The sequence below is a fragment of the Nocardioides cynanchi genome (assembly GCF_008761635.1).
GTDB classification, from domain to species: domain Bacteria; phylum Actinomycetota; class Actinomycetes; order Propionibacteriales; family Nocardioidaceae; genus Nocardioides; species Nocardioides cynanchi.
The window spans coordinates 274,894-331,328 of record NZ_CP044344.1; the positions used below are offsets into that span (position 1 = coordinate 274,894).

The 56,435-nt window shown below is 72.3% G+C and carries 59 protein-coding genes and 3 pseudogenes (1 of these 62 running past the window's edge); 53 read left to right on the forward strand and 9 right to left on the reverse strand.

Annotated features, from left to right (window positions below):
- Positions 1–26 precede the first annotated feature (26 nt).
- A complete protein-coding gene (locus tag E3N83_RS01485; RefSeq protein WP_151081652.1) occupies positions 27–263 on the reverse strand; it encodes an Lrp/AsnC family transcriptional regulator in 237 nt (78 codons plus the stop codon).
- A gap of 120 nt (positions 264–383) precedes the next feature.
- On the opposite strand from E3N83_RS01485, the gene E3N83_RS01490 reads away from it, so the two are divergent.
- Positions 384–1,328 carry a thiamine-phosphate kinase gene (locus tag E3N83_RS01490; protein ID WP_151081653.1) on the forward strand — a complete coding sequence of 315 codons (945 nt, stop codon included), beginning with the start codon at positions 384–386 and terminating at the stop codon, positions 1,326–1,328.
- A gap of 75 nt (positions 1,329–1,403) precedes the next feature.
- On the opposite strand, the gene rpmB is transcribed toward E3N83_RS01490, so the two are convergent.
- Positions 1,404–1,589, reverse strand: a complete 186-nt coding sequence (rpmB, locus tag E3N83_RS01495; protein ID WP_028645381.1) for a 50S ribosomal protein L28 — start codon at positions 1,587–1,589, stop codon at positions 1,404–1,406.
- A gap of 180 nt (positions 1,590–1,769) precedes the next feature.
- On the opposite strand from rpmB, the gene E3N83_RS01500 reads away from it, so the two are divergent.
- From E3N83_RS01500 to E3N83_RS01540, 9 genes are all read left to right on the forward strand, one after another.
- Entirely contained in the window at positions 1,770–3,410 is a 1,641-nt protein-coding gene (locus tag E3N83_RS01500; RefSeq protein ID WP_151081654.1) for a DAK2 domain-containing protein, read from the forward strand.
- Between the two features lie 14 nt (positions 3,411–3,424).
- Entirely contained in the window at positions 3,425–5,650 is a 2,226-nt protein-coding gene (locus tag E3N83_RS01505) for an ATP-dependent DNA helicase RecG (RefSeq protein WP_151081655.1), read from the forward strand.
- Positions 5,651–5,687: 37 nt separating this feature from the next.
- A complete protein-coding gene (rsmD, locus tag E3N83_RS01510) occupies positions 5,688–6,257 on the forward strand; it encodes a 16S rRNA (guanine(966)-N(2))-methyltransferase RsmD (protein ID WP_151081656.1) in 570 nt (189 codons plus the stop codon).
- A gap of 21 nt (positions 6,258–6,278) precedes the next feature.
- Complete coding sequence (gene coaD / locus E3N83_RS01515) at positions 6,279–6,776, forward strand: pantetheine-phosphate adenylyltransferase (protein ID WP_151081657.1); 498 nt, start codon at positions 6,279–6,281, stop codon at positions 6,774–6,776.
- Between the two features lie 117 nt (positions 6,777–6,893).
- The gene (locus tag E3N83_RS01520; RefSeq protein ID WP_238343012.1) at positions 6,894–7,415 is read left to right on the forward strand and encodes a YceD family protein; all 522 of its coding nucleotides are present in this window, start codon (positions 6,894–6,896) and stop codon (positions 7,413–7,415) included.
- A 37-nt stretch (positions 7,416–7,452) separates the two neighbouring features.
- A complete protein-coding gene (gene rpmF / locus E3N83_RS01525; RefSeq protein ID WP_151081659.1) occupies positions 7,453–7,638 on the forward strand; it encodes a 50S ribosomal protein L32 in 186 nt (61 codons plus the stop codon).
- The gene (gene rnc, locus E3N83_RS01530) at positions 7,559–8,374 is read left to right on the forward strand and encodes a ribonuclease III (protein ID WP_151081660.1); all 816 of its coding nucleotides are present in this window, start codon (positions 7,559–7,561) and stop codon (positions 8,372–8,374) included. Before rpmF ends, rnc begins: the two co-directional genes overlap by 80 nt.
- A gap of 11 nt (positions 8,375–8,385) precedes the next feature.
- Positions 8,386–9,234, forward strand: a complete 849-nt coding sequence (gene mutM / locus E3N83_RS01535; protein WP_151081661.1) for a bifunctional DNA-formamidopyrimidine glycosylase/DNA-(apurinic or apyrimidinic site) lyase — start codon at positions 8,386–8,388, stop codon at positions 9,232–9,234.
- A gap of 77 nt (positions 9,235–9,311) precedes the next feature.
- Complete coding sequence (locus E3N83_RS01540; protein WP_151081662.1) at positions 9,312–9,518, forward strand: hypothetical protein; 207 nt, start codon at positions 9,312–9,314, stop codon at positions 9,516–9,518.
- A gap of 19 nt (positions 9,519–9,537) precedes the next feature.
- On the opposite strand, the gene E3N83_RS01545 is transcribed toward E3N83_RS01540, so the two are convergent.
- Positions 9,538–10,191, reverse strand: a complete 654-nt coding sequence (locus E3N83_RS01545; protein ID WP_151081663.1) for a phosphotransferase — start codon at positions 10,189–10,191, stop codon at positions 9,538–9,540.
- On the opposite strand from E3N83_RS01545, the gene E3N83_RS01550 reads away from it, so the two are divergent.
- The 14 genes from E3N83_RS01550 to E3N83_RS01615 all read left to right on the forward strand — a co-directional run bounded on the left by E3N83_RS01550 (position 10,190) and on the right by E3N83_RS01615 (position 27,639).
- Positions 10,190–11,488 carry an MFS transporter gene (locus tag E3N83_RS01550; RefSeq protein WP_151081664.1) on the forward strand — a complete coding sequence of 433 codons (1,299 nt, stop codon included), beginning with the start codon at positions 10,190–10,192 and terminating at the stop codon, positions 11,486–11,488. The genes E3N83_RS01545 and E3N83_RS01550 overlap by 2 nt on opposite strands.
- 177 nt (positions 11,489–11,665) lie before the next feature.
- Positions 11,666–12,874: a S53 family peptidase gene (locus E3N83_RS01555; protein WP_151081665.1), complete on the forward strand. Its 1,209-nt coding sequence runs from the start codon at positions 11,666–11,668 to the stop codon at positions 12,872–12,874.
- Positions 12,875–12,998: 124 nt separating this feature from the next.
- Positions 12,999–13,892 carry a rhomboid family intramembrane serine protease gene (locus tag E3N83_RS01560; RefSeq protein WP_151081666.1) on the forward strand — a complete coding sequence of 298 codons (894 nt, stop codon included), beginning with the start codon at positions 12,999–13,001 and terminating at the stop codon, positions 13,890–13,892.
- A gap of 16 nt (positions 13,893–13,908) precedes the next feature.
- A complete protein-coding gene (locus tag E3N83_RS01565; protein ID WP_151081667.1) occupies positions 13,909–14,493 on the forward strand; it encodes a DASH complex subunit SPC34 in 585 nt (194 codons plus the stop codon).
- A gap of 170 nt (positions 14,494–14,663) precedes the next feature.
- On the forward strand, positions 14,664–18,209 hold the full coding sequence (gene smc, locus E3N83_RS01570) for a chromosome segregation protein SMC (RefSeq protein ID WP_151081668.1): 3,546 nt from the start codon (positions 14,664–14,666) through the stop codon (positions 18,207–18,209).
- Between the two features lie 164 nt (positions 18,210–18,373).
- Complete coding sequence (locus E3N83_RS01575; RefSeq protein WP_238343014.1) at positions 18,374–18,826, forward strand: acyl-CoA thioesterase; 453 nt, start codon at positions 18,374–18,376, stop codon at positions 18,824–18,826.
- A gap of 10 nt (positions 18,827–18,836) precedes the next feature.
- A complete protein-coding gene (locus tag E3N83_RS01580) occupies positions 18,837–19,235 on the forward strand; it encodes a DUF1801 domain-containing protein (protein ID WP_151081669.1) in 399 nt (132 codons plus the stop codon).
- Between the two features lie 72 nt (positions 19,236–19,307).
- On the forward strand, positions 19,308–19,559 hold the full coding sequence (locus E3N83_RS01585) for a hypothetical protein (protein ID WP_151081670.1): 252 nt from the start codon (positions 19,308–19,310) through the stop codon (positions 19,557–19,559).
- A 49-nt stretch (positions 19,560–19,608) separates the two neighbouring features.
- A complete protein-coding gene (locus E3N83_RS01590) occupies positions 19,609–20,922 on the forward strand; it encodes a M16 family metallopeptidase (protein WP_151081671.1) in 1,314 nt (437 codons plus the stop codon).
- Positions 20,919–22,262: a M16 family metallopeptidase gene (locus E3N83_RS01595; protein WP_151081672.1), complete on the forward strand. Its 1,344-nt coding sequence runs from the start codon at positions 20,919–20,921 to the stop codon at positions 22,260–22,262. Before E3N83_RS01590 ends, E3N83_RS01595 begins: the two co-directional genes overlap by 4 nt.
- Positions 22,263–22,325: 63 nt before the next feature.
- Complete coding sequence (ftsY, locus tag E3N83_RS01600) at positions 22,326–23,456, forward strand: signal recognition particle-docking protein FtsY (protein ID WP_151081673.1); 1,131 nt, start codon at positions 22,326–22,328, stop codon at positions 23,454–23,456.
- A gap of 197 nt (positions 23,457–23,653) precedes the next feature.
- Positions 23,654–25,021, forward strand: coding sequence for an ammonium transporter (locus E3N83_RS01605; protein ID WP_151081674.1), 1,368 nt, complete (start codon positions 23,654–23,656; stop codon positions 25,019–25,021).
- A complete protein-coding gene (locus tag E3N83_RS01610; RefSeq protein WP_151081675.1) occupies positions 25,018–25,356 on the forward strand; it encodes a P-II family nitrogen regulator in 339 nt (112 codons plus the stop codon). The genes E3N83_RS01605 and E3N83_RS01610 overlap by 4 nt, the downstream gene beginning before the upstream one ends.
- A 93-nt stretch (positions 25,357–25,449) precedes the next feature.
- Positions 25,450–27,639 carry a [protein-PII] uridylyltransferase gene (locus E3N83_RS01615; protein ID WP_191907902.1) on the forward strand — a complete coding sequence of 730 codons (2,190 nt, stop codon included), beginning with the start codon at positions 25,450–25,452 and terminating at the stop codon, positions 27,637–27,639.
- Positions 27,640–27,655: 16 nt separating this feature from the next.
- On the opposite strand, the gene E3N83_RS01620 is transcribed toward E3N83_RS01615, so the two are convergent.
- Positions 27,656–27,886, reverse strand: coding sequence for a hypothetical protein (locus E3N83_RS01620; protein ID WP_151081677.1), 231 nt, complete (start codon positions 27,884–27,886; stop codon positions 27,656–27,658).
- Between the two features lie 95 nt (positions 27,887–27,981).
- Between E3N83_RS01620 and ffh the strand changes: the two genes are divergently transcribed.
- From ffh to E3N83_RS01635, 3 genes are read left to right on the forward strand one after another with little or no spacing between them, the layout of a single operon-like run.
- Positions 27,982–29,556 (forward strand): signal recognition particle protein, encoded by a 1,575-nt coding sequence (ffh, locus tag E3N83_RS01625; protein WP_151081678.1) that lies wholly within the window; start codon positions 27,982–27,984, stop codon positions 29,554–29,556.
- Positions 29,553–29,918, forward strand: coding sequence for a PIN domain-containing protein (locus E3N83_RS01630; RefSeq protein WP_151081679.1), 366 nt, complete (start codon positions 29,553–29,555; stop codon positions 29,916–29,918). The genes ffh and E3N83_RS01630 overlap by 4 nt, the downstream gene beginning before the upstream one ends.
- Before the next feature lie 52 nt (positions 29,919–29,970).
- On the forward strand, positions 29,971–30,852 hold the full coding sequence (locus E3N83_RS01635; protein WP_151081680.1) for a DNA-3-methyladenine glycosylase family protein: 882 nt from the start codon (positions 29,971–29,973) through the stop codon (positions 30,850–30,852).
- A gap of 171 nt (positions 30,853–31,023) precedes the next feature.
- Here the strand turns inward: E3N83_RS01635 and E3N83_RS01640 are convergent, their stop codons facing one another.
- Positions 31,024–32,193, reverse strand: a complete 1,170-nt coding sequence (locus tag E3N83_RS01640) for an ROK family transcriptional regulator (protein ID WP_151081681.1) — start codon at positions 32,191–32,193, stop codon at positions 31,024–31,026.
- Positions 32,194–32,296: 103 nt separating this feature from the next.
- Positions 32,297–32,905 carry a GtrA family protein gene (locus tag E3N83_RS01645; RefSeq protein WP_238343015.1) on the reverse strand — a complete coding sequence of 203 codons (609 nt, stop codon included), beginning with the start codon at positions 32,903–32,905 and terminating at the stop codon, positions 32,297–32,299.
- A gap of 97 nt (positions 32,906–33,002) precedes the next feature.
- On the opposite strand from E3N83_RS01645, the gene E3N83_RS01650 reads away from it, so the two are divergent.
- The 7 genes and pseudogenes from E3N83_RS01650 to E3N83_RS20150 all read left to right on the forward strand — a co-directional run bounded on the left by E3N83_RS01650 (position 33,003) and on the right by E3N83_RS20150 (position 37,867).
- Positions 33,003–34,070, forward strand: coding sequence for an amidohydrolase family protein (locus tag E3N83_RS01650; protein WP_151081683.1), 1,068 nt, complete (start codon positions 33,003–33,005; stop codon positions 34,068–34,070).
- Positions 34,067–34,831, forward strand: coding sequence for a putative protein N(5)-glutamine methyltransferase (locus E3N83_RS01655; protein WP_151081684.1), 765 nt, complete (start codon positions 34,067–34,069; stop codon positions 34,829–34,831). Before E3N83_RS01650 ends, E3N83_RS01655 begins: the two co-directional genes overlap by 4 nt.
- Before the next feature lie 201 nt (positions 34,832–35,032).
- Positions 35,033–35,494, forward strand: a pseudogene (rpsP, locus tag E3N83_RS01660) (30S ribosomal protein S16); the annotation flags it as partial.
- A 161-nt stretch (positions 35,495–35,655) separates the two neighbouring features.
- Positions 35,656–35,898, forward strand: coding sequence for an RNA-binding protein (locus tag E3N83_RS01665; RefSeq protein WP_151081686.1), 243 nt, complete (start codon positions 35,656–35,658; stop codon positions 35,896–35,898).
- Positions 35,899–36,113: 215 nt separating this feature from the next.
- Positions 36,114–36,671, forward strand: a complete 558-nt coding sequence (gene rimM / locus E3N83_RS01670) for a ribosome maturation factor RimM (protein ID WP_202879294.1) — start codon at positions 36,114–36,116, stop codon at positions 36,669–36,671.
- Positions 36,668–37,369 (forward strand): annotated as a pseudogene (trmD, locus tag E3N83_RS20145) (tRNA (guanosine(37)-N1)-methyltransferase TrmD); the annotation flags it as partial. The gene rimM and the pseudogene trmD, both read left to right, overlap by 4 nt.
- 174 nt (positions 37,370–37,543) lie before the next feature.
- A complete protein-coding gene (locus E3N83_RS20150; protein WP_272950298.1) occupies positions 37,544–37,867 on the forward strand; it encodes a GNAT family N-acetyltransferase in 324 nt (107 codons plus the stop codon).
- Positions 37,868–37,888: 21 nt separating this feature from the next.
- On the opposite strand, the gene E3N83_RS01680 is transcribed toward E3N83_RS20150, so the two are convergent.
- Positions 37,889–38,260, reverse strand: coding sequence for a bleomycin resistance protein (locus E3N83_RS01680; protein ID WP_151081688.1), 372 nt, complete (start codon positions 38,258–38,260; stop codon positions 37,889–37,891).
- A 331-nt stretch (positions 38,261–38,591) separates the two neighbouring features.
- Between E3N83_RS01680 and rplS the strand changes: the two genes are divergently transcribed.
- The 12 genes and pseudogenes from rplS to E3N83_RS01740 all read left to right on the forward strand — a co-directional run bounded on the left by rplS (position 38,592) and on the right by E3N83_RS01740 (position 49,693).
- Entirely contained in the window at positions 38,592–38,942 is a 351-nt protein-coding gene (gene rplS / locus E3N83_RS01685; protein WP_151081689.1) for a 50S ribosomal protein L19, read from the forward strand.
- 31 nt (positions 38,943–38,973) lie between these two features.
- Positions 38,974–39,732, forward strand: coding sequence for a signal peptidase I (gene lepB / locus E3N83_RS01690; protein WP_238343016.1), 759 nt, complete (start codon positions 38,974–38,976; stop codon positions 39,730–39,732).
- 10 nt (positions 39,733–39,742) lie between these two features.
- On the forward strand, positions 39,743–40,516 hold the full coding sequence (gene lepB, locus E3N83_RS01695; RefSeq protein WP_151081690.1) for a signal peptidase I: 774 nt from the start codon (positions 39,743–39,745) through the stop codon (positions 40,514–40,516).
- Positions 40,517–40,532: 16 nt separating this feature from the next.
- Positions 40,533–41,177, forward strand: a pseudogene (locus E3N83_RS01700) (ribonuclease HII); the annotation flags it as partial.
- 155 nt (positions 41,178–41,332) lie between these two features.
- Positions 41,333–41,641, forward strand: coding sequence for a DUF2469 domain-containing protein (locus tag E3N83_RS01705; protein ID WP_151081692.1), 309 nt, complete (start codon positions 41,333–41,335; stop codon positions 41,639–41,641).
- A 205-nt stretch (positions 41,642–41,846) separates the two neighbouring features.
- On the forward strand, positions 41,847–42,335 hold the full coding sequence (locus E3N83_RS01710; RefSeq protein ID WP_151081693.1) for a TadE/TadG family type IV pilus assembly protein: 489 nt from the start codon (positions 41,847–41,849) through the stop codon (positions 42,333–42,335).
- Complete coding sequence (locus E3N83_RS01715) at positions 42,332–44,188, forward strand: pilus assembly protein TadG-related protein (RefSeq protein ID WP_191907903.1); 1,857 nt, start codon at positions 42,332–42,334, stop codon at positions 44,186–44,188. The genes E3N83_RS01710 and E3N83_RS01715 overlap by 4 nt, the downstream gene beginning before the upstream one ends.
- Positions 44,189–44,290: 102 nt before the next feature.
- Complete coding sequence (locus tag E3N83_RS01720; RefSeq protein WP_151081695.1) at positions 44,291–44,689, forward strand: YraN family protein; 399 nt, start codon at positions 44,291–44,293, stop codon at positions 44,687–44,689.
- Complete coding sequence (locus tag E3N83_RS01725) at positions 44,689–46,278, forward strand: YifB family Mg chelatase-like AAA ATPase (RefSeq protein ID WP_151081696.1); 1,590 nt, start codon at positions 44,689–44,691, stop codon at positions 46,276–46,278. The genes E3N83_RS01720 and E3N83_RS01725 overlap by 1 nt, the downstream gene beginning before the upstream one ends.
- Positions 46,275–47,405 carry a DNA-processing protein DprA gene (dprA, locus tag E3N83_RS01730; RefSeq protein ID WP_191907904.1) on the forward strand — a complete coding sequence of 377 codons (1,131 nt, stop codon included), beginning with the start codon at positions 46,275–46,277 and terminating at the stop codon, positions 47,403–47,405. The genes E3N83_RS01725 and dprA overlap by 4 nt, the downstream gene beginning before the upstream one ends.
- Positions 47,406–47,550: 145 nt before the next feature.
- Positions 47,551–48,720 carry a phospholipase D-like domain-containing protein gene (locus E3N83_RS01735; protein WP_151081698.1) on the forward strand — a complete coding sequence of 390 codons (1,170 nt, stop codon included), beginning with the start codon at positions 47,551–47,553 and terminating at the stop codon, positions 48,718–48,720.
- Positions 48,721–48,793: 73 nt separating this feature from the next.
- Positions 48,794–49,693: a tyrosine recombinase XerC gene (locus E3N83_RS01740; protein ID WP_151084777.1), complete on the forward strand. Its 900-nt coding sequence runs from the start codon at positions 48,794–48,796 to the stop codon at positions 49,691–49,693.
- Between the two features lie 5 nt (positions 49,694–49,698).
- Here E3N83_RS01740 and E3N83_RS01745 read toward each other — a convergent pair whose 3' ends face one another.
- Positions 49,699–50,427: a murein hydrolase activator EnvC family protein gene (locus E3N83_RS01745; RefSeq protein ID WP_202879295.1), complete on the reverse strand. Its 729-nt coding sequence runs from the start codon at positions 50,425–50,427 to the stop codon at positions 49,699–49,701.
- Positions 50,428–51,078: 651 nt separating this feature from the next.
- Here E3N83_RS01745 and rpsB point away from each other — a divergent pair.
- The 3 genes from rpsB (at position 51,079) to pyrH (ending at position 54,144) form a co-directional block, all read left to right on the forward strand.
- Entirely contained in the window at positions 51,079–52,362 is a 1,284-nt protein-coding gene (rpsB, locus tag E3N83_RS01750) for a 30S ribosomal protein S2, sunset domain variant (protein ID WP_337692368.1), read from the forward strand.
- Between the two features lie 76 nt (positions 52,363–52,438).
- Positions 52,439–53,251 (forward strand): translation elongation factor Ts, encoded by an 813-nt coding sequence (gene tsf / locus E3N83_RS01755; protein WP_151081699.1) that lies wholly within the window; start codon positions 52,439–52,441, stop codon positions 53,249–53,251.
- 179 nt (positions 53,252–53,430) lie between these two features.
- Positions 53,431–54,144, forward strand: a complete 714-nt coding sequence (gene pyrH / locus E3N83_RS01760) for a UMP kinase (protein ID WP_191907905.1) — start codon at positions 53,431–53,433, stop codon at positions 54,142–54,144.
- Here the strand turns inward: pyrH and E3N83_RS20155 are convergent.
- Entirely contained in the window at positions 54,141–54,272 is a 132-nt protein-coding gene (locus E3N83_RS20155; RefSeq protein WP_272950280.1) for a hypothetical protein, read from the reverse strand. The two genes, pyrH and E3N83_RS20155, sit on opposite strands and share 4 nt — an antisense overlap.
- Positions 54,273–54,301: 29 nt before the next feature.
- On the opposite strand from E3N83_RS20155, the gene frr reads away from it, so the two are divergent.
- The 4 genes in view from frr to E3N83_RS01780 are tightly spaced (at most 21 nt apart) and all read left to right on the forward strand, a layout consistent with a single transcriptional unit that may run on beyond the window.
- A complete protein-coding gene (gene frr, locus E3N83_RS01765) occupies positions 54,302–54,856 on the forward strand; it encodes a ribosome recycling factor (RefSeq protein WP_202879379.1) in 555 nt (184 codons plus the stop codon).
- A gap of 21 nt (positions 54,857–54,877) precedes the next feature.
- Complete coding sequence (locus E3N83_RS01770) at positions 54,878–55,747, forward strand: phosphatidate cytidylyltransferase (RefSeq protein ID WP_151081702.1); 870 nt, start codon at positions 54,878–54,880, stop codon at positions 55,745–55,747.
- A 13-nt stretch (positions 55,748–55,760) separates the two neighbouring features.
- A complete protein-coding gene (locus E3N83_RS01775; RefSeq protein WP_151081703.1) occupies positions 55,761–56,300 on the forward strand; it encodes a histidine phosphatase family protein in 540 nt (179 codons plus the stop codon).
- On the forward strand, positions 56,297–56,435 hold the 5' end (the start) of the coding sequence (locus E3N83_RS01780) for a hypothetical protein (RefSeq protein WP_238343017.1). 293 nt of this gene lie beyond the right edge of the window; only the first 139 of its 432 coding nucleotides appear in the window; the start codon lies at positions 56,297–56,299; the stop codon falls past the right edge of the window. The genes E3N83_RS01775 and E3N83_RS01780 overlap by 4 nt, the downstream gene beginning before the upstream one ends.

Below are 56,435 nucleotides of genomic sequence, written 5' to 3' on the forward strand. Positions count from 1 at the left end.
GGCGCAGCGGCGACGAAGCGCGCAAGTCAGATGTGGACGACAGGGCAGGTCAGCGTGCGGGTGATGCCGTCGAGGTTCTGCACCTTCGACACGACGAGCTTGCCCAGCTCGTCGACGTTGCGGGCCTCCGCGCGGACGATCACGTCGTAGGGGCCGGTGACGTCCTCGGCGAGGGTCACGCCCTTGACCTGGGCGATCGCGCGAGCCACGTCGGCTGCCTTGCCGACGTCGGTCTGGATGAGGATGTACGCCTGGACGACCATCGTGATCTCCTCCGGGTCGGGTGACGGGGTGCGCGGACAACCTACCGTGCACCCCGAGGCAGCCGACAGGTCGCCCACCGCCCGGCGCCACGATGCCGGCCGATCTGGTGGGATGGCCCCATGTCGTTCCCCGCTGACGCGACCGTGGCCCAGGCCGGTGAGTTCCCGCTGATCGCCCGGCTCCAGGAGATCTTCAGCCAGGGGGAGCAGGTCCTGGTCGGTCCCGGCGACGACGCGGCGGTGCTGCGGATCCGCAACGGTCACGTCGTGGTCTCGACCGACCTGCTGGTCGAGGGTCGGCACTTCCGCCGCGACTGGGCCTCGGCGACCGACATCGGCCACCGCGCGGCGGCCGCCAACCTCTCCGACGTCAACGCCATGGGCGGCCGGGCCCACTCGCTGACGATCGGCCTGGCCACGCCTCCGGACCTGCCGGTGCAGTGGACGCTCGACTTCGCTGCCGGCTTCGCCGAGGAGTGCGCACTGGTCGGCGCCAGCGTGGTCGGCGGCGACCTGACCTCGGCGGACTCGGTGGTCGTCGCGGTCACCGTGATCGGCGGCTGCGCCCAGGCACCGGTGCTGCGTTCGGGCGCGGAGCCGGGCGACGTGCTCGCCCTGTGCGGCCGGCAGGGCTGGGCCGCGGGCGGGCTCGCGGTGCTCGGCCGCGGCTTCCGTTCGCCGCGGGTCCTGGTCGAGGCCTACCGACGCCCCGAGCCGCCGTACGACGCCGGAGCGGCGGCCGCCGTCGCGGGCGCCACCGCCCTGATCGACATCTCCGACGGCCTGCTCGCCGAGGCGCGGCACCTGGCCGAGGCCTCGGGCGTGGCCGTCGACGTACGCCGTGACGCCTTCGAGGTCGCCGAGCCGCTCCGGGCCGTCGGCGCGGCCCTGGGGGCCGACCCGCTGCAGTTCATCCTCGGCGGTGGGGACGACCACGCCCTGCTGGCGACGTTCCCGGGCCCGGTCCCCGACGGCTGGCTCCCGATCGGGACCGTGGCCGAGGGGTCCGGCGTCACCGTCGACGGCGTGGAGTACGACGGCCCGACCGGCTGGACCCACTTCTGACAGCCGCCGAGTCGGCACGAAAAGACACCCCAGGCCGAGGGCCTGGGGTGTCTTTTGTGCCGACTCGGCGGAAGGTCAGCGGGAGACCTTGCCGGCCTTGAGGCAGCCGGTGCAGACGTTGAGGCGCTTCGGGGTGCCGTTGACCGTGGCCCGGACCCGCTGGATGTTGGGGTCGAAGCGGCGCTTGGTGATCTTGCGCGACCACGGCCGGTTGTTGCCGAAGCCGGGCTTCTTGGCGCAGATGTCGCAGACGGCAGCCACGGGGAACTCCTGAAGTCGAGGGTGGAACGGGCCCGCGCACAGCGGGCAACCTGAAGAGAATATCCGACGCACCCGTGCGCGGACGAATCAGCGTCCGCCGGACTAGATTGTCAGCCCGGCTCCCCGTCACGACCTCGTCACGATCCTCGGGCGCCGCCACGACCGAGCGCAAGGCAGGCCATGGAAGCACCCACCGGCGGCGGCATCGAGCTCGCGGTCGTGCAGCGCTTCGTCGACGTCGCGGTCGACGCGCTGGCGGGTGCCCGCGAGGAGATCGACGCGCTCAACGTCTACCCGGTCCCGGACGGCGACACCGGCACCAACATGTACCTGACCGTCAGCGCGGCTCGGGACGCGATCCAGGAGGCGCTGTCCGGCGCGCCGGACGCGGGTCTGGCCGTCGCCCTGACGGCGCTGCGCCGCGGCGCCCTGCTCGGCGCCCGCGGTAATAGTGGGGTGATCCTCAGCCAGATGCTCGGGGCGATCGCCGCCCGGATCGCCCGCGCCGCCCCCGAGGAGCGCAACGCCACGGTGATGGCGGAGGCGATGCGGGAGGCCACCGACGCCAGCTACGCAGCGGTCGGCATCCCGGTCGAGGGCACGATGCTGACCGTGGCCCGCGCGGCCTCCGACGCCGCCGTACGACGTGCGGAGCAGCCCGGCGCCCGGGCGCGCGACGTCTTCGGGGCGGCCGCCGCCGCGGCCCGTGAGGCGCTCGAGCACACCCCCGAGCAGCTCGAGCAGCTCCGGGCGGCGGGCGTCGTCGACGCCGGCGGCCGCGGGCTGTGCGTCGTCCTCGACGCCGCCGAGACGGTCCTGACCGGACGCCGCCCGGTGGGGCAGCGGAACCCGCTCGGTGCCCGCGCCATCCCGGTGACCCCGGTGGCCGACGCCCTGCGCCCCGACGGGCCGTCGTACGAGGTGATGTACCTGCTCGACGGCGACGACGAGCACGTCGCCGACCTCCGGGCGGCGCTGGCGCCGCTCGGCGACTCCCTGGTCGTGGTCGGCGGCGAAGGCCTGTGGAACGTCCACGTCCACGTCGACGACGTCGGGGCGGCGATCGAGGCCGGGATCGCCGCCGGCCGCCCGCACCGGATCCGGGTCACGCACTTCGCCGAGCAGGTGGCCGCGGCGGGACACCGGCTCCACGAGCGCACCGGCCGCCGCATCGTCGCGGTCGCCGCCGGCCCGGGACTGGCCGCGCTGTTCGGCGACGCGGGAGCCGTCGTGATCGAGGCCGGCCCCGGCCGGCGCCCGTCCACCGGGATGCTGCTGGCGGCGATCGAGGAGTGCCACGCGGCCGAGGTGGTGATCCTGCCCAACGACCCCGACTCGGTCCGGGCCGCGCAGATCGCCGCGCGGACGGCCGAGGAGGACCACGGCGTCCGGGTCGCGGTGATCCCCACCGAGGCACAGGTGCAGGGGCTGGCCGCGATGGCCGTCCACGAGCCGGCCCGCGGCTTCGACGCCGACGTGCTCGAGATGACCGCCACGGCCTCCCACACCCGGCACGGAGCCGTCACGGTCGCGGTCAAGCAGGCGATGACCATGGCCGGCCCCTGCGAGCCGGGAGACGTGCTCGGCGTGGTCGCGGGCGACTTCGCGGTCGTCGGCAGCGACCTGCGCGGCGTGGCGATCGAGATCCTGGAGCGGCTCCTCGGCGGTGGTGGTGAGCTGGTGACCCTGGTGGCCGGTGCCGCCTCCGACGGCCTGGCCGATCACTGCGAGGCGTACCTCCAGCAGCACCATGCCGTTGTCGATGTCGTGGTGTACGACGGTGGGCAGGACCGCTACCCGTTGCTGATGTCGGTGGAGTAGGAGGTGGACGCCCGTTGATCACCCTCGAGTCGCCGGTGGCCACCGTGCTGGGCGCCCAGGCCAAGCCGGCCGTGGTCAAGAAGATCACCGACGGCCTCGGGCTGCGCACCGTCGGTGACCTGGTCCTGCACTTCCCGCGCCGCTACGTCCGCACCGGTGAGCTCACCAAGGTCACCGAGCTGACCACGGGTCAGATGCTGACGGTGGTCGGCGAGATCACCGCGAGCGAGGTCCACACCTACCTCGACCGCCGCAGCCGCCGCACGGCGTACCGTCTCGACACGACCCTGCAGACCGACGGACCCGCGCTGCGGATGTCGTTCTTCGCCAAGAGCCAGCACGTCAGCGAGTGGCAGGCCAAGCGGCTCCCGGTCGGTCGCACCGGCGTCTTCGTCGGTCAGGTCGGCAGCTTCAAGGGGCAGTGGCAGCTGACCAACCCCCAGATGGTGCTGTTCGGCCTCACCGACGACGAGACCACCGAGCTGTCCCTGGAGTCGGTCAAGGCGCTCTACCCGATCTACCCGCTCACCAAGGGCGTCGACTCGTGGGACCTCCAGCGGGCGATCAGCTTCGCCCGCACCGTCCTCGACGAGGTCCCCGACCCGCTGCCGCCGGACCTGCGCGAGCGGCACGGCCTCCCGGACGTCCACACCGCCCTCGACTGGATCCACGCTCCGGACTCGTGGGAGCAGGTGAAGGCCGCCCAGCGCCGGTTCCGCTTCGAGGAGGCGCTGGTGCTCCAGCTCGTGCTGGCCCGGCGGCGCGCGGAGCTCGCGGCCCTCGGTGGCCAGGCCTGCACCGGCGGTGGCGGCCTGCTGGCGGCCTTCGACGCGCGGATGCCGTTCACCCTGACCCGCGGCCAGCAGGAGGTCGCGGCCGAGATCGAGGCCGACCTGGCCCGGGCCCGGCCGATGAACCGGCTGCTCCAGGGAGAGGTCGGCTCCGGCAAGACCCTCGTTGCGCTCCGGGCGATGCTGCGGGTGGTCGACTCCGGCGGCCAGGCCGCGCTGCTGGCGCCCACCGAGGTGCTCGCCCAGCAGCACCACCGCTCGATCACCGCCCTGCTCGGCGACCTCGCCGCCGGCGGGATGCTCGGTGGCGCGGCCGAGGCGACCACGGTCGCGCTGCTGACCGGGTCGATGCCGAAGGCGGCGCGGGCCGAGGCGATGCTCCACGCCGCCAGCGGGGAGGCCGGCATCGTGATCGGCACCCACGCCCTGCTCCAGGAGCGCGTGCAGTTCGCCGACCTGGGCCTGGTGGTCGTCGACGAGCAGCACCGCTTCGGTGTGGAGCAGCGGGCCGCGCTGACCGACAAGGCCGGTGCGCCGCCGCACGTGCTGGTGATGACGGCGACGCCGATCCCGCGCACCGTGGCGATGACCGTCTTCGGTGACCTCGAGGTCTCGACGCTGACCGAGCTCCCGGCCGGACGCGCGCCGATCCAGACCAGCGTCGTACCCCTCGCCGAGCAGCCGCACTGGGTCGACCGGGTGTGGGAGCGGGTGCGCGAGGAGGTCGGCAACGGCCATCGGGCCTACGTCGTGTGCCCGCGGATCAGCGGCGACGAGCTCGAGCAGGGCGAGACCGACGCCGGGGTCGACGACGAGGAGCTCCCGGTCACGCCGATCCGGCTCAGTGCCGCCGAGGAGGTCGCCGAGCACCTGCGGGCCGGACCGCTCGCGGGGCTGCGCGTCGGGTTGCTGCACGGCCGGCTGCCTCCCGACGAGAAGGACCGCACCATGCGGGCCTTCGCCGGCGGCGAGCTCGACGTGCTCGTCTCCACGACGGTGATCGAGGTCGGCGTCGACGTCGCCGAGGCCACCGCGATGGTGCTGCTCGACGCCGACCGCTTCGGCATCTCCCAGCTCCACCAGCTGCGCGGCCGGGTCGGCCGTGGCGGTCATCGCGGGCTGTGCCTGCTGGTCACCCGGGTGCCGGCGGACTCCCCGGCCCGCGAGCGTCTCGACGCCGTCGCGGCGACCACCGACGGCTTCGAGCTGAGCCGCGTCGACCTCGAGCAACGACGCGAGGGTGACGTGCTCGGACGCTCGCAGTCGGGGTTCCGCAGCTCCCTGCTCAACCTCCGGGTCCTGCGCGACGAGGACACGATCGTCGAGGCCCGGGCGGCGGCGCTCCTGCTCCTGGCCGACGATCCGGGTCTCACCAGCGCCCCGGAGCTGGGCCGACGGGTGACAGAACTGCAGGACTCGCGGCAGTCTGAGTTCATGGAGAAGTCATGACGGCATGCTCCACGGGGCTCGGGGAACGACCACGACCATGACGCGGATCATCGGGGGATCGGTCGGAGGACGACGCATCAACGTGCCACGCGGGGTGAACACGCGGCCGACCAGTGACCGCGTGCGCGAGGCGCTCTTCTCGGCCGTGGAGTCGTGGTGCGGCTCGCTCTCGGGCCTGCGGTTCCTCGACCTGTACGCCGGCTCCGGCGCGGTCGGCCTGGAGGCGTGGTCCCGCGGGGCGGGGGTGGTCACGCTCGTCGAGCAGGACCGTCGTACCGCCGGGATGATCGCCACCAACGCCCGCAACCTCGGCTTCGCCCGGGCCGACATCGTCACCGGCTCGGTCTCCGGCACGCTGGCGCGTCCGCCGTCCGCGCCGTACGACGTGGCGTTCCTCGACCCGCCGTACGCGCAGACCGAAGGCGAGGTGGCCGCCGACCTGGCCGCCCTGGACGTGCAGGGCTGGCTGGTGCCGGGGGCGATGGTGGTCGTGGAGCGGGCCACCCGCAGCGCCGAGCCGGACTGGCCACCGGGTTTCGGCGACTCCCGGCAGAAGAAGTACGGCGAGACCGTGCTCTGGTACGTTCACGCCGCTCCCACGTCGTAGCGTCAACCGCGAGGAGGCCTGATGGGTCCGCAGGCGCGCCGGGCCGTGTGTCCCGGCTCGTTCGACCCGGTCACCCACGGGCACCTCGACATCATCGAGCGCGCGACCTCCCTCTTCGACGAGGTCGTCGTCGCGGTCGGGGTGAACCAGTCCAAGCACCGGCTCTTCAGTGACGACGAGCGGATCGCCATGCTGCGCCGCGCCGTCGAGCACCTGCCGCAGGTGAGCGTCGAGGGCTTCTCCGGGCTGCTCACGACGTTCTGCACCGAGCACGACATCTCCGCGATCGTCAAGGGCTTGCGCGCGGTCAGCGACTTCGACTACGAGCTCCAGATGGCCCAGATGAACTCCTCGCTGAGCCCGGTGGAGACGGTGTTCGTCCCCACCAGCCCGGAGTGGTCCTTCCTGGCCTCGTCGCTCGTCAAGGAGGTCGCGTCGTACGGCGGTGACGTCTCCGGGCTGGTCCCCGACTTCGTCAACGAGGCCCTCGTGGCCCGGTTGCGGGACGCCTCCGGCTGACACCCGCCGCTGCGCGTTTTGCCGCCCTGTCACACGGGCGGATACGATACGGGCTGATCTGTTGTGTCCGATTCCGGAAGTGGACCCCTGAGCAAACTGGACCCGAGAGCGCCGCTCGTGCTCGATACACGCGAGCTCGGCCGCCGCCCGGGGTCCCAGCGCGAAGTGGCACGTACGGCACCGGCCCCGGCAGATCTGGGCATCGAGGTCCTCGGCGTCCCCGAAGGTTCACCGGTCGAGCTCGACCTGCGGACCGAGGCGGTCATGGAGGGCGTCCTGGTCACGGGTACGGCGAAGGCTGTGCTCGAGGGCGAGTGCGCACGGTGCCTGGAGCCGATCTCCGACGAGATCGAGGTGAGGTTCCAGGAGCTGTTCGTGTACGACGACCAGGGCGTCGATCCGGATGAGGAGCTCGAGGTCAGCATGCTCCAGGACGACCTGGTCGACCTGGAGCCCCTGCTGCGGGACGCGGTGGTGCTCGCACTGCCGTTCCAGCCGTTGTGCCAGGACGACTGTCCCGGGTTGTGCACCGAGTGTGGTGCCCGGCTGACGGACGACCCGGACCATGGTCACGACGCGCCGGTCGACCCGCGCTGGGGCGCCCTGGCGCAGCTGTCCGAGCTCGAGCCCGACGCCTGACCAACGGTCCACCGGACCACCTGACGAGGAGAGAACAGTGGCAGTCCCGAAGCGGAAGATGTCGCGGAGCAACACCCGGCACCGCCGGTCGCAGTGGAAGGCCGTCGCGCCGACCCTGGTGACCTGCGCCAACCCCGCCTGCGGTGCCAAGCACCTGCCGCACCGCGCCTGCGGCACCTGCGGCCAGTACGGCCCTCGCGCCGACCGTCGCCAGGTCCTCTGAGACCGGGCAGGGTCCGCTGAACTACGAGGAGCTCCGGCACGCACTCGGCGATCCCGAGCTGGACGCCGAGCTGCTCGAGCGCGCCCTGACGCATCGCTCCTACGCCTACGAGAACGGTGGCCTGCCCACCAACGAGCGCCTGGAGTTCCTAGGTGACTCGGTGCTCGGAGTCGTCGTCACCGAGACCCTCTACACGACCCACCCCGAGCTGTCCGAGGGCCACCTGGCCAAGCTCCGGGCGGCGGTCGTCAACGCCCGCGCGCTGGCCGAGGTTGGTCGCGCCATCGGCCTCGGCGCCTACATCAAGCTCGGCCGCGGCGAGGACACCACCGGTGGCCGGGAGAAGGCCTCGATCCTCTCCGACACCGTCGAGGCGGTGATCGGTGCGGTGCACATGTCGGCCGGACTGACCGGCTCGGCGGCCGTCGTCCACCTCCTGTTCGACCCGCTGATCGAGGCCGCCTCCGCCCTGGGTGCCGGCCTGGACTGGAAGACCTCCCTGCAGGAGCTCTCCGCCGAGCACGGCCTGGGTGTCCCGGAGTACCTCCTCGCCGACGAGGGACCCGACCACATGAAGACCTTCACCGCCCAGGTGCGGGTCGGCGACCGCCGCTACGGCAACGGCGTCGGTCGTTCGAAGAAGGAAGCCGAGCAGGCCGCCGCGGAGACGGCGTACGGCGAGCTGGCGCAGAGCCTGGGCCTCGCCGACGTGCTCGTCCAGCCCCTCGCCGACTGACCCGGCGACCCGTGCCCGAGCTGCCCGAGGTCGAGACCGTCCGAGCCGGCCTCGACCGCCACGTCGTCGGCCGCACCGTCGCGTCGGTCACCGTGCTGCACCCCCGACCGGTACGTCGCGACCCGCGTGGCCCGGCCGGATTCGCAACCGAGCTGACCGGTCGCCGGTTCGTGGCGGCCCGCCGTCGAGGCAAGTACCTCTGGCTGCCGCTCGACAACGGCGACGCACTGCTCGCCCATCTGGGCATGAGCGGCCAGCTGCTGGTGCAGCTCCCGGGACACCCGGACGAGCGGCACCTGCGGGTCCGCATCGCGCTGGGTGACCGCGAGCTGCGCTTCGTCGACCAGCGGATGTTCGGCGGCCTCTCGATCTCGCCGGGGGGCGCCGACCTGCCGCCCGAGATGGCGCACATCGCCCGCGACCCCTTCGACCCCGAGTTCGACGACGACCGGTTCGTGGGCCGGGTCCGCCTCCGGCAGGCCGGGATCAAGCGGCTGCTGCTCGACCAGACCCTGGTCAGCGGGATCGGCAACATCTATGCCGACGAGGCCCTGTGGCGGGCCGGGCTGCACGGCGACCGGCCCGGTGACCGGCTCCGCCCGATCCAGGTACGCCGGGTCCTGGCCGAGGCGCGGGCCGTGATGGCGGCCGCGTTGCAGGAGGGCGGCACCAGCTTCGACGCGCTGTACGTCAACGTGAACGGCGAGTCCGGCTACTTCGACCGCTCGCTGCACGTCTACGGGCGCGAGGGGCTGCCGTGCGACCGATGCGGGGGGCTGATCCGGCGTCAGGAGTTCATGAACCGCTCGTCCTTCTTCTGCCCCGTCTGTCAGCCGGTTCCGCGCAAGCGCCGAGATTGACCCGGCGGGGCCGAAGTGTCACTCTTGAAGACGGCCCCCATGTTCGTGGGGGGTCCCCCACGTCGGAAGGCTCATCCATGGCCAAGGCGCTTGTCGGCCACCTCAACCGCGATCACGGGATCCCCAACCGGATCGCCGCGGAGAACGCCCAGCTGAGGGCCAGGATCTCCGATCTCGAAGAGCTCGTCACCCGCCTGATGGAGGAGAACGACCGCCTCGCGGTCGACCAGGCGGCTCGGGTCCTCGACCTCGAGGCCGAGCACCGCGAGATGCAGCCGGCCTGAGCCGGCTCCTCCGGGTCGCTCAGCCGCCCGAGCGGCACAGCGACACCAGCAGATCCCGCGACTGTTCCATCTCGTCGAGCTCCGCCGCCGTCATGAAGGGGTCGGAGCGACGCAGGGCGACCGCCTCGTCGACGTACGCCGTGGGGTCGGTCGCCGAGCTGGACAGGTAGGTCCGCACGAACGCGGCCAGCATGGCCCCCAGCTCCGGACGCGCCACCGCGACCTGGGTCAGGATCAGCCCACTCATCGCCACGTCCAGCCCCGGTGGCCCGTGCCGGGCGTTGCTCCAGTCGATCACCACGGGGCCGTCCTGCCCGATCAGCACGTTCTCGGGGTGCAGGTCGAGATGCAGCAGCGCACCGGAGCCGGCCGGTTCGTCGGGGAGCGCGTGCAGGCGGTCGTGCAGTGACGCGAGCATCCGGGCGCCGTCGGCGAGCGCCAGCGCGCCGGTGGTCATCGCCTCGCTCATCCGCGGGCCGTGGACGCGCTCCTGCACGAGGTCGGGACCGTCGTACGACAGCACCCGCGGCACCGGGTAGCCCAGCCCGGCCAGGCGATCCAGCAGGCCGGCCGCCGGCCCGGCGTCGCGGTCGGGGCTGCGGAACCGGCGCAGCACCCGGTGCTCGTCCAGGGCGAAGACCTCGGCCTCACGCCCCTCCGCCAGGAGCTCCATGGCGGTGAGGGTAGTAGTTGGCTACGCTCGACCCCTTGTGGCGGGGGTCAGCAATCGGGTGCTGGAAGTCGTGGCGCCCACACGTCTCGGGAGCAGCTTTCGCTGGCTCCTCGCTTCGTCGTGGGTGAGCAACGCCGGCGACGGCCTCTCGATCGCCGCCGGACCCCTGCTGGTCGCCTCGCAGACCCACTCGCCGTTCATGGTGGCGCTGGCCGGCCTGCTCCAGCGGCTGCCGTGGCTCGTCTTCGGCCTGCACGCCGGCGCGCTGGCCGACCGTCTCGACCGGCGGCGGTTGGTGATCGTGTGCGACCTGCTCCGCGCGATCGTGCTGGTCATCCTCTCGCTCACCATCGCGTCGGGACACATCGACATCACGCTGGTCCTGGTGGCGATGTTCCTGATCGGCGTGGCCGAGGTCTTCGGCAACACCACGACCCGCACCCTGCTCCCGATGGTCGTCCCCAAGGCCGAGCTGGGCTTGGCCAACGCCCGGCTGATGGCCGGGTTCATCACCGTCAACCAGCTGGTCGGCCCACCGCTGGGCGCCTTCCTGTTCGCGGTCGGCCTGGCCGTCCCGTTCGTCACCCAGGCCGTCCTGGTCGGGCTGGGGGTGGTGCTGATCGCCCGGATCGCGACGCCCAAGGGTGGCGTCCGCGAGGACGTCGACACCCACGTCCGTCGTGACATCGCCGACGGGATCCGGTGGCTCGTCGCCAACCCCGCGGTCCGCACCCTGGCGCTGGTGATCATCGTCTTCAACGTGACCTGGGGCGCTGCATGGTCCGTGCTGGTCCTCTACGCCACCGAGCGCCTCGGCATGAGCGAGGTGGGCTTCGGGCTGCTGGCCACGCTCGCGGCGGCCGGCGGCCTGATCTCGACCGCGCGCTACGGCTGGCTGGAGAAGCACGTCCCGCTGGCCACCCTGATGCGCGCCTGCCTGACCCTCGAGGTGCTGATGCACCTCGGGCTCGCCGTCAACCGGTCGCCCTGGGTGGCGATGGTGATCATGTTCGGCTTCGGCGCCTACTCGTTCGTGTGGGGCACCGTCTCGCAGACGGTGCGGCAGCGGGCCGTCCCCACCGAGTTCCAGGGCCGGGTCGGCAGCGTCTACCTCGTGGGCGTCTTCGGCGGCCTGGTCATCGGTCAGGCCCTCGGCGGCCTGATCGCCGACCGGTGGGGGTTGGCCGCGCCGTTCTGGTTCGCGTTCGTCGGCTCCGCGCTCACCCTGGCCCTGGTCTGGCGCTCGGTCGGTCACATCGCGCACGCCGACCAGCTGCTGGACGAAACCGCCGGATAACGGGGGTCGCACCGGAAGACGTCCACCTGTTCGGGTGGGATTGCAGGAAGTCGCGTTGCAAAGACTTGTCCCACCAGGTCATCGACTTCGGCCCGCGCGTGAGGCAGAGTCCGTGACGGGCCGGGGGCGGCAGACCGCTGCCACGGGGATCGGCCAACACTCCAGGAGTCATCACTCGTGAGCAAGAGATTCTTCGCCGCCGTTCTCGGTGCGGGAGCACTGGCCGTCAGCGCGCTGACCGCCGGCCTTCCGGGCGCCGACGCTGCCACGCCTCAGCTGAGCCACTTCAGCAACCTGCACGCCCAGCGCGTGTGTGCCGCCACGCCGGCCGCCGGCCACGCCACCTGCTTCGCCAAGGTGATGGTGAACAAGAAGGGCGAGATCCCGAACGCGACCGGTCCCCTCGGCACGGCGTTGAACCCGACCCAGCTGCGCTCCGCCTACAACCTCAACGGCACCAGCGGCGCCGGCCGCACGGTGGCGATCGTGGACGCCTACGGCTACCCGAACCTGGCCAGCGACCTGGCCACCTTCCGCAGCCAGTACGGCCTCCCGGCCTGCGGCAGCGGCTGCCTGACGATCGTGAACCAGACCGGTGGCACCACCCCGCCCGCCGCCAACCTCGGGTGGGCCCAGGAGCAGGCGCTCGACGTCGACGCCGTCTCGGCCGCCTGCCCGGACTGCAAGATCCTGGTGGTCCAGGCCAACTCCTCGAGCCTCGCCGACCTCGGTACGGCCGTGAACCAGGCCGCGAAGACCCCCGGAGTGGTCGCGATCTCCAACAGCTACGGCGGCGGCGACAGCGCCGAGTCCAGCGCCTACAACCACCCGGGCATCGCGATCACCGCGTCGACCGGCGACAACGGCTACAAGGGCGGGTCCTACCCCGCGTCGTCCGCGTTCGTCACCGCCGTCGGCGGGACGTCGCTGAAGATGTCGGGCAACACCCGCGTCACCGAGACCGCGTGGAGCGGCGCCGGCTCGGGCTGCTCGACCGTGATCGCCAAGCCGACGTTCCAGAACTCGGTCAACACCGGCTGCGCGAAGCGGGCCATCGCCGACGTCTCCGCGGCGGCCGACCCCAACACCGGTGGCCTGAGCGTCTACGCGCCCACCTCGCTGACGGCGTCGGCCTGGTCGCAGTACGGCGGCACCAGCGAGTCCTCGCCGATCATCGCGTCGGTCTACGCACTGGCCGGAAACACCGGCGCCGGGGTGTCGGGCTACGCCAACGCGATCCCGTACGCCCACACCGCCAGCCTCAACGACATCACCAGCGGGAGCAACTCCAAGCGCAAGTGCCCGGCCACCCAGTGGTGCGTCGCCGGCGCCGGTTGGGACGGTCCGACGGGTCTCGGCACGCCGAACGGCACCGGTGCGTTCTGACCGGTAGCACGAGCAGCGAAGGGGTCGCCCGTCCGGGCGGCCCCTTCCTCGTCGTACGGCGAGGGTCGCTGTCGGTGTCGGTGGTGCGGCGCACACGCCCGGCCGGTCCCGCTAGCGTGTCCCTGTGAGCAACCGATGGGGGATGGCGGGTCCGGGCCGCGGGTCCGAGGACGGCTGGTTCCGGCTAGGGACCGTCGAGGTCACCTCTACCGTCCTGGTCATCGTCCTGTCGATCGTGTCGGTCGTGGAGTGGGCGTTCGAGGGCGGCAGCTACGGGCCGCTCCAGTCGCACCTCGTGCTCGACCCCGACTCCGTGGTGTCCGGCCAGATCTGGCGACTGGTGACGTGGCCCCTGGCCTATCCCACCGGGATCAGCCTGTTCACGGTGATCGCGCTGGTCGTGTTCTGGTACTTCGGCTCCGAGATCGAGAAGCTGCTCGGCAAGAAGCGCATGGTGTGGTTCCTCACCATCGTGACCGTCGGCCTGGGGCTGCTGTGGGTCGTCGTCGTCGAGCTGAGCACGCTCTACGGCCTCCTGGACGGCATCGGGCAGCTCGAGCTGATGGTGCTGCTGGTGTTCATCGCCGAGTACCCCCACCGGCGGTTCTTCTTCAACATCCCCGGCTGGGTGGTCGGGGTCGTGATCGTCGCGATCTCGGTCCTGGGCTACGTCGGCAACCGCCAGGGACTGCTGCTGCTCAACTTCGTGCTGGGACTGCTGCTGACCGCTCTGGTCGCCAAGTCCATGGGCCTGCTCTCCGAGGTGCGGCAGGTGCCGAGGCTGCGCGGGCCGGCGCGGGCGCGGAAGCCGAAGCGGACGCGGGGTGCGCCCAAGGGTGGCCCCAACACCGTGGTCGCCGGCCCCTGGCAGCCGCGCGAGGTGCCGCCGGTCTCGCGCGACCAGGCGGCGCTCGACGAGCTGCTCGACAAGATCAGTGCCGGCGGCATGGACTCCCTGACCGACCACGAGCGCGAGCAGCTGATGGTGCTCCGCGACCGGCTGCGCCGGCGCCCCTGAGCGGGCGAGGAGCGCCATGTCTCTCGGGGACGCCGTTCTGACCTTCGTCTCGGTCTTCGTCGCGGCCCTGCTCGCCTTCTATCTCGAGGGCCTGCGCGAGCGCCGGGCCACGGCGGACTGGGTCCGTGACTACCTCCGCTTCTGGCGTACGACGCTCGAGAGCACCGCGGGGGAGCGCGAGGCCAACCAGGAGGGTCTGCAGCGCATCGACGACGCACTCGGGAGGTGGCTGGACCTCGGGAGCAGCGGCGTCGAGCCGGTCTGGGCCGACCTCGACTCGGTCGGCGTCAACGCGGCGATCACGTTCACGCCACTCCTGCTCAGCAGCGGGGTGAGCGCTGTGCCCGGCGAGCTCCTCCGACTGATGTTCGTGGCTGATGCGAGCGCACCCGCGCTGCTGCGACGTGCCGAGAGCGTCGCCCGGCTGTTCGAGGCCCAGGTGCTCCCACTCGTGCTGAGCCAGGTCACCTGGCTCCAACCCGAGCAGCGGCACGCCGTCGAGCGCTACCGGGTCGAGTTCGCCGGGCTGCGGGCCCAGATGAACGACTACCTCGAGCAGCTGGACCGGATCCGCCACGAGCTGGTCCAGGCAGGCTTCTGACGGCCGGGGCGCCGACACCGGGCCGCCCTCACCGGGATCGCGGCCCCGGCTGGGTAGGGTGAACGTCGCTGCACTTCCCCCGTCGGCACCCGCTACGCCTGCAGTCCGACCTGTTCGTCGCGCCCGCGGCGGATCTCGCCACCGAAACCGGCGACCGGAAGAGGAGCCCCGTGTACCTGAAGAGCCTGACCCTCAAGGGGTTCAAGTCCTTCGCGTCGTCGACCACGCTGCAGCTTGAGCCCGGCATCACCTGCATCGTCGGCCCGAACGGCTCCGGCAAGTCCAACGTCGTGGACGCCCTGGCCTGGGTGATGGGTGAGCAGGGGGCCAAGAGCCTGCGCGGCGGCAAGATGGAGGACGTCATCTTCGCCGGTACGACGGGCCGGCCGCCGCTGGGTCGCGCCGAGGTGCTGCTCACCATCGACAACGCCGACGGCGCGCTCCCGATCGAGTACGCCGAGGTGACGATCAGCCGCACCATGTTCCGCTCCGGCGGCTCGGAGTACGCCATCAACGGGACCTCGTGCCGCCTGCTCGACGTCCAGGAGCTGCTCAGCGACTCCGGCATCGGCCGCGAGATGCACGTGATCGTCGGGCAGGGCCAGCTCGACACGATCCTGCACGCCACCCCCGAGGACCGGCGCGGCTTCATCGAGGAGGCCGCCGGGGTCCTCAAGCACCGCAAGCGCAAGGAGAAGGCGCTCCGCAAGCTCGACTCCACCGACGGCAACCTGACCCGCCTCGGTGACCTGCTCAGCGAGATCCGACGCCAGCTCAAGCCGCTCGGCCGGCAGGCCGAGGTGGCCCGCCGTGCCGCGGCCGTGCAGGCCGAGGTGCGCGACGCCCGCGCCCGGCTGCTGGCCGACGACCTCGTCACCGCCCGCACCGCCCTCGAGGAGGAGCTGGCCGACGAGTCGATCCTGGTCGAGCGGCGCGCCGAGGTGGAGGCCGCGACCGCGCAGGCCCAGGCGGCCGAGGCCAGGCTCGAGGCGTCGCTGCGCGACGACCTGCCGGTGCTGGCGCAGGCCCAGGAGACGTGGTTCGGCCTGTCCGGGATGCGCGAGCGCCTCCGCGGTACGGCGTCGCTCGCCGCCGAGCGGGTCCGCAACGCCGCCGGCTCCGAGCAGGAGAGCCTCGACTTCGGGCGCGACCCCGACGAGCTCGAGGCCGAGGCTGAGCGGGTCCGCGAGCAGGAGCGGCTGATCGCCGCCGAGGTCGAGACCCACCGCGGCGCCCTCGACAGCGCGGTCTCGGCACGTCGTACCGCCGAGGAGGCCGCGGCCGCCGAGGACCGCCGTGTCGCCGGGCTGCTCCGTGCGGCCGCCGACCGGCGTGAGGGCCTGGCCCGACTGGCCGGCCAGGTCAACGCGGTGAAGTCGCGGGCGGCAGCCGCCGACGACGAGCTCGGCCGCCTGGAGTCCGCGCGCGCCGCGGCCGTGGCCCGTGCCGACCGCGCCCAGCACGACTTCACCGCCCTCGAGACCCGGGTGGCCGGCCTCGACGCCGGCGAGGAGGGCCTCGACGCCGAGCACGAGGGCGCCCTGGCCGTGCTCGACGACCTCACCGAGCGCTTGGCCAAGACCCGGCAGGAGTCCGCCCAGGCCGAGCGCGACCGGTCCGGGCTCCAGGCCCGCAAGGAAGCCCTCGAGCTGGGCCTGAACCGCAAGGACGGCGTGGGAGCCCTGCTTGCGGCCTCCGAGTCGGTCTCGGGGCTGATGGGCTCGGTGGCCGCCGTGCTGAGCGTCGACCCCGGCTTCGAGACGGCGGTGGCCGCGGCGCTGGGCACCGCCGCCGACGCCGTCGCAGTCACTGGCTCGGACTCGGCCGCCGGCGCGATCCAGCACCTCAAGGAGGGCGACCTCGGCCGGGCCGGGATGCTCCTGGCCGGCGCGCCGGAGGCCGACCGTGACTGGCCCGGGCTGCCACCCCACGCGACGTACGCCATCGACGTCGTGAGCTGTCCCGACGGGCTGACCGCGTCGGTGGCCCGGCTGCTCTTCAAGACCGCGATCGTCGACGACCTGGCTGCGGCCCGTGCCCTGGTCGCCGACATGCCCGACCTGACCGCCGTCACCCGCGAGGGCGACGTGTACGCCGCCCACTTCGCGGCCGGCGGCTCCACCGCGCAGCCGAGCCTCCTCGAGGTCCAGGCGGCCTACGACGAGGCCGCCGCCTCGCTGTCCGAGGCGGTCGCCTCGTGCGAGCGGCTGGCCTTCGACATCTCCCGGCTCGACACCGAACGCCTCGACGCCCAGCGCCGGGTCGACGTGGCCCTGGCCAAGCTCCACGAGTCGGACGCCACCCTGGCCGCCGTCGCCGAGGAGCTCGGGCACTTCGGCTCGCAGGCCCGGGCCGCCCGGGCGGAGGCCGAGCGGATCGGCTCGGCGATCATCGCGGCCCAGGAGGCGCGCGACGCCGACCTCGCCGGACTGGCCGAGCTCGAGGAGCGCCTGGCCAACGCGCACGACGCCTCCGACGACGAGCCCGACACCACCGAGCGGGAGCGACTCGCCGACGCGGCGCGTGGCGCCCGGCAGGCCGAGACCGATCTCCGCCTCGCGCTGCGCACGAGCGAGGAGCGCGCGCGGGCCCTGCACGGTCGCGCCGACGGGCTGGTGCGGGCCGCCGTGGCCGAGCGGGAGTCCCGGGCCCGGGCGATCGAGCGGCGCGAGCGGCTGATCCGGGAAGGCCGCGCGGCCCAGGCGGTCGGGGTCGCGGTCGGGGTGGTGCTGGGCAGGCTCGAGGTGTCGGTGCATCGCGCCGCCGAGGCCCGCACCCGCGCCGAGGCGGCCCGCAGCGAGCGCGAGCAGGAGCTCCTGGCGGTCCGGGCGACGCTGCGCGACCTGGCCCGCGAGCACGACGAGCTGGTCAACTCCGTGCACCGCGACGAGATGGCCCGCACCCAGCAGCGGATGCGGATCGAGCAGCTCACCGAGCGGGCCATGGAGGAGATCGGGCTCGAGGAGACCAGCCTGGTCGCCGAGTACGGCCCCCACCAGCCGGTGCCCTTCACCGGCGACGTGGCCGAGGGCGAGACGGCGCCCGACCCCACGCCGTACGACCGCGAGGAGCAGACCAGGCGCCTGCGCACCGCCGAGCGGTCCCTGGCGATGCTGGGCAAGATCAACCCGTTGGCGCTCGAGGAGTTCTCGGCACTGGAGGAGCGGCACCGCTTCCTCACCGAGCAGCTCGAGGACCTCAAGGCCACCCGTCGCGACCTGCTCGACATCATCCGCGAGGTCGACGCCCGGGTGCAGGAGGTCTTCACCCAGGCCTTCGCAGACGTGTCCGCGGCCTTCGACCAGACCTTCGCCCGGCTGTTCCCGGGCGGCGAGGGCCGGCTGGTGCTGACCGAGCCCGACGACATGCTCGCGACCGGCGTCGAGGTCGAGGCCCGGCCGCCGGGCAAGAAGGTCAAGCGGCTCTCGCTGCTGTCCGGCGGTGAGCGCTCGCTGGTCGCGGTGGCCTTCCTGGTGGCGCTCTTCAAGGCGCGGCCGTCGCCGTTCTACATCCTCGACGAGGTCGAGGCAGCGCTCGACGACACCAACCTCGGGCGGCTGCTGGAGATCTACGAGGAGCTCCGCGAGAACAGCCAGCTCCTGGTGATCACCCACCAGAAGCGCACCATGGAGGTCGGCGACGCGTTGTACGGCGTGACCATGCGCGGCGACGGCGTCTCGGCGGTGATCAGCCAGCGCCTCCGCGAGCCGGCCTGACCCGACCGGCGGTGAGTGAGGCACGGTTTCCGCGACCGCAAATGGGCCTGGGTCACCGCCGTACGCCGGGGCCCACGCGCAGCGGTGGGTGAGGCACGGTTTCCGCGACCGAAACCGGGCCTGGGTCACCGCCGCTCGGGGACTCCGTCCGCCACAATGACCCCGTGACCGAGGTGCCGACCAGGAGCCCCCGCCCGACGCGGGCCGACTTCGTGCACTGGTCCACCGCGACGACCCGATGGGCCGACCTGGACGGCTTCGGGCACATGAACAACGCGACGTACTTCGAGCTGATCGACACCGCGATCGACCTGCACCTCCAGGAGGCGATCGGGGGAGCGGCCGACAGCATCGACACGATCGGGGTCTTCGCCGAGGTCTCGTGCCGGTTCTTCCGCGAGGTCGGCTACCCCGCGCCGGTCGACCTGGGGGTCAGGGTCGACCGGGTCGGGCGCACCTCGGTGAGCTACCGGGTGGGGCTCTTCCAAGGCGACGACGACGATGCGGCCGCCGAGGGCCGGGTGGTGGTCGTGTACGTCGACAACACCGACCCCGCCCGCCCGGCCACGCCCCTGCCCGCCGCGATCCGGGCTGCGGTCGAGGCGCTGATGCGATGAGACCGCCCCGATGACGCACGACCCCCGCGTCGACGACTACCTCGAGCGCCTGCCCGAGTGGCAGCGCGAGACCCTCCAGCGGGTCCGTGACCTGCTCCACGAGGCCGACCCCGAGATGACCGAGACCATCAAGCGGACCGTGCAGCCCTACTTCGTGCTCGAGGGCAACGTCGCGGCGTTCCTGGCCGCCCGTGACCACGTCGACGTGTTCGTGTACGACGGTGGGCTGGTGCCCGACCCGCACGGCCTGATCACCGCGGGCCACGACAACACCACCGCCCGCACGATCGCCTTCCACGGGGGCGACGAGGTGCCGGCCCAGCCGCTCCTGGAGTTCTTCCGGCGCCTCGTGGCCGACAACCGGGCCGGCGGCTGGCGCCGGCTCCGCGACCGCCCGCGCGCGACCTGACCGGCGTACGACGTCACCGTCGGCGGCGCGCCCGAAGGTGGCCTCCGGGCGCAGATGTGCCAAGGTGACGTCATGTGGACGCTCGTCATCTCGATGCTCGTGGTTCTGGTGCTGGCCGGTCTGGTCGTCGTCTACGTCGCCTTCCCGCACCGCGGTGAGGAGGTCCCGGCCGCACCCTGGCTGGGCGACGCGCTGCGCAAGGGCGTCGACTCCGCACCCACCCTCGACAACACCGCTCAGGACGCCGCCCCGGTCGACGACGGCACGCTGGGCTTCAGCTTCTCCGAGCCCGAGCCGACCGGGCCCAGCCACCGCGACGGCTGAGTTCCCGCGGCCGCCCGCCGGGCGCCGCAGGGTCGGGTACGGTCGCGCCATGGCCACCACCACCGGCATCGCCTCCCGTCGGACGCCGTCGTACGCCGTCGAGAGGGCCACGCTGCGCAATGGCCTGCGGGTCGTGATCGCGCCCGACCGGTCCTCACCGGTCGTCGGTGTCGCGGTCTACTACGACGTCGGGATCCGCTCCGAGCCCGAGGGCCGGACCGGCTTCGCCCACCTCTTCGAGCACCTGATGTTCCAGGGCTCGGTGTCGCTGGGGAAGATGGAGCACATCCGCTACGTCCAGTCCTCCGGCGGCTCCCTGAACGGCTCGACCCGCCTCGACTACACCAACTACTACGAGGCGCTGCCGTCCAGCGCCCTCGAGCGGGCGCTGTTCCTCGAGGCCGACCGGATGCGCGCCCCCGCCCTGACCGAGGACAACCTCGCCAACCAGCTCGACGTGGTCAAGGAGGAGATCCGGGTCAACGTGCTGAACCAGCCGTACGGCGGGTTCCCCTGGCTGACCCTGCCGCCGGTGCTGTTCGAGACCTTCCCCAACGCCCACAACGGCTACGGCGGCTTCGAGGACCTCGAGAGCGCCACCGTCGAGGACGCCGCCGACTTCTTCGACCAGTACTACGCCCCGGGCAACGCGGTGCTCGCGATCGCCGGCGACCTCGACGCCGACCAGGCGATGACCCTGGTCCGCCGCCACTTCGGCGACGTGCCTCGTCGCGACGTACCCCCGCGGCCCGACTTCGACGAGCCCGCGCCTACCTCCGAGCGCCGGGCCGAGCACCACGACGCCCTCGCCCCGGCCCCGGCGGTCGCGCTCGGCTGGCGGGTGCCGGACCCCGCGGACCTCGACGCCTACCTCCCGCACGTGCTGCTGGCGTCGGTGCTGTCGGCCGGCGACGCGTCGCGGCTGCGGCGCCGGCTGGTGCAGGACGACCGCACCGCCACCGACATCGGCGCCCACCTGGCGTTCATGGAGGATGCCTTCGACGTGCGCAACCCGACCGCGATGATCATCGAGGCCCACCACGCCCCGGAGATCCCCGCCGACCGGGTGGTCAGCGCCGTCGACGAGGAGCTCGACCGGATCGCCACCGACGGGGTGCCCGAGGACGAGCTCGCCCGGATCCGCGCCCGCACCGCCTCGGCGATGCACCAGCGCGCCGACCACGTGCTCGCCCGCACCCTGGCGATGGCGTCCTACGAGCAGCAGCGCGGCCGGGCCGAGCTGGTCGGCGAGATGCCGGCCCTGCTGGCCGCGGTGACCGCCGAGCAGGTCGCGGCCGCGGCCGCCTCCTTGAGACCCGACTCCCGGGCCCGCCTCGACGTGGTCGCGGACGGTGCCCGATGAGCCCCGCCCGCCGGGCGCCCCAGCCCCGCGAGATCCCCGGCCTGACCCGGCCCCGTCAGCCGCGCCTGCCGTCGGTCGCCGAGCGCACCCTGCCCAACGGGCTGCGCGTGGTCGCCGTACGACGTGCCTCGGTGCCGCTGGTCCAGGTGCGGATGCGGATCCCGACGGCTGTCCGCCGTCCGGGCGACCTGGCCCGGATGCTGCTCCTCCAGCGCTCGATCATGCTCGGCACCGCGGAGCGGTCGCAGGGCGAGCTCGCCGAGGCGCTCCAGCACCTCGGTGGCTCGCTGCGCTTCTACGCCGACGCCGACGGGCTGGTGATGGCCGGTGACTCACTGGCCTCCGAGCTCGGACCGTTGCTCGCGCTCGCCGCGGAGGTGCTGACCTCGTCGTCCTACCCCCGGGCCGCCGTCGAGCGCGAGGCCGACCGCTTCGCCGACGGCCTGCGGCGCGCGCTGTCGCAGCCCGGGGTGCTGGCCGACGAGGCGTGGCGCGGCCGCGCCTTCGGAGCCCATCCCTACGGCCGCGACGTGCCCTCACCCGAGGAGGTCCTCGAGGTGCCGGCATCGTCGATGAGAGCCGCACACCGGCGTCGCGTCGGCCCCGACGGCGCCGTGCTGGTGCTGGTCGGCGACCTGCGGCCCGCCCGTGCGCTCGACCAGGTCGAGCGGGCCTGGGCCGGCTGGACCGCCGGTGGGGGCGCCTCGCACGTGCCTCCGCTGCCGGCCCTGGAGCCCGGGCCGCTGGTGCTGGTGGACCGGCCCGGAGCGGTGCAGTCCAACCTGCGCCTCGGCGGCCCCGCCCCGCGCCGCGGAGAGCCCACCTATGCGGCCGCCGAGATCGCCAACGCGCTCTTCGGCGGCTACTTCTCCTCACGGTTGGTGACCAACATCCGCGAGGACAAGGGCTACACCTACAGCCCCTACAGCCTGATCAACAACGCGGCCGCCGGCTCGTGGGTGACCGTCGCCGCCGACGTGGCCACGGAGGTGACCGCGCCGGCGCTGCTGGAGACGTCGTACGAGCTGGGCCGGATGGCGAGCCTGCCGCCCGGCGCGGACGAGGTGGCGGCGACCGGGCAGTACCTCGTCGGCTCGATCGCCCTGTCCACGGCCACCCAGTCGGGGCTGGCGGACACGCTGCTCGACCTGCTGACCGACGGCCAGGACGTCGCGTGGCTGCGCGAGCACCCCCAGCGGCTCGCCGCGGTCACGCCGGAGCAGGTGCACGAGGCATCGATCCCGATGCTGGGGCCGGCCGGTCTGGTCTCGGCCGTCGTCGGCGACGCGGAGCTGGTCGAGGGGCCGCTGGCCGCGCTCGGCGAGGTCGTCCGGACCTGAGCCGCCACCGGGCCCGGCCCCCGGCGATGCGGAGCGCCCGGCCTGCTCTGGTTGGATGGTTGCATGGGTGACTGGCTCTACCTGATCATCGGCATCGTCGTCCTCGGCGGTGCCCTCGTGGCCGGTCTGCTGACCTCCGGACGGCGGCGCCGGGGGGCTCCGGGCACCGGCACCGATGTGATCGCGCCGGCTCCGGCCGAGCGTGCCGCGGAGGCGGCTGCGGAGGCAGAGCCCGAGGCTACGGGTGGGGCGCCGACGACCACCCTCGAGCGACCGGAGGGTACGGCGTCGCGGCTGGTCCGCCTACGCCAGCGGCTCGCCGGCTCCCAGGGCGGGCTGGGCCGGGGCCTGCTCGCGCTGCTCTCGCGCGACCGGCTCGACGAGGACACGTGGGAGGCGATCGAGGACACCTTGCTCACCGCCGACGTCGGGGTGGCCCCCACCACCGAGCTGGTGACCAACCTGCGCAACCGGCTGCGCGTCGACGGCAAGGAGGCCGGGGACCCGCGCAGCGTGCTGCGCGACGAGCTGCTCCGGCTGGTCGACCCCGACATGGACCGGCGGCTCCAGGTCTCGGGTGCCGACGGCAAGCCCGGGGTCGTCCTCGTGGTCGGCGTGAACGGCACCGGCAAGACCACCACCGTCGGCAAACTGGCCCGGATCCTGGTCGCCGAGGACCGCTCGGTGGTGCTCGGTGCCGCGGACACGTTCCGCGCCGCTGCGGTCGACCAGCTGGCGACCTGGGGTGAGCGGGTCGGCGTCGAGGTCGTGCGCGGGCCGGAGGGCAGCGACCCGGCCAGCGTCGCCTTCCAGGCGGTCCAGGAGGCCACCGAGCGCGGGATCGACACGGTCCTGGTCGACACCGCCGGTCGCCTGCAGAACAAGGCCGGGCTGATGGACGAGCTCGGCAAGGTCAAGCGGGTGATCGAGAAGCAGGCGCCGGTCACCGAGGTGCTGCTCGTGCTGGACGCGACCACCGGTCAGAACGGCCTGGTCCAGGCCCGCGTCTTCGCCGAGATCGTCGACGTCACCGGCATCGTGCTGACCAAGCTCGACGGCTCGGCCAAGGGCGGCATCGTGGTCGCCGTGCAACGCCAGCTCGGCGTACCCGTCAAGCTGGTCGGCCTCGGCGAGGGACCCGACGACCTGGCGCCGTTCGACGCCGGCGCGTTCGTCGACGCACTGCTCGGCTGACCGCTGCGTCGACGGGCGAGACCCGCCCGAGTTCACACAGCCGTAACACGTGGCGCGCAAACCGTTGCACGACGGCAACACGGCACGTCGTACGACGAAACCTCGGCGACCCAGTCTGTGACCCGACAGGGTGACCGGTCCCGGACGGCGTTGTTCGTGCCCGGTCGCCCATCTGGACACACTTTCCTGGAGGTTCCATGGACGGCTACTACGCCTGGATGATCGTGGCGACAGCCTTCGTCCTGATGATGACCACGCCGGCGCTCGCACTGTTCTACGGCGGCATGACCCGCTCGAAGTCCGTCCTCAACATGATGATGATGTCCTACGTCTCGCTCGCGGTCGTCGGCATCGTGTTCGTCCTGTGGGGATGGTCCGAGGGCTGGGGCGGCGACGGCATCGGGAACGGCAACGGCAAGCTCTTCGCCAACCCGTTCAGCATGTTCGGCCTCTCGGGGGTCTCGCACGGCAACTACATCTACGTGCTCTTCCAGCTCACCTTCGCGGTGATCACGGCGGCGCTGATCTCGGGCGCGATCGCCGACCGGGTGAAGCTCTCCTCCTGGATCGTCTTCCTGCCGATCTGGGTCACACTCTGCTACTTCCCGATCGCCCACAACGTGTGGGGCGGCGGCTGGTTCTACTCGAAGTTCGCCAACCTGGACTACGCCGGGGGCACGGTCGTGCACATCAACGCCGGCATCGCGGGCGGCGTGCTGGCGCTGATCATCGGCAAGCGGGTCGGCTTCATGCGCGACCCGATGAAGCCGCACAACCTGACCCTCACCATGATCGGCGCGGGCCTGCTGTGGTTCGGCTGGTACGGCTTCAACGTCGGCTCGATCGTCTTCACCTCGGACGCGCTGAGCAGCCCGGCGAAGTTCTCCGCGCAGTTCTACAGCGAGACCGGCGTGACGTTCATGAACACGACGGTGGCCACGATGGCGGCGATGCTCGCCTGGCTGCTGATGGAGCGGATCATGCACGGCAAGGCGACCTCCCTCGGCGCGGCCTCGGGCGTCGTGGCCGGGCTGGTGGCGATCACGCCCGCCTGCGGTGCGGTGAACACGCTCGGTGCGCTGATCGTCGGTGCGGTCGCCGGCGCGGGCTGCGCCTACGCGGTCGGCCTCAAGTACAAGTTCGGGCTCGACGACTCGCTCGACGTCGTCGGCGTCCACCTGGTCGGTGGCATCCTCGGCTGCGTGCTGATCGGCTTCGTCGGGACCGACAAGTCGCCCCAGGGCGTCGACGGTCTCTTCGGGACCATGAACGGCCTGTTCTACGGCGGCAACGCGACCCTGCTGGGCCACCAGGTCCTCGGGGTCCTGTTCACCGTGGTCTGGACCGGCGTGCTCACGACCGTGATCGGCCTGGCCATCAAGTACACGATCGGCTGGCGGGTCAGCGAGGACGAGGAGATCGACGGCATCGACTTCGCCGAGCACGGCGAGTCCGCCTACGACCTCGACGGCCGGTCGGGCTCGGTGCTGGGCGGCAGCACCGGCGTCCTGGCACCCGCGCACGCGGCAGCCCCCTCCACCTCCACCGAAGGAGCCATGGCATGAAGCTCATCACCGCGGTGATCAAGCCGCACAAGTGGGAAGAGGTCCGCGAGGCCCTCGAGACCTTCGGGGTCACCGGCATGACCGTCTCGGAGGTCAGCGGCTACGGCCGGCAGAAGGGCCACACCGAGGTGTACCGCGGCGCCGAGTACGACATCGCCTTGGTGCCCAAGATCCGGATCGAGATCGTCGTGGACGACGGCGACGCCGAGGACATCGTCGGCATCGTGCAGAAGACGGCGCAGACCGGCCGGATCGGGGACGGCAAGGTCTGGGTCAGCCCGGTCGACACGGTCGTCCGGGTGCGCACCGGTGACCGTGACAGCGCGGCCATCTGAGAGGTCGTCGTGCGAACCCCGCCGGCTGTCGGGCCGGCGGGGTTCGTCATGGGCGGGGTGGCTCCCGGCCCGGGCGAACCGGAGACTGTGGTGGTGGACAGGGCTGGACGGACCGCGGCGGCCGACGAGCTGTGCGTGTCGGCGTACGCCGCCGCGCAGGCGCCGGAGACCGGCTGCGCGCTGGTGGCCGTGGGCGGCTACGGCCGCGGTGAGCTCGCGCCGTACTCCGATCTCGACGTGGTCCTCGTGCACGAGGCGGCGGTCGGGCTGGGCGATGCCGGCGAGCGGATCTGGTACCCCCTGTGGGACTCCGGGGCGAAGCTCGACCACTCGGTCCGCAGCGAGCAGGACGTCATCGAGCAGGCCGACGCCGACGTGCGGGTCGCGCTGGGCCTGCTCGACGTGCGGCACCTGGCCGGCGACCCCAACCTGACCCTGCGGCTGCGCTCGTCGGTGCTCGCGCACTGGCGTCGCACGGCACGCAGCCGGCTGCCGGCGCTGCGCGAGCTGGTCGCCAAGCGGCATGCCCTGATGGGCGAGCTGGCGCACCTGTCGGTGCCCGACCTGAAGGAGTCCGAGGGCGGCCTGCGCGACGCCACGGTGCTCAAGGCCCTGGTCGCGACGTGGCTTGTCGACGTTCCCCACGTCGACCTGGAGCGGTCCCGCCGGACCCTGCTGGACGTGCGCGACGCGTTGCACGGGGTGGCCGGCCGGGCCACGGACCGGGTCGCACCCGAGCTGTGGGACGACCTGGCCGACGCGCTGGACCTCGAGGGCGCCGACGACGCCCAGCGGCAGGTCCGCCAGCTCGGCCGTCGGATCACCCATCTGTCCCGGCTCACCTGGCGACGGGTCGACGGCGTGCTGGCGCGGCCCAGCAGCGGCCGCCGTGCGGAGCTGGAGACGGTCGAGCCGGGAGTGGCGCTGTCGGCGGGGGAGGTCGTGCTGACCCGTGACGCACGGCCGGCCGACGACCCGACGCTGCTGCTCCGGGCGGCCGCCGTCGCGGCCGAGCGCGACCTGGAGCTGGCGCCGGCGACCGCGGCCCGGCTGGTCGCGGAGTGTCCGGCGCTGCCCGAGCCCTGGCCGCCGGGCGCCCGGCAGGCGCTGGTGCGGCTGCTGGCCGCGGGGACCGGGCTGCTCCCGGTGTGGGAGACCCTCGAGGAGACCGGGGCCCTCGACGCCGTACTCCCCGAGTGGGAGCGGATCCGGCTGCTCCCGCACGCGTCGGCGATCCACCGCTTCACCGTCGACCGGCACGTCGTCGAGACCTGCCGGGAGGCGGCCCGGCTGATCCGCGGGGTCGCCCGGCCCGACGTGCTGCTCGTGGCGTGCCTGCTGCACGACATCGGGAAGGGCGGGCTGACCGAGCACAGCGTCGCGGGGGAGCCGCTGGCACGCCGGATCGCGACCCGCATGGGCTTCGACGACGACGCCGTGGCCTTGGTCGGGCTGCTGGTCCGCCACCACCTGGCTCTCGTCGACACCGCGACGACCCGCGACCCTGCTGACCCGGCGACCGCTCGACAGCTCGCCGACCGGCTGCCGGACGCCGAGGCCCTGTCACTCCTCCTGGCCCTGACCGAGGCCGACGCAAGGGCCACCGCACCGCAGGCGTGGTCGTCGTGGCGGGCCGGCCTGGTCCGTGAGGTGGCGGCGCGCACCGCGACCCTGCTCGGGGAGCCGGCAACCCTGCTCGAGGGTCACCAGGAGGTGTCAGTCCCCCGGGAGGTACGACGTCGGGGAGCGGTGTCGATCCAGGTCGAGCCGGCCGAGGGGGGAGCCCGGGTGACGCTGCTCGCTCCCGACCGGGTGGGTCTGCTGGCCGACGCGGCCGCGCTGTTCGCGCTCCAGCGGGCCTCGGTCCGCTCCGCCCGGGCCTGGTCGCAGGACGACATCGGCGTCTCGGTCTGGGACGTCGCCGACGAGCACCTCGACGAGGCGGTCCTGCGCAACCGGTTCGAGGCGATCGTGGCCGGCCGGGTCGACCCCGGTGCCCGGCTGCGGGGCGACCCGTCCCGGATCGCGCCGACCGTCGTCGTACGCCCGGAGGCCTCGACCCGCTCCACCGTGATCGAGGTGCGCACCGCCGACCGCCCGGGCGTGGTCCACCAGGTCTGCGCCGCGCTGGCCGCCCTCGACCTGACCGTCCGCTCGGCCCACGTCGACACCCTCGGACCCCAGGCGGTCGACGTCTTCTACGTCCAGGAGGCGCACGCCGGGGCGCTGTCCGACACCCGGGCCGCGGAGGCCGCGCACGGGGTGCGCGAGGCGCTCTCCTGAGGCGTGGGTACGCCGGTCAGTAGCCGCAGTGCGGGCCGCGGATGCGGACGGCGCGTGGCGTGCCGTCGGGGTGGAACTCCAGGCGCAGGGGATCGTCCTCGCCCGCGGGCGTCGGGGTGACCGCCCCCGTGCGGCGACCGAGCCGGCCCGGGCCGCGCTGGTGGGCGACGACCGCGACCGCGGCGAGGGCGAGGATCAGCAGGGCGCCCACCACGGTGCCCAGCACCGGGCCCAGCAGCGTGTCCACAGGCACATCGTGCCGGTCGGACGCCGCCGCGACAAGGGCCACCCGGGCCAGGCCGGTTAGGCTGGAACCCTCCACCGACCACCCCGAGGACTGACTTGTTCGCCACGCTCTCCGACCGGCTCGCCGACACCTTCAAGAACCTCCGCGGCAAGGGCCGCCTCTCCGAGGCCGACATCGACGCGACCGCCCGTGAGATCCGGATCGCCCTGCTCGAGGCCGACGTCGCGCTGCCGGTGGTCCGCCAGTTCGTGGACGCGGTCAAGGAGCGGGCGCGGGGCGAAGAGGTCAGCGGTGCGCTGAACCCCGCCCAGCAGGTCATCAAGATCGTCGACGAGGAGCTGGTCGCGATCCTCGGCGGCGAGACCCGTCGTCTGCGCTACGCCAAGACGGCGCCGACCGTGATCATGCTGGCCGGCCTCCAGGGTGCCGGCAAGACGACCTTGGCCGCGAAGCTGGCGCTCTGGCTCAAGGAGCAGGGCAAGCAGCCGGTGCTGGTCGCCGCGGACCTCCAGCGCCCCAACGCCGTCAACCAGCTCCAGGTGAACGGCGAGCGGGCCGGTGTACCGGTCTTCGCCCCCGAGCCCGGCAACGGCGTCGGCGACCCGGTCGAGGTCGCCCGCAGCTCGATCGAGGAGGCCCGCCGCAAGCTGTACGACGTGGTGATCGTCGACACCGCCGGCCGGCTCGGCGTGGACGCCGACATGATGCAGCAGGCGGCCGACATCCGGGACGCGGTCAGCCCCGACGAGATCCTCTTCGTCGTCGACGCGATGATCGGCCAGGACGCCGTGACCACGGCCCAGGCCTTCCTCGACGGTGTCGGGTACGACGGCGTGGTCCTGACCAAGCTCGACGGCGACGCCCGCGGTGGTGCGGCGCTGTCGATCGCCAGCCTGACCGGCAAGCCGGTGATGTTCGCCAGCAGCGGCGAGAAACTCTCCGACTTCGACGTCTTCCACCCCGACCGGATGGCCTCACGGATCCTCGACATGGGTGACGTGATGACCCTGATCGAGCAGGCCGAGAAGTCCTTCGACCAGGAGCAGGCGCTCAAGGCCGCCAACAAGCTGAGCGGGCAGGGCGGTGAGTTCACCCTCGACGACTTCCTCGAGCAGATGCAGCAGGTCCGCAAGCTCGGCTCGATGTCGAAGATCATGGGGATGCTGCCCGGGATGGGCCAGTACCGCGACCAGCTGGAGAACTTCGACGAGCGCGAGATCGACCGGCTCCAGGCGATCATCCAGTCGATGACGCCGGCCGAGCGGGCCAACCCCAAGATGATCGACGGCTCGCGGCGGGCCCGGATCGCACGGGGCTCGGGGCGTCAGGTCTCCGACGTGAACAGCCTGGTCGACCGGTTCTTCGAGGCCCGCAAGATGATGATGTCGTTCGCCAAGGGTGGCGGCATGCCCGGCCTCCCGGGGATGCCGGGCATGGCCGGTGGCGGCAAGCGCGGCAAGGCCAAGCAGGCGGCCAAGAACAAGCAGGGCAAGGGCCGCCGCGTCTCCGGCAACCCCGCCAAGGCGGCGGCTGCTGCCCAGGCGAGCAAGGACAAGGCACCGGCCGCGTCGGCGAACCCGTTCGGCAACCCTGACGGCGAGGACCTCGACTACGAGAAGGCCGCGGCCGCGCTCGACCTGCCGAAGGACTTCTCGAAGTTCCTCAAGTGACCGCCGTGCTGGTCGTCGACGGCGCGAACGTCGTCGGCGCCCGGCCGGACGGCTGGTGGAAGGACCGCGCGGGTGCCGCCCGGCGCCTGCACGAGCAGCTGATGACCGCCGAGATCGACGACGACATCGTGCTGGTGCTCGAAGGTGCGGCCAAGGCCGGGGTCCGGGCCGGTCGCGACGGCCACGTGACCGTGGTCCACGCACCCCAGGACGGTGACGCCGAGATCGTGCGGCAGGCCCACCGGGCCGCCGACTCCGGGGCGACGGTGCGGGTGGTGACCGCCGACCGGCTGCTCGCCGCGCGGGTGGCCAAGGCCGGCCCCACCGTCGGCCCGACCTGGCTGCTCGACCAGCTGGACTGACGTCGTTCGATAGCGGACAGATCTTGTCCGCCAGGCGTCCTACGGTCTGGTCATGACGACGACCGCCACCCTCGCCCCGGCCACCACCATCGACTGGCCGGTCCGCGGCCGCTTCGACCTCGCCCAGTCCATCGGCTTCGGCTTCGGCGGCCGGCCCGCCGCCCGCGGGAGCGCGATGCGGCTCGCCTTCGTCGTCGACGGGTACGACGCCCACGCCGGCGTCGGGGTCACCCAGCTCGCGCCCGACGTCGTCCGCTTCGAGGTCGTCGGCGGCGCCGATCCCGAACGGGTGGCCGCCCAGGCCGCGCGGGTGCTCTCGCTCGACGAGGACGCCACCGGCTACGACCGGATGGTCGACGCCGACCCGGTGCTCCGGGAGGCCTACGCCCGGCGACCTGGGCTGCGGCCGCCGCTGTTCTCCTCGGCGTACGAGGCCCTGGTGTGGGCGGTGCTCTCCGCGCGCCGCCCAGCCGCCCGGATGGCCGTGGTCCGCGAACGGCTGGCTCGCGCCCACGGGCAGGTGCTCGAGGTCGCCGGCGAGTCGGTCGCGGCCGTGCCCACGCCCGACCAGCTGCTGGCCGTGTCCGACTTCCCGGGCATCCCGGAGGTCGCGCTCCGGCGGATGCACGCGATCGCTGCGGCCGCGCGCGCCGGTGAGCTCGACACCGAGGCGCTCCGGATGGGCGAGGTCGGCGAGGTCGGCGACCGGCTCCGGGGCTTCGCCGGGATCGGGCCGTTCTACTCCGAGCTGGTCACGGTGCGGGCGCTCGGCCACACCGACGTGCTGCCGACGTGCGAGCCACGGGTGCTGGCCGCGACCGCCGCCCGCGTCGGCAGCCCCTCGTTGGGCCTCGACGACTTCGCCGCGATCGCCGAGGCGTGGCGTCCCTGGCGGACCTGGGCCTGCGTGGCCCTCCGCGCCGCGGCGTCCTGACCACCGGAGCGTGGTGCTCGGCCTCGGCCCTGGTACGGGATCTGGAACGGGGTGTCGCGCGTCAGCACCGGCTCGGAGCGGGAAGTGGATCAGGGTGCTGTGCCTCAGCGCCTGGGCTGAGGCGGGAAGTGGATCGGGGTGTTCCACCTCCGGGTCCACGCCCGGGCCCGGTCAGGCAGCGACCTCCGCCGCCCGGCCGATCGCCAGGGCCAGCGCCCCCATCACCTCGGCCCGCCCACCGAAGCGCCCGGACACCACGGTGACCGACGCGGCCGCTTCGGGGTGGGCGTAGCGGTCGACGCCGGCCCGGATCGACTCGACCAGTGTCGGGGAGGCGCCGAGCGAGCCACCGACCACGAGCATCCCGGGGTTGAGCGTCGTGCAGACCCCCGCCAGCACCCGCCCGACCGTCTGACCGGCGTCGGTGAGCACCCGACGTACGGCGGTCTCGCCGCGGGCGTCGAGGGCCAGCAGCCCGGGCAGGTCGAGCCCGACTCCGTAGACCGGCCGGAGCAGGTCGAGCAGCCGGCTCGTCGACACCTCGGTCTCGAGGCAGCCGCGGCTTCCGCACCGGCACACGTCGCCGTGCTCCCGTGCCAGGACGTGGCCGACCTCGCCGGCCAGCCCGGCCACCCCATGGTGCAGCCGGCCGCCGAGGATCAGCCCGGCGCCGACGCCGCTGGCGAGCTTGACGTAGAGCACGTCGGTCTCGCCCCGTGCGGCGCCGTGCTGGTGCTCGGCCATCGCGCCGAGGTTGGCGTCGTTGTCCACGACCACCGGAAGGCCGAGCCGCTGCGCGAGCTCGTCGGCCGGCGCCAGCTCGTGCCAGCCCGGGAGCACCGCGTGGTCCACGCGCGCCGAGCGTCGGTGGATCGGTCCGGGGACGCACAGCCCGACCACCAGCAGCTCCGACATCGGGGTGCCGGCCTCGGCCGCCACCTGCCGGACCAGGTCGGCGGCCAGGTCCAGGGTGGTGCTGCCCTGGGGGTCGGCGTCGGTGACCACGTCGACCTCGGCTCGGATCCGGGCGGCGCGGTCCGAGACCGCTACCCGGACGTGTCCGTGCCCGATGTCCACGCCCGCCACACCGCCCGGGCGCAGCGCGAGCGCCACCAGCAGGGGCGGCCGCCCGCTCCCGCCCTTGTGCGGAGTACCCCGCTCGGAGGTCTCGACCACCAGGCCGCTCTCCAGCAGCTCGGAGACCAGGCTGGAGACCGTGGTTCGCGACAGCCCCGAGCCCCGGGCGAGGTCGGCCCGGCTCTGCGGCCCGCCCGAGGCCAGGAGCGCGGTGACCGCGCGCAGGTTGCTGCCGCGCAGCTGGGCGAGAGAGCGTCCGGGCACAGCGGCAGGCTAGACGCTTTCGTCCCGACGTCGGACTAATGGCCGCCGGCCGACACCGATTTCCGCCTGGTCTCGGATGAATCGCGCTCCCGCCATCAGGGTCTCAGTCGACCTGGCCGGGCTTCTCCACACCGAGCTGCTCGAGCTCCTGCTCGGCGATCGGGTGGATCGGTACGGCGTCGAGGTGACGGGTCCGCACGGCGGCGAACGTCCAGAGCTTGTTGAGCACGAACGACAGGGGCGTCACCACGACAATCACGATCAGCTGTGCCCAGTACAGCCGGGTGCGCAGACCCGAGCTGTCGTCCAGTGGGTCGGTGGGCAGCGACAACGGCGACCCGTGGTGCATCAGCAGGGTCAGCAGCACCAGCCCGATCGCCTGGCCGAGCAGGCCGACCGCGAAGAACGGCCAGTACTCCTTGACCCAGCGGGCGTGCTTGCCGCTGCGGAACGTCCACGACCGGTTGAGCTGGAAGTTCCAGAGGTTCGCGACCACGAAGGCGGCCGTGGAGTAGAGGTGGTACCACCTCACGTGGAAGCTGGTCGGCCGCAGTGCGAACAGCGCCACCTCCGGGTCCGGGCCGAGCCGCTTCACGATCACCAGCGCCACGAGGTTCACGACCACCCCGGTGCCCCCGACCAGGGCGAACCGCACGAACTGCGCGGCGTTCCTGCGGGTCCGGCTCAGTGTCTCGGTCCGGGTCGTGCTCACAGTTCGGCACCTTATCCGGGGACCCCTGAGCCGCCGGTCTCCACAGCCCGCCCCGGGGTACGACGTCGTACCCCGGGCAGCCGGTAGCGTCGCCGCCATGACCTTGAGGTTCCGCGGCCCGGTGCTGCCCGACGGCGAGGTGCGCGACCTGTACGTCGTCGACGGGCGGGTCACCCTCGAGCCGGTCGCCGGCGCGGAGACCGCTGCGGAGGGCTGGATCGTGCCCGGCCTGGTCGACGCGCACTGCCACATCGGACTCGACGAGCACGGCGCGGTCGACGAGGCGACCATCGAGCAGCAGGCCCGCGACGACCGCGACGCCGGCGCCCTGCTGCTGCGCGACTGCGGCTCGCCGGCCGACACCCGCTGGGTGCAGGAGCGCGACGACCTGCCGCGGCTGATCCGCTGCGGTCGCCACCTGGCCCGGACCCGTCGCTACATCCGCAACTACGCCCACGAGGTCGAGCCCGACGACCTGCCCGGCTGGGTCGCCCGCGAGGCGCAGGCCGGCGACGGCTGGGTCAAGCTGGTGGGTGACTGGATCTCCCGCGAGGAGGGCGACCTGGCGCCGTCGTTCCCGGCCGAGGCCTTCGCCGCCGCCATCGCGACGGCGCACGAGCACGGCGCCCGGGTCACCGCGCACTGCTTCGGCGAGACCGTGCTGCCCGAGCTGATCGAGGCGGGCATCGACTGCATCGAGCACGGCACCGGCCTGACCACCGACCTGGTCGAGACGATGGCCGCGCGGGGGACGGCGCTGGTGCCGACCGCGGTGCAGCTGAACAACTTCCCCGGCTACGCCGACGCCGGGCGTGAGCGGTTCCCGTCGTACGCCGACCACATGCTGGCTCTGTACGAGAGTCGCCGCGAGACGATCATGGCGGCCTACGACGCCGGCGTACCGATCTTCGCCGGCACCGACGCCGGCGGCGTGCTGCCGCACGGCGGCATCGCCGACGAGGTGGCCGAGCTGGCGGCGTACGGCATGCCGGCCGAGTACGCGCTCGGCGCCGCCAGCTGGCGGGCGCGCGAGTGGCTCGGCTGGAACGCGACCCTCGACGAGGGCGCGCCCGCCGACTTCGTGGTCTACCCCCGCGACCCCGTCGCCGATCTCTCGGTGCTGCGCGAGCCGTCCGCCGTGGTGCTCCGCGGGCGAGTGGTGTGAAGGAGCCGCAGCTGGTCGCGGCCCTGCGCGCCGCGGGCTGCGTCTTCGCCGAGGACGAGGCGCGGCTGCTGATCGAGGAGGCGAGCTCGCCCGGCGAGCTGATGGCCTGGGCCGCCCGGCGGATGGGCGGGGAGCCGCTGGAGCAGATCGTCGGGTGGGCCGCGTTCGCCGGCCAGCGGATCGCGGTCGCCCCGGGGGTCTTCGTGCCGCGTCGGCGCTCCGAGCTGCTGGTGACCGTGGCCGGCCGGGCTCCGGCCCGGGTGGTCGTGGACCTGTGCTGCGGGACCGGCGCGCTCGGCGCTGCGCTGGCCGCCCTCTGGCCGGCGGCCGAGGTCTACGCGACCGACACCGACCCCGCGGCGGTCGCGTGCGCGCGACGCAACCTGCCGCCGGAGCGGGTCCTGGCCGGTGACCTGTACGCCGCGCTGCCGGGCGACCTGCAGGGGCGGGTCGACCTGCTGGTGGTCAACGCGCCGTACGTCCCGACCGACGAGATCGCGACCATGCCTCCCGAGGCCCGCGACCACGAGCACCGCGTCGCCCTCGACGGCGGGCCCGACGGTCTCGACGTGCAACGCCGGGTCGTTGCCGGGGCCCCGGAGTGGCTCGCCCCCGGCGGCCGGCTGCTGGTCGAGACGAGTCGTGGGCAGGCCGACCGCACGGCGGCACTGTTCGGGGCGGCCGGGTTCGCGGCCGTGGTCGAGACCGATGACGACCTCGCCGGCACCGTGGTGGTCGGCACCCGGCCCGTCGCCCTGTGACGCGCGCCCCCGGGTCGGCGCGCTCGGCCCACGTCGTACCGATTCGGACCACCCGCGCGGGTCTGGCAGAATGACGCGCTGAGTCTGCGTGCACCGGACCCTCTCACCCGGGGCGGCGCAGCCCACCGAGACGATCGCCCGTGTCCCCACGTGGCGCGTGAAGTCTCACCCACACTCAACGTTCGAGGAGACACCACAACCGTGGCAGTCAAGATTCGCCTGAAGCGCATGGGCAAGGTCCGTGCGCCGCACTACCGCATCGTCGTCGTCGACTCGCGCAAGAAGCGCGACGGCCGGGTGCTCGAGGAGATCGGGCTCTACCACCCCAAGGAGGAGCCGTCGTTCATCAACGTCGTCTCCGACCGGGCGCAGTACTGGCTCGGCGTGGGTGCGCAGCCCTCCGAGGCTGTCGCCAAGATCCTCAAGATCACCGGCGACTGGCAGACCTTCAAGGGGCTCAAGGGCACCGACGGCACCCAGAAGTTCGCCGAGGCCAAGCCGAGCAAGCAGGACATCTTCAACGAGGCCCTCAAGGAGTCCGCGAACGAGCCCAAGGGCGAGGCCGTGACCCGCAAGGCCGCCAAGAAGGCTGCGGACAAGCCTGCCGAGGCGAAGGCCGAGAAGGCGGAGAAGGCCGAGAAGCCGGCCGCCGAGGCGAAAGCCGAGGAGCCCGCGACCGAGGCTGCGGCCGAGACGCCTGCGGAGACCCCTGCCGAGGAGGCCGCGCCGGTGCCCGCTGACGAGACCCCCGAGGGTGCTGCCGACGCCGCCGAGACTGCCGAGACCGCCGAGGTCGACGCCGACGCCAAGACCGAGGCCTGATCGTGCTCGCCGAGGCGCTGGAGCACCTGGTCCGTGGCGTCGTGGAGCATCCGGACGACGTCATCGTGCGCGACAAGCAGACGCGTCGTGGCCCGCTGCTCGAGGTCCGGGTCCACCCCGACGACCTCGGCAAGGTGATCGGGCGCAGCGGCCGCACGGCCACGGCGTTCCGCACCGTGATCTCGGCCCTGGCCGGGCGCGAGGGCTCGCGGATCGACTTCGTGGACGTCGACCGCGTGCGCTGACCGACCACAGCTTCGACCTCGAAGGGTGTCGCCCGGGCTCCGGGCGGCACCCTTCGTCGTACCTGCTCGGTTCGACCCCACGCGGCTGCGGGCCCATCCGTCCTGGTCGCGCGAGACCTCTCGGCCGAAACCAACGCTTCTCGGCCAGAATTTCGGCTGGGTAGCGGTGGTTTCCCCGGCGCACCGGGGAAAGCTCCGCCCCCTATCCTGACCGCGTGGAGAGCATCGAGGTGGTCGTCGGGCGCGTCGGGAAGCCCCACGGCATCCGCGGGGAGGTGACCGTCGAGCTCCGCACCGACGAGCCGGGCCGCCGCTTCGCCGTGGGTACGACGTTGCGCGCCGAGCGACCGCGGGGCGCGCCGTCGCCGTGGTCGGAGCTGACTGTGACCGCGACCCGGTGGCACCAGACCACGCTGCTGGTGCGCTTCGAGGAGATCGCTGACCGCAACGCAGCGGAGTCGGCGCGCGGCATCCTGGTCCACGCCACGGTCAGCCCCGACGAGTCGCCCGACGACCCGGAGGAGTTCTACGACCACCAGCTGGTCGGCCTCGCCGCCCACGACCTCGACGGCCGCGCCCTCGGCGAGGTCACCGGCGTGCTGCACGGCGCCCAGGACCTGCTCCAGATCCGGACCCCCGACGGCCGCGACACGCTGGTGCCGTTCGTGGCCGCCCTGGTCCCCGAGGTCGACGTGCCCGGCGGCCGGGTCGTCGTCGCCGACCGGCCCGGCCTGGTCACGGCCTTCCCCGACGAGGAGAGTGCCGACGCGTGAGGGTCGACGTCGTCACGATCTTCCCCGAGTGGTTCACAGCGCTCGACGTCTCGCTGACGGGCAAGGCGCGCACGTCCGGGCTGCTCGACATCACCGTCCACGACCTGCGCGGATGGACCCACGACCGGCACCGCACCGTCGACGACACGCCGTACGGCGGCGGGGCCGGCATGGTGATGCGCCCCGAGCCGTGGGGCGAGGCGCTCGACGCCCTGGCCTCGACCCCGCTCGACCGGCGGGAGGGCGAGCCTGGTGGACGTCCCGTCCTCGTCGTCCCGACGCCGAGCGGCGCGCCGTTCACCCAGTCGACCGCCCGCGACCTGGCCTCCGCCGACCACCTCGTCTTCGCCTGCGGTCGCTACGAGGGCATCGACCAGCGGGTCGTGGAGGAGGCCGCCACGGCGTACGACGTCCGCGAGATCTCGATAGGCGACTACGTGCTCAACGGGGGAGAGGTGGCCACCCTGGCGATCCTCGAGGCCGTGGTCCGGCTGCTGCCGGGCTTCATGGGCAACCCCGGGTCGCTGGCCGAGGAGTCGCACGAGGACGGCCTCCTGGAGTACCCCGTCTACACCCGGCCCACCACCTGGCGCGGCCGCGAGGTCCCGGCGGTCCTGCTCTCCGGCGACCACGGCGCGATCGCGGCCTGGCGTCGTGCGGAGTCGGTACGACGCACCGTCGCCCGCCGCCCCGACCTCGCCCACCCCGCCGCGCAGCTGGGTCTCGGCGGGGGGCCCGACCTCGAGATCCGCACCGCCACCAGGGCCGACGCCGGAGAGCTCTTCACGCTGACCCGGGCCTGCTGGCTCCAGGAGCTGGAGGCCAACCCGGGAGTCACCATCCCTGCGCTGGAGGAGTCCCTCGACGACCTGGTGCAGAGCCTCACGGCGTGGACGACGCTGGTCGCCCGGGCCGGCGGTCGGCTCGTCGGCGCCTGCCGGGGCCGGCTCGAGGGCGAGGTCTGGGACATCGGACGCGTGATGGTCGCACCCGACCTCCAGGGCCGGGGCCTCGGCCGCCATCTGCTCGAGCTCGCAGAGCAGGCGGCGCCGGCCGGCGCCACGTCGTACCAGCTGTTCACCGGTGCCGGCAGCACCCGCAACATCGCGCTGTACAAGAAGGCCGGCTACCGCCTGCGCGGGCCGGCCCCGGGCGCCGCCGGCGCGGTGCTGATGACCAAGCCGCGCCACGGCTGACGCGCGCCGGGCCGCGCAGGCTCAGAGGTCCTGGCCGACGTCGATCCGGTTGCCGTCGGGGTCGGCCATCACGAAGGTCCGCATCGCATAGTCGGCGTCCCGGATGCCCTTGACGATCCGCACCCCCGCTGCGGTGACCCGCTCGTGCAGCGCGTCGGCGTCGTCGACCATCAGGTGCAGCACGTTGGCGGTGGTCGCCCGGTGCCCGGGCTGGAGGGTCAGGTGGATCTCGGCGTCGTCACGCTCGACGATGACGAAGCCCACGGGGTCGCCGTTGCGGAAGGTCTCGGCCATCCCGAGCACCCCGACGTAGAAGCCGAGCGCGGCGGTCAGGTCCCGGGTCGGCACCGTCGGTGCGGCCCGGCCGAGGCGGTAGGGGCGGGGTGCGGTCATCGTGGTCTCCTCAGCGTGGCCCACCCGGGTGCCCCGACACGGACGGTGCCGCGGCGGGCGGGTGGGGGAGACGGGACGGTGCCCGTGGACGCGGGCAGGATAGCGTCGATCGGCGTACGACGGAGGCCGGCGCGGGCTCGATTCACGGAGCCCACCCCGGCTGTGGCAGACTCAACCCTCGGCCCAGTCGGCCGAAGGACCGCCTCGCCCGCGAGGGGTCTGCGACGCACTCCTGCCACAGGGGGAGTACGACGCCGCCGGCACCCACGACCGGGCCCACAGCCGAACAACCATCATCCGCGGCTGACCTGTGGCACCCGTGAGGAGAGACATGAGCAACGTAGTCACCGACCTGGGCAACGCGTTCAAGCGCGACGACCTCCCGGCCTTCCGTGCCGGCGATACGGTCAAGGTCCACGTGAAGGTCACCGAGGGCGCCCGTTCCCGCGTCCAGATCTTCCAGGGCGTCGTGATCCGGATCCAGGGCTCCGGCATCGGCCGCACCTTCACGGTCCGCAAGGTCTCCTTCGGCGTCGGTGTCGAGCGCACCTTCCCGCTCCACTCGCCGATCTTCGAGTCCATCGAGATCGTCACCCGCGGTGACGTCCGCCGGGCCAAGCTGTACTACCTGCGCAACCTGCGGGGCAAGGCCGCCAAGATCAAGGAACGCCGCGAAGCCTGAGCCCGGCGAGTCTCGGACCGGTGCGGACGACGTGAGCACCGCCGAGGCGGACCGGTCATCGACTCGTCGTCACCTGCCGTTGTGGCTGGAGACGGTCCTCCTGCTGGGCGTCGCCCTGGTGGTCTCGATCCTGATCAAGACCTTCTTCGCGCAGGTCTTCTACGTGCCGTCGGCGTCCATGGAGCCCGGCCTGGTCAAGAACGACCGGATCCTGGTGGAGAAGCCGTCCTACTGGTTCGGCGGCACCCCGCAGCGCGGTGACGTCGTCGTCTTCTCCGACCCCGGCCAGTGGCTGACCGCCGAGGAGGACGCCGGCCCGACCAGCACGATCGGCAAGGCCCTGGTCAAGATCGGGCTCTATCCCGCGGGCGGCCACCTGGTCAAACGCGTGGTCGGCGTCGCCGGTGACGTGGTCAGGTGCTGCGACAAGCAGGGCCGGATCTCGGTCAACGGCCAACCGCTGGAGGAGGACTCCTACCTCCGCTCGCCGCAGACCCTGAAGTGCAACGGGCCCGAGGTGAACGGCTGCACGAAGGACTGGTCCACCGGCCCGATCCCGCCCGGCACCATCTTCGTGCTCGGTGACAACCGCGCCGACAGCGCCGACTCGGCGTACCACCTGTGCCACCCGCGGGCGCCGTTCTGCGGTCGTGGCGGCCCCTTCGTGCCGGTCTCCGACGTGGTCGGGCGGGTCGAGGCGCTGCTCTGGCCGGCCGGCCGCTTCCACGTCCTGCACCGGCCCTCCGACTTCGCGAGCGTCCCCGACCCGACCTCATCAGCCACTCGTTAGGCTCTGCGGAGTGACCTCCGAGGACAGCTCCACGACGTCGGTGGAGGACCCCCGTCCGGGCCCCTCGGGCAAGCCGCACCAGCATCTCGCGCTGTGGCAGGAGACCGCCCTGCTGCTGGCGATCGCGATCGTGCTGGCGGTCGTGATCAAGGCGTTCTTCGTGCAGGCCTTCTACATCCCGTCGGAGTCGATGGAGCCCGGCCTGGTCAAGAACGACCGGATCCTGGTCGAGAAGATGTCCTACTGGTTCGGCGGTACGCCGCAGCGCGGCGACGTGGTCGTCTTCAAGGACCCGGGTGGCTGGCTCGACCCGTCGGAGGACGCCGGCCCCACCAACCCGCTCGGCCAGGTGATGGCGAAGATCGGTCTCTACCCCTCGGGCGGGCACCTGGTGAAGCGGGTGATCGGCGTCGCCGGCGACACCATCACCTGCTGCGACAAGCAGGGCCGGATCTCGGTGAACGGCCAGCCCCTCGACGAGGGCTCCTATGTGAAGTTCACTCCCGGTATGGGCTGCAACGGCCCGATGACCACGACCTGTCACTGGTCGGCCGGCCCGGTGCCCGCGGGCAACGTCTTCGTGATGGGCGACAACCGCGACAACTCCGACGACTCCACCATGCACCTGTGCCAGCGGCAGATCCCGGACTGCACCCGCGACCCCTACGTCCCGGTCAGCGACGTCGTGGGCAAGGTCTTCGTGCTGCTCTGGCCGCGCGACCGCTTCCACGTCCTGCACCGGCCGGCCGACTTCTCGGGCATCCCCGCTCCCTCCTCGTCATGACCCCGTCGGAGGATCGATGAGCAGGCTCCCGCTCGGGGCGACGGTCCGGCGCGATGCCGGGCTCTACGGCTACGAGCGCGCCCTGCGGCGGGCCGGGATGGAGCTGGTCGCCGGGGTCGACGAGGCCGGGCGTGGTGCCTGCGCCGGACCACTGGTCGCCGGCGCCGCGATCCTCAAACCCGGCAAGGGCGGCGAGATCCCCGGGCTGGCCGACTCCAAGCTGCTCACCGAGAAGGCCCGCGAGCGCTGCTACGACCACATCGTGCGACGGGCGCTGTCGTGGTCGGTGGTGCTGGTGCCGCCCGACGAGTGCGACCGGCTGGGCATGCACGTGGCCAACATCGAGGCGCTGCGGCGCGCGGTGGCGCTGCTCGACATCCCGCCGCAGTACGTCCTGACCGACGGCTTCCCCGTCGACGGGCTCGGGGTCCCGGGCCTGGCGATGTGGAAGGGCGACCGGGTGGCCGCCTGCATCAGCGCCGCGTCGGTCCTGGCCAAGGTGACCCGTGACCGGATCATGGTGGCCCTGGACCTTGACCACCCGTCGTACGACTTCAAGACGCACAAGGGCTACGTGACCGACGTCCACAACGCCGCGCTCCTCGAGCACGGCCCGTGCCCCGAGCACCGGATGCGCTTCGTGAACGTACGCCGCGCCGCAGCGGCCCCCCGGCGGTCGGGCGACTCTCCTCGGTGGTCGAGCGAAGTCGAGACCACGCCAGACCCGGGGTGGTCGGGCGACTCTCCTCGGTGGTCGAGCGAAGTCGAGACCACGCCGGTTAGGGTCGAGTCGACGTCGTCGCGAGGGGAGACAGCATGAGCGCGGAGGATCTCGAGAAGTACGAGACCGAGATGGAGCTCACTCTCTACCGCGAGTACCGCGACGTGGTCGGCATCTTCAAGTACGTCGTGGAGACCGACCGCCGCTTCTACCTCTGCAACCAGGTCGACGTGAAGGCGCGCACCGAGTCCGGTGACGTGTTCTTCGAGGTGTCGATGACCGACGCCTGGGTGTGGGACATGTACCGCCCGGCGCGCTTCGCCAAGAACGTCAAGGTGCTCACCTTCAAGGACGTCAACGTCGAGGAGCTGAGCCCCCAGGAGATCGACCCGCCCAAGGTCTGACCCCGTCTGACCGGCCCAGATCGCGCCGGCGTGCGTCGGCCCCCGGATCCTGGTCTAGACCAGAAAGACTTGACTCGGGGTTTCCGCAGGGGCGAGGAAGAATGACCTCCGCACGGGGGAAAAGGTTTCGGATTCGGGTCCGCCGACCTCAGGCGTTGACCTACTGTCGGGACGCACAGTGGGGACACGTGTGTTCACGCTCCGCGTGCGCGAGAGGACGGGCGAAGTGCTGAAGGCCAGGTTTAGACGACGCGACGACAACGGTGCGGCGGCGGTCGAGTTTGCCCTGATCATGCCGATCCTGCTGATCCTCCTGTTCGGGATCGTGCAGTACGGCTTCTACTTCTATGCGATGCAGGCCGGTAGCTCGGCGGTCGGCGACGCCGCCCGCAGGGTGGCGGTCGGGAACTGCCAGACCACGGCCCAGGTGCAGACCCTTCTCTACAACAAGCTCGGTGGGGCCACGACGGCCTCGTCCTCGAGCGGTGTGACCACGACCGTCGACTACACCAACACCGACGGCTCGCCCGACACCTCGCCCGGGCACATCGGTGGCAGCGTCCAGGTGACCGCCACCTTCCCGACCCTTAACCTGCGGTTCCCCTTCATCCCGGTGCCGAACAACGGCAACGTCACCCGATCGACGTTCGCCCGGATCGAAGACACCGATGCCACCCAAGGAGCATGTTCGTGATCCGCATCCAGAAGCGCGACGACCGGGGCGCCGTCGCTGTCATGGTGGGCCTGTGCACCGTGCTGCTCCTGACGATGGCGGCCCTCGGGACCGACCTGGGCCAGGCCTGGGCGGCCAAGCGCCAGGTCCAGAGCAATGCCGACCTCGCGACGCTGGCCGGTGCCGGCATCTCCGGTAACGACCTCCCCGCGCCCAGTGCCGGCAAGGTGTGCGGCTACGGCACCGGTGCCCTGGCCACCGACCCGGCCGCGATCGACGTGGCCCGGTACGTCGCCTCCAAGGCCTACTCGCCCAACCTCGCGCCGACGGCCGTGCCGGCGGCCACCGTCACCGCGACCGCGACCACGCTGACCGACTGCAACGTGGGCAACGGCGAGATCTTCTACGGTCAGGCGTCGTACACCAAGGCCACGAACACCTGGACGCTGGCCTACAACAAGAACCAGCTGTCGCTGGTGAGCCCTCCGACGAAGGTGAGCTTCGGGTTCGCCGGACTCCTGGGCGTGAACAGCGTCGACGTGATCGGCCAGTCGACGGTCGAGATCCGCTCGCCGAAGTTCTCCGCGCTGCCGTTCTACGCCTTCAACGGCTGCGACTACGGCCCGCAGACGCTCCAGCAGCCGAACAACGGGCACTCGGCCGCCGCGGTGATGCTCTACAAGCCGAGCGACAACGCGAACGCCACGCTCACCTCGATCACCCCGACGTCGTACCCGGTCGACACCACCGGCACGGTCACCGAGAAGCTGGTGATCTCCGGCTCGGGTTTCACGAATGTCACCCAAGTCGGGTTCTTCGAGTCCGGCAACGGCGTGGACGGCCCGCCACCCGTCACTATCGACAACAGCGTGAGCGTCAAGTTCACCATCAGCCCGGATGGCAAGACGATCACCATCCCCGACCTGCCCGACCAGACCCGTGGTGTGTCCGGGGTGCAGGAGTTCTGGTACATCCGGGTGATGATCGGCGGCAAGTGGTCGACCTACTCCGTCGATAACAACGGGAACGTGGTCAACGCCCCGATGCTGACCATCGGCGACCCGCCGCTGCTGTGCGGCCAAGGCTCGTCGTCTGGGAACTTCGGCACGCTGCTGCTGTCGAACCATGTCGGTGGCGGAGCGGATAAAGAGGGCGCTGCCAACGTCGCCATTGGGCTCGACAGCTCTTTGGCCGTCTACCCGGGACCTGCGGGTGACGGAACATGTACCAACGCGCCACCATCGGTGATCTGGACGGCGTCGGGTACCAACTGCGTGTCGACCGACACGGGTATGTCGGCCAACGTGGCCAGTGGCGGCTTCCTCGGCCTCGGCTCGTCGGCCGTCGGCGGAAATCAGTACCTCATGTATCCCAACGGCAAGACGAAATGCGCCAACTACGACGCGGGCTCCGGGACGTACAGCACCGAGGCGACCACCTCGATCAAGGGGAAGCTCGTCAACAACGACACGTTGTCCTGCTTCTTCATCAGCCCTACGACCCACATCAGCGACGTCGACCAGGACCCCGCGACGGGCGGTTACACCGGCTCGGTGCCGCTGATCTCGCCGTCCATCTACGACTCGCCGCGGTTCGGCTACGTGCCGGTGCTGCGGACACAGCCGACGAATGGCAAGAGCACGATGTACCAGATCGTCGACTTCCGAGCCGCGTTCATCACCGACCAGCCACCGTCGGCGGTCAAGGGTGACCCTGCGCAGACTGCCACCAACGGCTTCATCATGGACAACAACGGCGTGAACTCGGTTCAGGTCATCTTCCTGAACCCGAACGCGCTTCCGTCCCCGCCGGTGAAGAACGGCACTATCAACTACACCGGCTCGGGGCCGAAGATCCCGATCATGGTCAACTGACCCGGCCCGCCGGCCGTCCACAGCATCACCCGCAGCCCGCTCCCTCCACAGGGGGCGGGCTTCGGCATCCGGCCCGTCGGTCCGCCCCCGCATCGTGGAGGCATGACCTCAGGCACCCGGGAGCAACCCCCTCCCCACTCACCGCCGTCGCACCGCGCCGCCCTCGGGGCGTACGGCGAGCGCCTCGCAGCGTCGTACCTCGTCCAGCAGGGGCTGGTGGTGCTCGACCGCAACTGGCGCTGCGACGCGGGCGAGATCGACCTGGTCCTCCGCGACGGCGAGGTGCTCGTCGTGTGCGAGGTGAAGACCCGGTCGTCGGTCTCGTGCGGCACTCCGCAGGAGGCGGTGACCCCGGCCAAGCTGGCCCGGCTGCGCAGGCTGGCTGTGCTCTGGATGACCGCCCACGAGGTGCACCCGCGCGAGGTCCGGATCGACCTGGTCGCGGTGCTCCGGCCGCGCCGCGGCGCGTCCACGGTCGACCACGTGCGGGGGCTGGGCTGATGGCGTTCGCGACGGCTCACACGGTTTCCCTGCACGGCGCCCTGGGCCACCTGATCGACGTCCAGGCCGACGTCTCGGCAGGCGTGGTCGGCACCACGCTCGTGGGCCGGCCCGACGCCTCGCTCCACGAGGCCCGCGACCGCTGCCGGATGGCCGTGGCCAACTCCGGCGCCCAGTGGCCCTCGACCCGGAGGGTGACGATCCTGCTGTCCCCGGCCGACCTGATCAAGCGCGGCACCCACTTCGACCTCGCGATCGCGGTCGCCGTGCTGGCCGCGTGCGGCGACATCCCGCAGTCGGCGCTGACCGACACCCTGGTGATCGGCGAGCTGACCCTGACCGGTGGGCTGAGGTCGGTGCCGGGCGTCCTGCCGATGGTGATGGCCGCGTCCGGTCGCGGCTTCCGCCGGGTGATCGTGCCCGAGCCGCAGGCGCAGGAGGCAGCGATGGTCCCGGGCATGGCTGTCTTCGGGATGCGGTCGCTGGCCCAGGTCGTCGCCGAGCTGAACGGCGAGCTGGTCCCCGAGGCCCCACCCGTGGCACCGATGTCGGGCAGCCACCTGATCGCATGGCGGGGGGCCGATCGGATCGACGAGCACGACCTCGCCGACCTCGACGGCGTGCCTGACGTGAAGTTCGCGCTCGAGGTCGCCGCCGCCGGCGGTCACCATCTCCTGCTGTCCGGGCCCAAGGGCGCCGGCAAGACCTCGGTCGCCGAGCGCCTGCCCGGGCTGCTGCCCGACCTCTCACCCGAGGAGGCCCTCGAGCTGACCGCGATCCACTCGCTTGCCGGCGCCCTCGAGCCGGGCGACGGGCTGATCCGCCGGCCGCCGTTCTTCGCGCCCCATCACGACGCCAGCAAGGCCAGCCTCCTGGGCGGTGGCAGCGGACGGGTCCGTCCCGGCGAGATCAGCCGGGCCCACTGCGGGGTGCTCTTCCTCGACGAGTTCCCGCTGTTCCGCTCCGACGTGATCGACGCCCTCCGCCAGCCGCTCGAGAGCGGTGAGGTGACCATCGCGCGCGGCGAGGAGTCGGCCACCTACCCCGCGCGCGGCATGGTGGTGATGGCCTGCAACCCCTGCCCGTGCGGCGGATACTCCGCGGGCGTCGGCGGCAACCAGTGCCAGTGTCCCGAGCAGAGCCGGCGTCACTACCAGCGCCGGATCACCGGCCCGATCCAGGACCGCATCGACATCGTCCGCCACGTCCTGCCGGCGATGTCGGGAGGCGGCGGCGACCCCACCGAGCGGCGCGAGACCTCCGTCGAGGTGCGGGCCCGGGTGGCGGCCGCCCGCGAGCGGCAGCGTGAGCGGTTCACCGGCCGCAGCTGGCGGCTCAACTCCCAGATCCCCAGCGCCGCCCTGGTCACCGACTGGCCGCTGCCCGGGTCGGCCCGGCAGCTGCTCGACACCCAGCTGTACGCCGGGCACCTCAGCCGCCGCGGAGCCGTGCGCGCCCACCGGCTGGCCTGGACCGTCGCCGACGTCCGTGGCTCCGAGCGCCCCGACGACCAGGACGTCCAGACCGCGCTGCGGCTGCGCACCGGGCAGCCGCTGCTGGTGGAGGCGATGCAGCGGAGGGCCTCGTGAGCGACGACGAACGCCTAGCCCGGGTCGCCCTCGGCAAGCTCACCGAGCCCGGCGACGCACGGGTGGCCCAGCTGGTGGCCCAGCTCGGGGCGGTCCGGCTCCACGACCTCCTGCGCGGCGAGCACGAGGCCGACGGCCTGCCCACCGAGGTGGCGACCCGGCTGGCCGGGCTCGACCCCGCCCGTGACCTCCACCGGGCGGCGACCCTCGGCATCCGCTACGTGATCCCCGGTGACGCCGAGTGGCCGGCCCAGCTCGACGACCTGATGCGCGCCGAGGTGCTCGACGAGCGCGGCGGGCCGCCGCTCGGCCTGTGGGTCAAGGGTCCGCGGGGGCTCGACGAGCTCGGCCGCTCCGTCGCGGTGGTCGGTGCCCGCTCCGCCACCACCTACGGCGCCGAGGTCGCCTCGGCGATCGCCGGCGGTCTCGCCCGCGCCGCCCACCCGGTCGTCTCGGGCGCTGCCTACGGCATCGACGTCGCCGCCCACCGAGGCACGCTCGCCGCCGGCGGGGCCACCGTCGCCGTGCTCGCCTGCGGCGTCGACCGCGCTTATCCGGTCGCCCACAAGGAGCTGCTCGACCACCTCGGCCGCACCGCGACCGTCATCGCCGAGGTGCCGCTCGGCTGCGCCCCGACCCGGGGGCGGTTCCTGAGCCGCAATCGGTTGATCGCCGCCCTGTCGGTCGGGACGGTCGTGGTCGAGGCCGCCTCCCGCAGCGGCGCCCTCAACACCGCGAACTGGGCCACCCGCCTCAACCGTCACCTGATGTGCGTGCCCGGCCCGGTCACCAGCGCCCAGTCGCAGGGGGCCCACCACCTGATCCGCATCGGCGCCGCCACGCTGGTCACTCACGGCGACGAGGTGCTCGAGCTGGTCGGCGAGGCCGGCACCCACCTGGCCTCAGCGCCGCGAGCGCCCACCCGGGCCCGCGACAAGCTGTCGTCGCGCCTGCAACGGATCCTCGACGCCGTCCCCCTCGCCCAAGCCGCCCCGGTCGACTCGATCGCCTCGGCCGCCGGGCTCGGGCTGATCGAGGTGCAGTCCGCCCTGCGCCGCCTGCACCGGCTCGAGCTGGTCGAGTGCGCACCGGGCGGCTGGCGGCTCACCCCGGCCGCGCAGGGCTGAGCACCGACGGCGACTGGGCGTCATCGCGACCGCGACCGCGGGTGGCACCTACTGCCCTGGACCAGGACCTGACTCGGCGCGACCCGGCAGGTCGCGACGGGCGCTGCTCCCTCGACGGTCTTGGCCCGGGTGACAGGATGCGCCCATGTCCAGCCGGCTCCTGCGCCTGATCGCCGCGGCGCTGGCCGCGATCAGCCTGGCCGCCGACCGGATCACTCCCCAGCACACCACCGACCACCTGCCGGCCGGGGACGGGTTCATCCCCGGGCACTACCGCGCCCTGGCAGGCCCGATCTTCTCCCCGCCTGCACCCGAGGCCACCACCAACCCGTCGGTGTACGCCCTCCTCGACAACATCCGGCACACCTCACGCGGCGCGACGATCCGGATCGTCGCGTACTCCTTCGCGATCGTGCCGGTCGCCGACGCCCTGATCTCCGCCGACCAGCGCGGCGTCCACGTCCAGGTGGTCGTCGACGGCCGGCACTCGCACGCCTTTCCGGCCACCCAGGCCGTCGAGGCGGCCCTGGGCGGCGACCACACACAGAGCTCGTTCATGGTGCTCACCGACCACTCCGCCCGCGGGGTGGTCAGCCACAGCCACCAGAAGTCGTGGTCCTTCTCCCGCACCGGCAGCTCGCGACACGTGGTGATGGTCGGCTCGACCAACCTCAGCATCCTCGGCACCACCGGGCAGTACAGCGACATGTACTCCTTCGTCGGCCGCCCCGACGTCTGGCACGCGTTCTCGGCGATCTTCCGCGCCCAGGCCCGCGACCAGCCGGTGCCGAACCCTGCGGTCACCGACCACCTCCGCGGTGACACGGCGTACTTCTTCCCCGGCTTCTCGATGACCGACGACCCGATCGCCGACATCATCGCCGGGTTGCCGGCGCAGCCATCGACCCACATCCGGATCGTGATGTTCGCCTGGCACCCGCCACGCGGGCAGCGCCTCGTGGACCTCCTGCTCGAGAAGCTCCAGGGGGGAGCGTCGGTGGAGATCGTCCGCGGCCCCTACGTCCAGCAGCCGCTCGACGCCCTGGTCGCGGCCGGTGCGCAGGTGCACCGCGGCGTCTTCGACAACGGTGACATGGTCCACGACAAGCTGATGATCGCCGATGCCGTGGAGCACGGGCAGCGCGAACGCTTCGTGACCACCGGCTCGGACAACTGGGGCAACATCTCGTTCCTGCGCGACGACGTCGACGTCCGGATCGCGCTCGACGCTCACGAGTACGCCGGGTACCTGGCCTTCTTCGACCAGCTGCTCCAGCGCGGCGCGTCGGAGAAGGCGGCGCCCTCCGGACACTAGATTGGCGGGCGTGCCGCAGTCCGAGGCCCCGGCGACCGAGCCAGCCGGCGACGAGCGCCACCTCGCCGAGGCGATGGTCGGCGTGCTGGCCGACTACGAGCGACACCTGGTCTCCGAGCGCGACCTGACCCCGCACACGGTCCGCGCCTACCTCTCCGACGTCAGCGGACTGCTCGACCACGCAGGGCGCCTCGGCATCGACGACGTCGCCTCCCTCGACCTGCGCACCCTGCGCAGCTGGCTGGCCCGGCAGCAGGTGACCGGACACTCGCGCACCACCCTGGCCCGCCGGGCCACCGCGGTGCGGGTGTTCACCGGGTGGCTGGCCCGCACCGGACGCATCCCGGCCGACATCGGTGCCACCCTGCGCTCGCCCAAGCCGCACCAGGCCCTGCCGTCGGTGCTGCGTCAGGACGAGGCTCGCGACCTGATCGACGCCGCCACCCGGCTCGCCGACGACGGCAGCCCGACCGGGCTGCGCGACGTCGCCATGCTCGAGCTGCTCTACGCCACCGGCGTCCGGGTCGGCGAGCTGGTCGGCCTCGACGTCGACGATGTGGACCGCTCGCGCAACGTGCTCCGGGTGTTCGGCAAGGGCCGCAAGGAGCGGACCGTGCCCTTCGGGAACCCCGCTGCGGCTGCCGTCGACACCTGGCTACGACTCGGCCGCCCCCGGCTCGTGGTGCCCGGAGCCGGCGCCTCCCTGTTCGTCGGCAGCCGAGGCCGGCGGATCGACCAGCGCGCGGTCCGCACGCTGGTGCACCGGCGGATCGCCGATGTCGAGGGTGCTCCCGACATCGGGCCGCACGGACTACGCCACACCGCAGCGACGCACCTGCTGGAGGGCGGCGCGGACCTGCGCTCGGTCCAGGAGCTGCTCGGTCACGCGTCGCTGGCGACCACCCAGCTCTACACCCACGTCAGCACCGACCGGCTCCGCCAGGCCTACCGGCAGGCCCACCCCCGGGCCTGACCGGGTCAGGTCAGCACCGGCCTCGCCCACGAGCGTGGCACGGCCACGGTCCGGACCCGGGCAGGCGCCCGGGCCCAGGGCAACAGCGACACCCGCCCGTGTGGTCGAACCCCCAACGGGACCGCCAGACCGGCGACCACGCCGGCGTACGGCTGGGCGGGTGGCAACCACCGCGCCCCCGGCTGCTCCCCGGCCGGGATCCACAGCGGAAGCAGCCGGATCGGCCCCACGCCGACCAGCAGCAGGGGGTCGAGATAGGTGTCGCCGCGCAGCCAGCCCCAGTGCAGGCACGCCTGCGGGAAGCAGTGGGAGCCGGCCAGCTCGAGCGCGCCCAGCGGCTGGCCCCCCAGCACCACGTCCCCCACGTGGACGCTCGCGCTGACCGGCTCATAGGTGGTGCGGGTGTCGCCGTGGTCGACGACCACCACACCGCGGCCCGCCAGTGGTCCGGCGTAGGTGACCCGCCCGGGCAGGGCGGCATGGACCAGCTGCCCGGGCGAGCCGGCGAGGTCGACGCCGCGGTGGCCGCTGCCGAACGGCAGGTCCGGCGGGTCGAACGCCCGGACCACCGAGGGTCGTGGTTGCAGCGGCCACACACCCATCGGAACCGGGGCCACGGGCGCACCGCGGGCACCGACCGGCCACGTCAGGGAGACGAGCGCGGCCAGCAGGACGACGACGACCTGCGGCACGCGACCGTGGCCCCGGATCGGACGGAAGTGGGAGAGCTGCATGCCGACACGGTGCCCGGGCGGGGCGTGGTCGGGGCGGGTCGAGCGGCCGGCTGGGGACGACGGCGTACCGGACCGGGGCTGTGGACGGTGGGCGGGCTCGGAGTGGTCTCGACTCCGCTCGACCACCGAGGTGGCGCTCGACCACCGAGGTGGCGCTCGACCACCGAGATGCCGCTCGACCACCGAGGTGCCGCTCGACCACCGAGGTGGCGCTCGACCACCGAGATGACGCCCGACCACCGAGGCCGCCCTCGACCACCGAGATGACGCCCGACCACCGAGGCCGCCCTCGACCACCGAGGTGGCGCTCGACCACCGAGGTGATGGTGGACCACCGAGGTGCCGTTCGACCACCGGGGCCGCGCTCGACCACCGCACGCACGTGACCTGCGCTGATTGGCTGCGTGCGCGACGCTCGCGTACGCTGAGTCCAGCAGTCCCTCCGGGGGCTGACTTCGCACGTCCGCAGACCGCGACGCCTGCCGCTCCGGCAGACGACCACCCGTGGGCGACGATCCTCGGTCCCGGCCACCAGGCCGGGTCGGATCGCGCGCAGACGTCAGGGCCAAGGGCAACCGCCGGCGGCAACGAACTGAAAAACCCGGGGTGACCGGCGCGAGCCGGACGCTCCCCACACAGGAGAACACCTTCATGGCAGTCGTCACCATGCGCCAGCTCCTCGAGAGCGGCGTCCACTTCGGACACCAGACCCGTCGCTGGAACCCGAAGATGAAGCGCTTCATCATGACCGAGCGCAACGGCATCTACATCATCGACCTCCAGCAGTCGCTGGCCTACATCGACCGGTCCTATGCCTTCATCAAGGAGACCGTCGCCAAGGGCGGCACGATCATGTTCGTGGGCACCAAGAAGCAGGCCCAGGAGGCGATCGCCGAGCAGGCGACCCGCGTCGGGATGCCCTACGTCAACCAGCGCTGGCTGGGCGGAATGCTCACCAACTTCCAGACCGTGCACCTGCGGATCAACCGCCTCAAGGAGCTCGACGAGGTCGACTTCGAGGACGTCGCCGGCAGCAGCCGCACCAAGAAGGAGCTGCTGCAGATGCGCCGCGAGCGCGACAAGCTCAACAAGTCGCTGGGCGGGATCCGCGAGATGAGCCGTACGCCGTCCGCGGTCTGGATCGTCGACACCAACAAGGAGCACCTCGCCGTCGAGGAGGCCCGCAAGCTGCACATCCCGATCATCGGGATCCTCGACTCCAACTGTGACCCCGACCTGGTCGACTTCCCGATCCCCGGCAACGACGACGCGATCCGCGCTGTCGGTCTGCTGACCCGCGTGGTCGCCGACGCCGTGGCCGAGGGCCTGATCGCCCGCTCCGGTGTCAAGACCGGTGAGACCGCCGACGCCACGGCCGCCGAGCCGCTGGCCGAGTGGGAGCGCGAGCTGCTGGGCGGCGACGCCGAGCAGGCCGCGGTCGCCGCGACCGGTGGGGACGAGACCAGTGCGGCTCCCGCCGCCGAGGCGACCGGTGCTGCTACCGAGGCCGCGGAGGCGACCGAGGTCGCTGCCGAGGCCACCGATGCCCCGGCCGAGGCGGTTGCTGACGCGCCGGCCGCCGAGGAGGCTCCCGCGGAGACCACCGAGGTCGACGCCGAGGCTGCGACGACCGCTCCGGAGACCGTCGCGACCGAGGCCACCGCCGACTCCGCGGCTCCGGTGTCGACCGAAGGTGAGTTCGGCGCCGACTCGGCCGCTCCGCTCGAGGACGGCTCGGCTCCCGAGGGCTTCGAGATCAAGGGCAACAAGAACTCCATGAAGTTCCACGCCCCGAGCAGCCCGTGGTACGCCCGCACCAACGCCGAGGTCTGGTTCCGCACCGCCGAGGCCGCCGAGGCCGCCGGCTTCGCCAACGCCGAGTCCGGTGCCGACGCCGCGGCCGAGAGCACCGAGGCCGAGACCACCGAGGCCTGACCGCCTCACCACGCCGTACGGCGCGCGACCTCGCGCGCCGCACGGCGTACCCCCGTCAACTCAGAAAGGCAACGCGATGGCCAACTTCTCCGCATCGGACGTCAAGAGGCTCCGGGACATGACCGGCGCCGGCATGATGGACGCCAAGAACGCCCTGGTCGAGGCCGAGGGCGACTTCGACGCCGCCACCGACATCCTGCGCACCAAGGGCGCTGCCAAGATGCAGAAGCGCGGCGCCGAGCGCGAGGCCACGGCCGGCCTCGTCGCCCACTCCGCGGGCGTCCTGGTCGAGCTCAAGTGCGAGACCGACTTCGTCGCCAAGAGCCCGGACTTCATCGCCGCGGCCCAGAAGATCGCCGATGCCGCTTCGGAGGCCAAGCCCGCCGACGTCGAGGCGCTCAAGGCCGTCCAGGTCGGCGACGAGACGGCGGGCGACATCGTGGAGGGCCTGGCCATCTCCATCGGCGAGAAGATCGAGCTCGGTCAGTACGTCCACTTCGACGGCCCCGCCGTGGCCTACCTGCACAAGCGTGCCGCCGACCTGCCGCCTGCGATCGGCGTCCTGGTCGAGTACGACGGTGACGCGGACGCTGCGCGCGGCGCGGCCAAGCAGGTCGCGGCGATGCGCCCGCAGTACCTCACCCGCGACGAGGTCCCCTCCGACATCGTCGAGCACGAGCGCCAGATCGCCGAGGCGACCTCGCGCGAGGAGGGCAAGCCCGAGCAGGCGATCGCCAAGATCACCGAGGGCCGCCTCAACGGCTTCTTCAAGGACGTCGTCCTCCTCGAGCAGCCGTCGGTGACCGAGAACAAGAAGTCGGTCAAGGCCGTCCTGGACGAGGCCGGCACCACCGTGAAGCGGTTCGCCCGTTTCGAGGTCGGAGCCTGACGCACTAAGGTGCGGCGTGGTGGTCTCGACTTCGCTCGACCGACGAAGACCTTCGCTCGACCGGCGAGGACGGGCCGCCGAGAGCTACGGGGAGGCCGGTTGCGAGGAGTCACGCGAGTGATCCGCGACCGGCCTTCCTGCATGTCCCGACCACCTCGTCCCCCTCAAGGAGCCACCCTGTGACCGCTTACCACCGCGTCCTGCTGAAGCTGTCCGGTGAAGTCTTCGGGGGCGGCAAGGTCGGCGTCGACCCGGACGTCGTGCACCGGATCGCCGGCGAGATCGCCGAGGTGGCCCGGGAAGGCGTGGGGATCAGCGTGGTCGTGGGTGGCGGCAACTTCTTCCGGGGCGCGCAGATGCAGCAGCGGGGCATGGACCGCGCCCGTGCCGACTACATGGGCATGCTCGGTACGGTGATGAACTGCCTGGCCCTCCAGGACTTCCTGGAGAAGGAGGGCATCGAGACCCGGGTCCAGACCGCGATCACGATGGGACAGGTCGCCGAGCCCTACATCCCGCGCCGTGCGATCCGGCACCTGGAGAAGGGCCGGGTCGTGATCTTCGGCGCCGGCGCCGGCATGCCCTTCTTCTCCACCGACACCGTGGCCGCCCAGCGGGCGCTGGAGACCAAGTGTGAGGTCGTGCTGATGGCCAAGCAGGGGGTGGACGGCGTCTACAGCGCCGACCCCAAGCTGGACCCGAGCGCGACGAAGTACGACACCCTGACCTTCCAGGAGGCGCTCCAGGGCGGGCTGCGGATCGCCGACGCGACGGCGTTCGCCCTCTGCATGGAGAACCGGCTCCCGCTGATCGTCTTCGGCATGGAGGACGAGGGCAACATCCTGCGGATCGTGCAGGGTGAGAAGATTGGCACGCTCGTCACCGCCGACTAGCGGGCCGCGACATGGTCTCGACTTCGCTCGACCACCGAACGACGCTCGACCACCGAACGACGCTCGACCACCGAACGACGCTCGACCACCGAACGGGACCGCTCGACCACCGAACGACGCTCGACCACCGAATGACAGCGAAGGGAAGCCCGCCGTGATCAACGACATCCTCCGTGAGGCCGACGGCAAGATGGACAAGTCGGTGGAGGCCACTCGGGAGGAGTTCTCCGCCATCCGCGCCGGGCGGGCCAACCCGTCGATGTTCGCCAAGATCATGGTCGACTACTACGGCACCCCGACCCCGATCCAGAGCCTGGCGTCGTTCACCTCGCAGGAGGCCCGGATCATCCTGGTGGCGCCGTACGACATCGGCGCCATGGGCAACATCGAGCGGGCGATCCGCGACTCTGACCTGAGCATCAACCCGGCCAACGACGGCAAGGTGCTGCGCTGCGTGTTCCCCGAGCTGACCGAGGAGCGCCGCAAGGAGTACATCAAGCTGGCCAAGGCCAAGGCCGAGGACGGCCGGGTCGCGGTCCGCAACCTGCGCCGCCACGCCAAGCAGGAGCTCGAGCGGCTGGAGAAGGACGGCGACGCCGGCAAGGACGACGTCGCCGGGGCCGAGAAGCGGCTCGACTCCATGACCAAGAAGCACACCGACACGATCGACGAGCTGCTCAGGCACAAGGAGTCGGAGCTGCTCGAGGTCTGAGCCTCGACCCTCCGGTTCCCGATGACCACCTCCACGCCGCCCGTGCCGGCGCAGGACCACGGGCGGGCCGGCCGCAACCTGCCGGCCGCGATCACCAGTGCCGTCGTCCTGGTCGCGCTGATCATCGTGACCCTGGTGATCTGGAAGACCCTGTTCATGGTGGTCGTGGCGGCTGCCGTGCTGGTCGCGATGTGGGAGCTCCATCGCGGTTTCGCGGCCAAGGGGATCGACCTGCCCGAGCAGCCCCTGATGGTCGGCGGCGTGATCATGGTGGTCGTCGCCTACTTCTACGGCGCCCCGGCCCTGGTCACCGCGACCGCCGTGACCGCCCTCGTGACGATGCTGTGGCTGCTGCACCGCGGCGTCAACGGCTACGTCCAGAACGCCTCGGCGTCGGTCTTCGCCCTGGTCTACGTGCCGTTCCTCGGCTCGTTCGTCGCGCTGATGCTGCGTGAGGGTGGGGCGATCCACGTCGACGGCATCGACGCCGGGGTCAAGGGCATCTTCACGTTCATCGCGGTGACCGCCGCCTCCGACATCGGGGGTTACATCGCCGGCGTGCTGTTCGGCCGGCACCAGATGGCGCCGGTGATCTCGCCGAAGAAGTCGTGGGAGGGCTTCGCCGGCTCGGTGGTCTTCTGCATCGCGGTCGGCGTGGCGATGATCGTGTGGGTCCTCGACGCGGACTGGTGGATCGGCGTCGTCCTCGGCCTGATCGCGGTGGTGATGGCGACCCTCGGCGACCTCTGCGAGTCGGTGATCAAGCGCGACCTGGGTGTCAAGGACATGAGCCAGGTGATCCCCGGCCACGGCGGCCTGATGGACCGCCTCGACTCGCTGCTGGCCACGATCGCCCCGATCTGGCTGCTGCTCCACTACCTCGTCTTCTGAGCCGACTGCCGCCGTGGAGCTCTACCTCGTGCGCCACGGCCGCCCCGCCGTCGACCGCTCCCGGCCGGCCCACGAGTGGCACCTCGACCCGGCGTACGACGACGACGTGCGTGTCCTGCGCGACCGGCTCCCGAGCGGCGCGCGGTGGTTCTCCTCGCCCGAGCCCAAGGCGTTCCTGACGGCCCGGCTGCTCACCGAGGAGCCGATCGAGGTCGTGGCCGGCCTGCGCGAGCAGGAGCGCGACACCACCGACTGGATCGAGGACTTCGACGCCGTCGTCGCCCGGGCCTTCGCCGAGCCGGACCTCCCGGCGTACGACGGGTGGGAGCCGCTGGCGCGGACCCGGCACCGGGTGGTCAGGACGCTGCAGGAGCTGCTCGGCCGCGCCGGCGATCGCGACCTCGTCCTGGTCGGCCACGGCACGGCGTGGACCTGTCTGGTCGCGGACCTGACCGGACGCCCTCCCGACCCGGCAGCCTGGGCGACTCTGGCGATGCCGGACGTCGTCCCTTGCGGTGATCCTCGGGGTCGGGGTGACATGCTGAGCACATGAGTGAGACCGGGGCGCGCGCCGCCGACGACGCGGGCCTCGGGAAGCACGTCGTGGAGCCCGAACCCGAGCCCACCTCCCAGACGTCGGCCGAGGTCGACGCCCCTGCCGAGCCCGGGGTCGAGCCCGACTGGTGGC

Coding starts and splice junctions, on each gene's coding strand:
- E3N83_RS01610 (WP_151081675.1), top strand. CDS start 25,018: ATGAAGCTCATCACCGCGGTGATCAAGCCGCACAAGTGGGAAGAGGTC.
- E3N83_RS01585 (WP_151081670.1), top strand. CDS start 19,308: ATGTGGACGCTCGTCATCTCGATGCTCGTGGTTCTGGTGCTGGCCGGT.
- E3N83_RS01490 (WP_151081653.1), top strand. CDS start 384: ATGTCGTTCCCCGCTGACGCGACCGTGGCCCAGGCCGGTGAGTTCCCG.
- E3N83_RS01725 (WP_151081696.1), top strand. CDS start 44,689: ATGGCGTTCGCGACGGCTCACACGGTTTCCCTGCACGGCGCCCTGGGC.
- E3N83_RS01565 (WP_151081667.1), top strand. CDS start 13,909: ATGTCTCTCGGGGACGCCGTTCTGACCTTCGTCTCGGTCTTCGTCGCG.
- E3N83_RS01545 (WP_151081663.1), bottom strand. CDS start 10,191: ATGGAGCTCCTGGCGGAGGGGCGTGAGGCCGAGGTCTTCGCCCTGGAC.
- E3N83_RS01540 (WP_151081662.1), top strand. CDS start 9,312: ATGGCCAAGGCGCTTGTCGGCCACCTCAACCGCGATCACGGGATCCCC.
- E3N83_RS01595 (WP_151081672.1), top strand. CDS start 20,919: ATGAGCCCCGCCCGCCGGGCGCCCCAGCCCCGCGAGATCCCCGGCCTG.
- E3N83_RS01485 (WP_151081652.1), bottom strand. CDS start 263: ATGGTCGTCCAGGCGTACATCCTCATCCAGACCGACGTCGGCAAGGCA.
- E3N83_RS01735 (WP_151081698.1), top strand. CDS start 47,551: ATGTCCAGCCGGCTCCTGCGCCTGATCGCCGCGGCGCTGGCCGCGATC.
- E3N83_RS01745 (WP_202879295.1), bottom strand. CDS start 50,427: ATGCAGCTCTCCCACTTCCGTCCGATCCGGGGCCACGGTCGCGTGCCG.
- E3N83_RS01650 (WP_151081683.1), top strand. CDS start 33,003: ATGACCTTGAGGTTCCGCGGCCCGGTGCTGCCCGACGGCGAGGTGCGC.
- E3N83_RS01770 (WP_151081702.1), top strand. CDS start 54,878: ATGACCACCTCCACGCCGCCCGTGCCGGCGCAGGACCACGGGCGGGCC.
- coaD (WP_151081657.1), top strand. CDS start 6,279: ATGGGTCCGCAGGCGCGCCGGGCCGTGTGTCCCGGCTCGTTCGACCCG.
- ftsY (WP_151081673.1), top strand. CDS start 22,326: ATGGGTGACTGGCTCTACCTGATCATCGGCATCGTCGTCCTCGGCGGT.
- E3N83_RS01590 (WP_151081671.1), top strand. CDS start 19,609: ATGGCCACCACCACCGGCATCGCCTCCCGTCGGACGCCGTCGTACGCC.
- E3N83_RS01580 (WP_151081669.1), top strand. CDS start 18,837: ATGACGCACGACCCCCGCGTCGACGACTACCTCGAGCGCCTGCCCGAG.
- rsmD (WP_151081656.1), top strand. CDS start 5,688: ATGACGCGGATCATCGGGGGATCGGTCGGAGGACGACGCATCAACGTG.
- rplS (WP_151081689.1), top strand. CDS start 38,592: ATGAGCAACGTAGTCACCGACCTGGGCAACGCGTTCAAGCGCGACGAC.
- E3N83_RS01550 (WP_151081664.1), top strand. CDS start 10,190: ATGGCGGTGAGGGTAGTAGTTGGCTACGCTCGACCCCTTGTGGCGGGG.
- rpsB (WP_337692368.1), top strand. CDS start 51,079: ATGGCAGTCGTCACCATGCGCCAGCTCCTCGAGAGCGGCGTCCACTTC.
- E3N83_RS01605 (WP_151081674.1), top strand. CDS start 23,654: ATGGACGGCTACTACGCCTGGATGATCGTGGCGACAGCCTTCGTCCTG.
- E3N83_RS01720 (WP_151081695.1), top strand. CDS start 44,291: ATGACCTCAGGCACCCGGGAGCAACCCCCTCCCCACTCACCGCCGTCG.
- E3N83_RS01500 (WP_151081654.1), top strand. CDS start 1,770: ATGGAAGCACCCACCGGCGGCGGCATCGAGCTCGCGGTCGTGCAGCGC.
- E3N83_RS01705 (WP_151081692.1), top strand. CDS start 41,333: ATGAGCGCGGAGGATCTCGAGAAGTACGAGACCGAGATGGAGCTCACT.
- E3N83_RS01740 (WP_151084777.1), top strand. CDS start 48,794: ATGGTCGGCGTGCTGGCCGACTACGAGCGACACCTGGTCTCCGAGCGC.
- E3N83_RS01635 (WP_151081680.1), top strand. CDS start 29,971: ATGACGACGACCGCCACCCTCGCCCCGGCCACCACCATCGACTGGCCG.
- tsf (WP_151081699.1), top strand. CDS start 52,439: ATGGCCAACTTCTCCGCATCGGACGTCAAGAGGCTCCGGGACATGACC.
- E3N83_RS01680 (WP_151081688.1), bottom strand. CDS start 38,260: ATGACCGCACCCCGCCCCTACCGCCTCGGCCGGGCCGCACCGACGGTG.